This is a genomic window from Desulfosporosinus lacus DSM 15449 (assembly GCF_900129935.1).
In the GTDB taxonomy this organism is placed as follows: Bacteria; Bacillota; Desulfitobacteriia; order Desulfitobacteriales; family Desulfitobacteriaceae; genus Desulfosporosinus; species Desulfosporosinus lacus.
The window spans coordinates 1-57,671 of record NZ_FQXJ01000024.1 but is presented as its reverse complement, the minus strand read 5'-3'; the positions used below and the strand labels follow the sequence as shown (position 1 = coordinate 57,671).

General features: G+C 40.8%; 52 protein-coding genes and 3 pseudogenes (1 of these 55 running past the window's edge). 52 read left to right on the top strand and 3 right to left on the bottom strand.

The window, feature by feature from the left end:
• Positions 1 to 484: the 3' portion of an HAD family hydrolase gene (locus BUB11_RS22740; RefSeq protein WP_073032494.1), read on the top strand. It extends 146 nt beyond the left edge of the window; only the last 484 of its 630 coding nucleotides appear in the window; the start codon falls outside the window, past its left edge; the stop codon is at positions 482 to 484.
• A gap of 288 nt (positions 485 to 772) precedes the next feature.
• Here the strand turns inward: BUB11_RS22740 and BUB11_RS22735 are convergent, their stop codons facing one another.
• Positions 773 to 1,741, bottom strand: a complete 969-nt coding sequence (locus BUB11_RS22735; protein WP_073032492.1) for a LysR family transcriptional regulator — start codon at positions 1,739 to 1,741, stop codon at positions 773 to 775.
• Positions 1,742 to 1,976: 235 nt separating this feature from the next.
• Here BUB11_RS22735 and BUB11_RS28565 point away from each other — a divergent pair.
• From BUB11_RS28565 to larC, 26 genes and pseudogenes are all read left to right on the top strand, one after another.
• Positions 1,977 to 2,126: pseudogene (locus tag BUB11_RS28565) on the top strand (DUF3102 domain-containing protein); the annotation flags it as partial.
• A gap of 142 nt (positions 2,127 to 2,268) precedes the next feature.
• Positions 2,269 to 2,763 carry a GNAT family N-acetyltransferase gene (locus tag BUB11_RS22725; protein WP_200797977.1) on the top strand — a complete coding sequence of 165 codons (495 nt, stop codon included), beginning with the start codon at positions 2,269 to 2,271 and terminating at the stop codon, positions 2,761 to 2,763.
• Positions 2,764 to 2,862: 99 nt separating this feature from the next.
• Positions 2,863 to 3,060 (top strand): annotated as a pseudogene (locus BUB11_RS22720) (Uma2 family endonuclease); the annotation flags it as partial.
• Between the two features lie 205 nt (positions 3,061 to 3,265).
• Positions 3,266 to 3,481, top strand: coding sequence for a toxin-antitoxin system HicB family antitoxin (locus BUB11_RS22715; RefSeq protein WP_242947700.1), 216 nt, complete (start codon positions 3,266 to 3,268; stop codon positions 3,479 to 3,481).
• Positions 3,482 to 3,682: 201 nt separating this feature from the next.
• Complete coding sequence (locus BUB11_RS22710) at positions 3,683 to 4,414, top strand: sulfite exporter TauE/SafE family protein (protein WP_073032487.1); 732 nt, start codon at positions 3,683 to 3,685, stop codon at positions 4,412 to 4,414.
• Between the two features lie 401 nt (positions 4,415 to 4,815).
• Positions 4,816 to 4,938 carry a DUF3102 domain-containing protein gene (locus BUB11_RS28560; RefSeq protein ID WP_242947698.1) on the top strand — a complete coding sequence of 41 codons (123 nt, stop codon included), beginning with the start codon at positions 4,816 to 4,818 and terminating at the stop codon, positions 4,936 to 4,938.
• A gap of 441 nt (positions 4,939 to 5,379) precedes the next feature.
• Complete coding sequence (locus BUB11_RS29145) at positions 5,380 to 5,463, top strand: putative holin-like toxin (RefSeq protein ID WP_427846330.1); 84 nt, start codon at positions 5,380 to 5,382, stop codon at positions 5,461 to 5,463.
• 712 nt (positions 5,464 to 6,175) lie between these two features.
• Positions 6,176 to 7,210: a DUF362 domain-containing protein gene (locus BUB11_RS22695; RefSeq protein WP_073032485.1), complete on the top strand. Its 1,035-nt coding sequence runs from the start codon at positions 6,176 to 6,178 to the stop codon at positions 7,208 to 7,210.
• Positions 7,207 to 8,115, top strand: a complete 909-nt coding sequence (locus BUB11_RS22690; protein ID WP_073032483.1) for a permease — start codon at positions 7,207 to 7,209, stop codon at positions 8,113 to 8,115. The genes BUB11_RS22695 and BUB11_RS22690 overlap by 4 nt, the downstream gene beginning before the upstream one ends.
• Positions 8,116 to 8,237: 122 nt before the next feature.
• On the top strand, positions 8,238 to 9,272 hold the full coding sequence (locus BUB11_RS22685; RefSeq protein ID WP_073032481.1) for a metallophosphoesterase family protein: 1,035 nt from the start codon (positions 8,238 to 8,240) through the stop codon (positions 9,270 to 9,272).
• Between the two features lie 115 nt (positions 9,273 to 9,387).
• Positions 9,388 to 9,861 carry a prolyl oligopeptidase family serine peptidase gene (locus tag BUB11_RS22680; protein WP_084110474.1) on the top strand — a complete coding sequence of 158 codons (474 nt, stop codon included), beginning with the start codon at positions 9,388 to 9,390 and terminating at the stop codon, positions 9,859 to 9,861.
• A gap of 297 nt (positions 9,862 to 10,158) precedes the next feature.
• Positions 10,159 to 10,287 carry a hypothetical protein gene (locus BUB11_RS28880; RefSeq protein WP_282434042.1) on the top strand — a complete coding sequence of 43 codons (129 nt, stop codon included), beginning with the start codon at positions 10,159 to 10,161 and terminating at the stop codon, positions 10,285 to 10,287.
• Between the two features lie 19 nt (positions 10,288 to 10,306).
• Positions 10,307 to 11,401, top strand: a complete 1,095-nt coding sequence (locus BUB11_RS22675) for an alpha/beta hydrolase (RefSeq protein ID WP_143187699.1) — start codon at positions 10,307 to 10,309, stop codon at positions 11,399 to 11,401.
• Between the two features lie 640 nt (positions 11,402 to 12,041).
• Positions 12,042 to 13,058: a cupin domain-containing protein gene (locus BUB11_RS27255; RefSeq protein ID WP_242947696.1), complete on the top strand. Its 1,017-nt coding sequence runs from the start codon at positions 12,042 to 12,044 to the stop codon at positions 13,056 to 13,058.
• 450 nt (positions 13,059 to 13,508) lie between these two features.
• Complete coding sequence (locus BUB11_RS22660) at positions 13,509 to 15,119, top strand: carboxylesterase/lipase family protein (RefSeq protein ID WP_242947694.1); 1,611 nt, start codon at positions 13,509 to 13,511, stop codon at positions 15,117 to 15,119.
• A 50-nt stretch (positions 15,120 to 15,169) separates the two neighbouring features.
• On the top strand, positions 15,170 to 16,267 hold the full coding sequence (locus BUB11_RS28555) for an alpha/beta hydrolase (protein ID WP_242947692.1): 1,098 nt from the start codon (positions 15,170 to 15,172) through the stop codon (positions 16,265 to 16,267).
• 16 nt (positions 16,268 to 16,283) lie between these two features.
• Entirely contained in the window at positions 16,284 to 17,342 is a 1,059-nt protein-coding gene (locus tag BUB11_RS22650; RefSeq protein WP_073032479.1) for an alpha/beta hydrolase, read from the top strand.
• A gap of 170 nt (positions 17,343 to 17,512) precedes the next feature.
• Positions 17,513 to 18,478, top strand: a complete 966-nt coding sequence (locus BUB11_RS22645) for a DUF362 domain-containing protein (protein ID WP_073032477.1) — start codon at positions 17,513 to 17,515, stop codon at positions 18,476 to 18,478.
• 4 nt (positions 18,479 to 18,482) lie between these two features.
• Positions 18,483 to 19,862 (top strand): 4Fe-4S dicluster domain-containing protein, encoded by a 1,380-nt coding sequence (locus BUB11_RS22640; protein ID WP_073032475.1) that lies wholly within the window; start codon positions 18,483 to 18,485, stop codon positions 19,860 to 19,862.
• Positions 19,859 to 20,578 (top strand): response regulator transcription factor, encoded by a 720-nt coding sequence (locus BUB11_RS22635; RefSeq protein WP_242947690.1) that lies wholly within the window; start codon positions 19,859 to 19,861, stop codon positions 20,576 to 20,578. Before BUB11_RS22640 ends, BUB11_RS22635 begins: the two co-directional genes overlap by 4 nt.
• Positions 20,565 to 22,010 (top strand): sensor histidine kinase, encoded by a 1,446-nt coding sequence (locus tag BUB11_RS22630; protein WP_073032473.1) that lies wholly within the window; start codon positions 20,565 to 20,567, stop codon positions 22,008 to 22,010. Before BUB11_RS22635 ends, BUB11_RS22630 begins: the two co-directional genes overlap by 14 nt.
• A 147-nt stretch (positions 22,011 to 22,157) precedes the next feature.
• On the top strand, positions 22,158 to 23,003 hold the full coding sequence (locus tag BUB11_RS22625; protein ID WP_073032471.1) for an aldo/keto reductase: 846 nt from the start codon (positions 22,158 to 22,160) through the stop codon (positions 23,001 to 23,003).
• A 43-nt stretch (positions 23,004 to 23,046) separates the two neighbouring features.
• Positions 23,047 to 23,946 (top strand): LysR family transcriptional regulator, encoded by a 900-nt coding sequence (locus tag BUB11_RS22620; RefSeq protein WP_073032469.1) that lies wholly within the window; start codon positions 23,047 to 23,049, stop codon positions 23,944 to 23,946.
• 310 nt (positions 23,947 to 24,256) lie between these two features.
• The gene (locus tag BUB11_RS22615) at positions 24,257 to 25,420 is read left to right on the top strand and encodes an MBL fold metallo-hydrolase (protein ID WP_084110470.1); all 1,164 of its coding nucleotides are present in this window, start codon (positions 24,257 to 24,259) and stop codon (positions 25,418 to 25,420) included.
• A 35-nt stretch (positions 25,421 to 25,455) separates the two neighbouring features.
• Positions 25,456 to 26,205 carry a nickel pincer cofactor biosynthesis protein LarB gene (gene larB / locus BUB11_RS22610; protein WP_073032465.1) on the top strand — a complete coding sequence of 250 codons (750 nt, stop codon included), beginning with the start codon at positions 25,456 to 25,458 and terminating at the stop codon, positions 26,203 to 26,205.
• A gap of 109 nt (positions 26,206 to 26,314) precedes the next feature.
• Positions 26,315 to 27,577 (top strand): nickel pincer cofactor biosynthesis protein LarC, encoded by a 1,263-nt coding sequence (gene larC, locus BUB11_RS22605; protein WP_073032463.1) that lies wholly within the window; start codon positions 26,315 to 26,317, stop codon positions 27,575 to 27,577.
• A gap of 353 nt (positions 27,578 to 27,930) precedes the next feature.
• Here the strand turns inward: larC and BUB11_RS28550 are convergent, their stop codons facing one another.
• The gene (locus BUB11_RS28550; protein ID WP_242947688.1) at positions 27,931 to 28,554 is read right to left on the bottom strand and encodes a hypothetical protein; all 624 of its coding nucleotides are present in this window, start codon (positions 28,552 to 28,554) and stop codon (positions 27,931 to 27,933) included.
• On the opposite strand from BUB11_RS28550, the gene BUB11_RS28545 reads away from it, so the two are divergent.
• The 12 genes from BUB11_RS28545 (at position 28,514) to BUB11_RS22540 (ending at position 37,534) form a co-directional block, all read left to right on the top strand.
• Positions 28,514 to 29,140 carry a flavodoxin gene (locus tag BUB11_RS28545; protein ID WP_282434041.1) on the top strand — a complete coding sequence of 209 codons (627 nt, stop codon included), beginning with the start codon at positions 28,514 to 28,516 and terminating at the stop codon, positions 29,138 to 29,140. The genes BUB11_RS28550 and BUB11_RS28545 overlap by 41 nt on opposite strands.
• Before the next feature lie 16 nt (positions 29,141 to 29,156).
• Positions 29,157 to 29,306 (top strand): SDR family NAD(P)-dependent oxidoreductase, encoded by a 150-nt coding sequence (locus BUB11_RS22595; RefSeq protein WP_242947684.1) that lies wholly within the window; start codon positions 29,157 to 29,159, stop codon positions 29,304 to 29,306.
• A 248-nt stretch (positions 29,307 to 29,554) separates the two neighbouring features.
• Positions 29,555 to 30,724 carry an iron-containing alcohol dehydrogenase gene (locus BUB11_RS22585; protein WP_073032461.1) on the top strand — a complete coding sequence of 390 codons (1,170 nt, stop codon included), beginning with the start codon at positions 29,555 to 29,557 and terminating at the stop codon, positions 30,722 to 30,724.
• A gap of 15 nt (positions 30,725 to 30,739) precedes the next feature.
• Positions 30,740 to 31,546, top strand: a complete 807-nt coding sequence (locus tag BUB11_RS22580) for a flavodoxin (RefSeq protein WP_242947682.1) — start codon at positions 30,740 to 30,742, stop codon at positions 31,544 to 31,546.
• 11 nt (positions 31,547 to 31,557) lie between these two features.
• A complete protein-coding gene (locus BUB11_RS22575; protein ID WP_159436967.1) occupies positions 31,558 to 32,235 on the top strand; it encodes a flavodoxin in 678 nt (225 codons plus the stop codon).
• A 2-nt stretch (positions 32,236 to 32,237) separates the two neighbouring features.
• Positions 32,238 to 32,933 (top strand): DUF4405 domain-containing protein, encoded by a 696-nt coding sequence (locus BUB11_RS22570; RefSeq protein ID WP_073032459.1) that lies wholly within the window; start codon positions 32,238 to 32,240, stop codon positions 32,931 to 32,933.
• A gap of 41 nt (positions 32,934 to 32,974) precedes the next feature.
• Positions 32,975 to 34,045: an FAD:protein FMN transferase gene (locus tag BUB11_RS22565; protein WP_073032457.1), complete on the top strand. Its 1,071-nt coding sequence runs from the start codon at positions 32,975 to 32,977 to the stop codon at positions 34,043 to 34,045.
• A 189-nt stretch (positions 34,046 to 34,234) separates the two neighbouring features.
• Positions 34,235 to 34,450: a NusG domain II-containing protein gene (locus tag BUB11_RS28535; protein WP_242947680.1), complete on the top strand. Its 216-nt coding sequence runs from the start codon at positions 34,235 to 34,237 to the stop codon at positions 34,448 to 34,450.
• Between the two features lie 11 nt (positions 34,451 to 34,461).
• Positions 34,462 to 35,022 carry a Gx transporter family protein gene (locus BUB11_RS22555; RefSeq protein WP_073032507.1) on the top strand — a complete coding sequence of 187 codons (561 nt, stop codon included), beginning with the start codon at positions 34,462 to 34,464 and terminating at the stop codon, positions 35,020 to 35,022.
• Entirely contained in the window at positions 34,970 to 35,737 is a 768-nt protein-coding gene (locus BUB11_RS22550; RefSeq protein WP_073032456.1) for a CbiQ family ECF transporter T component, read from the top strand. The genes BUB11_RS22555 and BUB11_RS22550 overlap by 53 nt, the downstream gene beginning before the upstream one ends.
• Before the next feature lie 107 nt (positions 35,738 to 35,844).
• The gene (locus tag BUB11_RS22545) at positions 35,845 to 36,834 is read left to right on the top strand and encodes an aldo/keto reductase (RefSeq protein ID WP_073032454.1); all 990 of its coding nucleotides are present in this window, start codon (positions 35,845 to 35,847) and stop codon (positions 36,832 to 36,834) included.
• Positions 36,835 to 36,898: 64 nt separating this feature from the next.
• Complete coding sequence (locus BUB11_RS22540) at positions 36,899 to 37,534, top strand: flavodoxin family protein (RefSeq protein WP_073032452.1); 636 nt, start codon at positions 36,899 to 36,901, stop codon at positions 37,532 to 37,534.
• 707 nt (positions 37,535 to 38,241) lie between these two features.
• Here BUB11_RS22540 and BUB11_RS27250 read toward each other — a convergent pair.
• Positions 38,242 to 38,382 (bottom strand): annotated as a pseudogene (locus tag BUB11_RS27250) (IS4 family transposase); the annotation flags it as partial.
• Positions 38,383 to 38,855: 473 nt separating this feature from the next.
• Here BUB11_RS27250 and BUB11_RS22535 point away from each other — a divergent pair.
• The 13 genes from BUB11_RS22535 (at position 38,856) to BUB11_RS22475 (ending at position 57,398) form a co-directional block, all read left to right on the top strand.
• Complete coding sequence (locus BUB11_RS22535; RefSeq protein ID WP_242947677.1) at positions 38,856 to 39,701, top strand: hypothetical protein; 846 nt, start codon at positions 38,856 to 38,858, stop codon at positions 39,699 to 39,701.
• A gap of 207 nt (positions 39,702 to 39,908) precedes the next feature.
• Positions 39,909 to 41,357: a hypothetical protein gene (locus BUB11_RS22530; RefSeq protein ID WP_200797974.1), complete on the top strand. Its 1,449-nt coding sequence runs from the start codon at positions 39,909 to 39,911 to the stop codon at positions 41,355 to 41,357.
• 828 nt (positions 41,358 to 42,185) lie between these two features.
• The gene (locus tag BUB11_RS22525) at positions 42,186 to 42,707 is read left to right on the top strand and encodes a GNAT family N-acetyltransferase (protein ID WP_073032451.1); all 522 of its coding nucleotides are present in this window, start codon (positions 42,186 to 42,188) and stop codon (positions 42,705 to 42,707) included.
• 613 nt (positions 42,708 to 43,320) lie between these two features.
• Positions 43,321 to 46,908, top strand: a complete 3,588-nt coding sequence (locus BUB11_RS22520) for a PIN domain-containing protein (RefSeq protein ID WP_073032449.1) — start codon at positions 43,321 to 43,323, stop codon at positions 46,906 to 46,908.
• 637 nt (positions 46,909 to 47,545) lie between these two features.
• On the top strand, positions 47,546 to 47,764 hold the full coding sequence (locus BUB11_RS22515) for a hypothetical protein (RefSeq protein WP_073032447.1): 219 nt from the start codon (positions 47,546 to 47,548) through the stop codon (positions 47,762 to 47,764).
• Position 47,765: 1 nt separating this feature from the next.
• A complete protein-coding gene (locus BUB11_RS22510) occupies positions 47,766 to 48,338 on the top strand; it encodes a hypothetical protein (protein WP_073032446.1) in 573 nt (190 codons plus the stop codon).
• A gap of 49 nt (positions 48,339 to 48,387) precedes the next feature.
• Positions 48,388 to 49,818, top strand: coding sequence for an AlbA family DNA-binding domain-containing protein (locus tag BUB11_RS22505; protein ID WP_159436966.1), 1,431 nt, complete (start codon positions 48,388 to 48,390; stop codon positions 49,816 to 49,818).
• A gap of 155 nt (positions 49,819 to 49,973) precedes the next feature.
• The gene (locus tag BUB11_RS22500) at positions 49,974 to 51,131 is read left to right on the top strand and encodes an AlbA family DNA-binding domain-containing protein (RefSeq protein ID WP_073032442.1); all 1,158 of its coding nucleotides are present in this window, start codon (positions 49,974 to 49,976) and stop codon (positions 51,129 to 51,131) included.
• Positions 51,132 to 51,413: 282 nt separating this feature from the next.
• Positions 51,414 to 51,935, top strand: coding sequence for a hypothetical protein (locus BUB11_RS26680; RefSeq protein ID WP_084110462.1), 522 nt, complete (start codon positions 51,414 to 51,416; stop codon positions 51,933 to 51,935).
• Positions 51,935 to 52,645, top strand: coding sequence for an AbiTii domain-containing protein (locus BUB11_RS22490; RefSeq protein ID WP_073032440.1), 711 nt, complete (start codon positions 51,935 to 51,937; stop codon positions 52,643 to 52,645). Before BUB11_RS26680 ends, BUB11_RS22490 begins: the two co-directional genes overlap by 1 nt.
• A gap of 70 nt (positions 52,646 to 52,715) precedes the next feature.
• Positions 52,716 to 55,883 (top strand): HD domain-containing protein, encoded by a 3,168-nt coding sequence (locus BUB11_RS22485; RefSeq protein WP_073032439.1) that lies wholly within the window; start codon positions 52,716 to 52,718, stop codon positions 55,881 to 55,883.
• A gap of 352 nt (positions 55,884 to 56,235) precedes the next feature.
• Complete coding sequence (locus BUB11_RS22480) at positions 56,236 to 56,679, top strand: GNAT family N-acetyltransferase (RefSeq protein ID WP_073032437.1); 444 nt, start codon at positions 56,236 to 56,238, stop codon at positions 56,677 to 56,679.
• Positions 56,680 to 56,930: 251 nt separating this feature from the next.
• Positions 56,931 to 57,398 carry a VOC family protein gene (locus tag BUB11_RS22475; protein WP_073032435.1) on the top strand — a complete coding sequence of 156 codons (468 nt, stop codon included), beginning with the start codon at positions 56,931 to 56,933 and terminating at the stop codon, positions 57,396 to 57,398.
• The last annotated feature ends 273 nt before the right edge of the window (positions 57,399 to 57,671 follow it).

Below are 57,671 nucleotides of genomic sequence, written 5' to 3'. Positions count from 1 at the left end.
GCTGCCAATGGATGAAATAGGCAAGAAGTTGTTCCCGGAATTAGATGAAGATGATCAAAAGAAATTAATGAAAGAATTCTGTGAAACAGAACAAGCTCATTTAGAGGAACATGGCGGAATGTTATACCCTAAATTAGAAGAAACCCTTGAAAAGTTAGCTCAAAAATACAAATTGTTCATAGTCAGTAATTGTCAGGATGGTTACATCCAAGCCTTCTTTAAGGCCCACAGCTTAAATAAATACTTCAGTGATTTTGAATGTTGGGGTGTAACAGGGCTGCCGAAAGGGGAAACCAATAAAATCATCATAGCAAGAAATGAACTGAAAAAACCTATTTATGTAGGAGATACCATGGGAGATGCCCAGTCAGCCGAAGTGGCAGAAATTCCGTTTGTATATGCAAGATATGGCTTTGGTAAGGTTGAAGAATATGATTATGTGATTGATTGTTTTGAAGAATTGTTAACGATAATATTCGCCTGAAAAACCGAACACTATAGCTTTCTTTGTCTAACTGCTTGCTTCCAGTTAATAAAGGGAAATAATAGCTTTTCTAGTATTCGAGAATGAAGACAAAAGAAGGAGGCGCCTAAAGAACTGAGTCAAGTATGGAGAGTGGGGCAAGTGGTCAATGAACGAACGCAGACCCTGCAAGAAAAAGACCGGGCCTTACAGGTCAGTCCTAAACAAAAATAATAGACCAGGCATATAGAGCCTGGTCAGATTAAATCATTTATGAATTCAAAAGCTAATAAGTTTTATTTTCATTTTCTATTTAGACGCAATTAAACGTGGTTTAATGATCGGTTCCGCTATGTCATAATCATCTTTACTTAAAATTCTCCGAATCAAATCACGATTAGTTAACAGTTTAATTAAGATATTCTCCTCTTTAGTTTTCTTAATGCGGGCATCTGTGAGAATATTAAGAGGGCGATAAAGGGGGCTGTCTTCTATTTGTAATGTCTTAAACACTTTTTGATCACTTTCTTTGCTGACAGTTAAGGCGGAAATGATGGTTATACCTAGTCCGGCAGCTACGGCATGTTTGATCGCTTGAGTACTTCCTAACTCCATTGCTATATTTAACTGCGCAGGATCAAGTCCGCTCTGCTTTAGCATAATCTCCATCACCTTACGAGTTCCGGAACCCTCTTCTCGGGTCAAGATGCGCTCGTTCAAGAGTTCTTCGAGTCTAATAGTTTTTCTCGCTGACCAAGGATGGGAATTAGGAATAACAACTACCAACTGATCTTCCCAGAAATTTTCAACATTTAAATTTTTGTTCTTGTCCACAGGCCCCTCAATCAAGCCAATATGCATTTTTTTTTCTAAGATATCTTGGGATATGGATTCAGTATTGGCGATTTTAACCTTAAACTCAACTTCCGGATGAATTTTGTACAAAAATGCTATAAGATGCGGAAGTATATATTCGCCGATCGTCAAGGTTGCGCCTAGACAGATTACTTTTTTCTGATTCTTAGATAGAGCTTCGATCTCCTCTTTGGCAGATGCTAAGATATCCAGAACACTTTGAACATAACCGTAGAAGACTTTGCCCTCTTTTGTTAAACTTACGCCTTTATTTGATCTGTTAAAAAATTCTGCTCCATATTCTTTTTCAAGACTTTTGATTTGTAAAGTAACGGATGGTTGGCTTATGTGAAGTTTCCTGGCAGATAACGAAATATTGTTAGTCTTAGCTACTTCTTGAAAAATAAGCAAGCGTTCATCCATAAATATGTTCTCCCTTCGCAGTAAGCTAATCCAAACACTGATAATTTCGTCCAGTATTAATCCTAAGTGTATCCTGAATCTCTATTTGAATTTCCTATCTGTAACCAGCAAAATATCCGCAAAACCGAACAACTGAATCCATACAAACCACCCAATCATAAGGCTTTGACACTATAATAAAAAATATCAAATTGCCTTAAGTATTACTGTCGTTAATTTGACAATTTTTTTGTCGTTGTTTCGACAAAAATCTGCTAATTGTTGTCAAGAAAGTTCATATTCGAATTCAAATCCGAATTTAAACTACAGCCAGGCGGTGCCTCTATTAGGTATCCCAAAGGAAGAACGGGCTCAATTCATCATCGATATGAATATCGAGGGAATACCAACAGTTATCGGACTCAAGGAGCAAAATAAAGGTAAATACATATTTTTAGGCGAATAATAATCTGACCATTAGGGATTAAGCGTAGGAAAGATTGCTTGTTTTCTATACTTGTTTTCTATATATGAGAGGGAGTGTCGGTTTGCTAATCAGAAAAGCAGAATATGAGGATTTAAATATAATCCTAGAAATATTTAAGAATGCTATTAAGATAATGAACGACAACAATATTAACCAATGGGATGACCTTTACCCGACTACGACAGATCTCGAGCAAGACGTATTAAATGGACAAATGTATGTTGGAATTAAAGATGGCGAAATAGCTTCCGCTTTAGTGATTAATAATGAATGTGAAGAAGAGTATAAGTATGGCAACTGGAGATATGACAATGACAAGTTTGCTGTTGTACATCGACTGTGTGTTAACCCAAGCTACCAAAATAAGAAAATTGGGAAAGACACTATGATAAAGATAGAGGAGATATTGAAGACAGAGGGAATTCAATCTATAAGATTAGACACGTATTCTCTAAATCCATATGCCTTAAAAATGTATCAGACGCTTGGATATCAAAAGGTAGGAGACGTTAAGTGGAGAAAAGGATTATTTTATTTACTTGAGAAGAAATTATAAAGGACTTACCTGAAGGCTGTTATCCATATGTCGGATATGTTAAACTATTTAAAAGGTATTTTTTAACAGGGAGTGATTACATGCCAATTCCGGAATCCGAAATTCAACAAATATGAAAAGGCTGGCGTAAAAGAATACTGGATTGTTGAACCCGAACAAAAGATCGTGAGCGTATTCGTGCTACAGGACAACAATAGATACGGTAGGCCGGATGTACTTTCAGAAGAAGACCAAATTACAGTAAGTATATTCCCCGATCTCGCAATAGATTTAAAACCAGTTTTCATGGGTACTTAATAAACGAAGAAGTCAGAATTCCTTAGCGTACAGGAAATCTGACTTCTTCTATCTTTCAACAGAATTAAGGCGAGAAATTGATGAGATGATAACCTCAATTAGAGCATCCATTGATGAACTCAACGGGTGGAATAATTAATTTCTTTACAGATAAAGGGATATAAGGCCGAACTGTCAAGCTGATACCGCCAATGAAGCACTGGCCATGATCGAGGACGCCAAAAAATGCTGGTTGGAGTCTTGTATTGAGGATGGCGTCGAAATTCCTGAGCCTACTAGAGATGACTACTCAGGAAGATTTAATGTACGGGTCCCAAAGAGTCTCCATAGACATTTATCAGAACTCGCCAAAAAGGAAACTATAAGTCTTAATCAATTAATCCTTTATCATCTTTCGAGGAGTGCCGGATTTAAAGGTTAGTGAATTGAAGCGGGACCGTTGCAAAACGAACAGAGTTCGTAGAGCATCTGCCTTAAATTTTAAGGCATCTGCCTTATTCTGCAGATACCTAATTCATCAATACTCTCTTTTATGAATCCCAATACTGTTTGCGTACCTACTATTCGTTTACCGCGCTCGAAAAGCTCGTAATGACTTAAATATTAAATATGGAGTAAATTTATGGACATTTTAGCAATTATTATATTCATCACTATCTTCTTATCGTCATTTTTACAGTCAATTACTGGATTTGGTTTTGCAATTGTGGGTACACCGCTGTTGCTGTTTTTTATGGAACCGAGGCAGGTTGTTAGTCTGATGACCATCGGCGGTATATTACTGAACCTTATGGTTATCTATAAGACAAGAGGAAGGTCAGATTCAAAAGTGATATGGCCATTGTTTACGGCTAGTTTGTTTGGAACTATACTTGGAGTATATGTACTTAAGGTTATAAACGCTTCTGTACTAAAGCTTAGTATTGGTATTTTGATTCTATTGTTAGCATTTTTAATGGCCTCAAATTATGTTTTCACCATTAAACGTGAAAAGTTAGCGACAATTTTAGTTGGTATTGTCAGCGGTTTTATGGGAGGTTCAACAAGCTTAAGCGGGCCACCAGTTGTATTTTTTTTAACGAATCAGCAACAAGATAAGGAAGCTTTTCGTGCAAATCTCGTTCGCTTTTTTTGCTTTGGTAATATTGCCACTCTAATCATTATGTATTACATGGATGCATTAGATACAGGCATATTTTCACATCTTATATATGCAATTCCTGGAGTTCTAATTGGTGTATGGTTGGGAGAAAAGACCTTTGCCAAAGTAAGTCCTAAATTTTTCAGATGGCTGACCTTGTCGATTATATTTATTTGTGGTGTAGTTAGTGTTGCTAGCGTATTGGTTAAATGATTTAGCTAACAGGCAAGATGAAGGGTAATTCTAATTAGCCTGTTACTGCCCCCCCTCACTCAATTGAGTGAATTAACCTAAGTATGGATGACAACCCCGCATCAGGAGCTGCTTGAAGCCCTCGGCCAAAGGGCAAGGTGCATAAGGAAGCAACTACGAAACAAAAAAAACAAGATAGACGGCTAACAGATAGGTTATGTTTTCCACCCCCCATAGCTCTCTAAAACTTTTCTGGTTTTACAGATGTCATCAGCGGACGCACCACCCAGGTAATCGCGGCTGAAATTAACCTTGATCAAATACCAGGCTGAGAGGATTTACCTTGAGATCGGAAGGCGGCTGACGGGGGCCAAGGCCCAGCTCTCAAGTATGGAGAATGGGGCAAGTGGCTGGAGGAGTCGGTGGATTTCTCCCAGAGCAGGGCCAATAAACTGATGCGTATCTTCAAAGAGTACGGAGCCAGACAGCTTACCTCCCTCAAATTCGAATCCGGATTCGAATTTGAACTACAGCCAGGCAGCTGAAGGATTCGCTGGAGTCCCTCCAACAAAGCTCATCCGCCAAGGGCTATGAGAGGAGAACTTCATTAATACCACACTTAAGGTCAGGGCCAACCATATCGCCCCCAATGACAAGGAGACGTATGTCATTTATAAGATAAAGTTTACGATCGTTTGAATGTGTGGCTTAAGGACGAGACGTGGAGCAGATAAGCTCGTTCTAGCGGAGATACGCAGTAAGGAATGGTGTATGATGAAAAGGAATTATGTTTTCCTGGCTATTTTTGAGCATTGTACCACTTTTTTTAAAGGATGCCAGCGGAAAATTGTGTGGAGATGATATACAAACCCTCCTTTTAGATATAATAAAAAGCACCCAAAATTGAGTGCTTGTATGCTATAATTTATTTGTAACAGAAAAAGGCTTGCAGGGCGGTCGGCATTCCTCCGAAGGGAGGTGATGCCGTGGAAGTATACCAGACTTTGATGCTGATGATTTCATTTGGAACATTGGTAGTGTTAATACTTTCATTCCATAAACGGAAATAGACCGCCTCACAACAAAGGTTCGGTCTATTCCGCACTTTTGACGCCGACCGCTCTTTAAGCGGCTGTTACATTGGAGTCATGCTACTAACATGACTCCTCTTTGATTGTAGTATACCACAGTTGATTCAAAGTATCACTATTGATAGTGTTAGACAATACTTAAAAATTTAAAGATAGTTCATTGGCCAAGTACAAATCAGGCGTGAGAGCATATAAGTCCGAGACCGATTCCTTACGCGAAATAAGCGGCCTGCCCGATAATCGTATAATTGTAGGATTATCGGGCAGGCCGCTTATTTCACGGTATAGAAAGCCAGCAATTGAGAAGGCTCGTATTGTTGTCAAATCCACCTTCAGCCTGATTTAGTAGTTGAATAAATATGGTCTGTTCTATTTATTATTTAAAAATTTGCGATATTCCTTAGGGACATTCTCCGTTTGTATATCATCATGAATTGTACAGGTACCTGCTTCCTTAGCGGCTTCATAATACCAGCACTTGTAATTGAGCATAAAATTGACAGGAGCGGGTGTATTTTCTGACGAAGATACCCTCTATTTTATGCCCTTTTTTGGGACTCAAATTTAAAGAACACATCCCTGTTGCTTAAGTCTAATGCTTTCCTCATAGTTTTCTCACAAATTTCTCACAATTGCCCCTTATACCTAAGTATGAAAGAAAAACTATTATTAAAAAACAGGGAGGTTATCTATGAAACGATTTATATCCATTCTTTTACTTATTGGGTTGACAATCACATTGTTGGCCGGATGCAGTAGAACTTCCGGCGATAGTAATGTCATGCCTATCGCTCCGGATGGAGGCTCGGGCAGCGGTAACGGCACGGAAACAGCAGACAAATTGGAGCATCAGACTGACTCCAAAGACGCTCCCGTTGTCTATATGACCACCGACATCAGTTCTGCAGGCTTGATGGCAATCTACAAAGAGTTGGGTTTTGAGGCAACAGGCAATGTCGCAGTAAAGCTGCACACAGGCGAACCACCCAACAGCAATTATCTGCGGCCTGAGCTTATTAAAGACCTTGTGCAGTCTCTAAAGGGCACTATTGTCGAGAGTAATACAGCCTATGGGGGTTCTCGGACAAGTACAGCCATGCACATGCAGGTGGCCAAGGACCATGGTTTTACTGAAATTGCCGACGTGGATATTATGGACGCGGAGGGCGAAGTCGCCTTGCCTGTTGTCGGCGGTAAAAACTTAAAAGAAAACTTCGTCGGTTCACACTTTAAGAACTATAATTCATTTGTTGTTCTCTCTCACTTCAAAGGTCACGCCATGGGCGGTTTCGGCGGAGCGATTAAAAACATTTCCATCGGCATCTCGTCCAAGGGTGGAAAGTCCTGGATTCATACAGCCGGAACAACGAAGGACAGCCCTTGGGGCGGACAGCAAGATCCCTTCCTGGAGAGCATGGCGGAAGCCGGAAAGGCGGTTTCAGACAGCCTTGATAAAAAAATTGTCTACATTAACGTCATGAATCGTCTCTCTATTGATTGCGATTGCAATGGCAATCCGGCCGAGCCGGATATGCACGACATTGGCATTTTAGCCTCTGTTGACCCCGTCGCGCTGGACATGGCCTGTGTGGATCTTGTGGCTGCTGACCCAGACGGCAAATCCCTGATGGAACGCATCAATTCCAGAAACGGCTTACATACCCTTGACTATGCAGCTGAAATTGGTCTTGGCAGCCTTGATTATAATTTGGTGAGTATTAGATGATTGATATCCTAAGACGGGAAGGTATTTATCTCTGGTTTTACTTTTCCGTCCAGTTTGAACAGATTTTCCAGTACTGGGCAATGGGAATTGTCTTAGGATCAATCATTTCAGTCTTTGGAAAACAAAAAATCCACCGCTTATTTAGCGTCCTGCAAAACAAAAAACTTGGGGGACTTGGGGTGATCCCGGCCAGCGTGCTTGGGATCGCCTCTCCTCTTTGCATGTATGGAACGATACCCATTGCCGCTTCCTTTTCGGAAAAGGGCATGAGGGATGACTGGCTGGCTGCCTTTATGATGAGCTCTATTTTGTTAAATCCCCAGCTCATCATCTACAGCGCATCTCTTGGAACAACGGCCCTCGTTATCCGTATCGTATCCTGTCTGCTGTGCGGAATCGTGGCGGGGTTGTGTGTAAGGCTCTTTTATACCAATAGAGGCAGAAGCTTTTTCAACTTTTCAGGATTTTCTGAACCAACGAACCGGGATACCGACCCCAATCCGCTGCTGCGGCTGCTGAAAAATATCTGGCGCAACCTCAGGGCAACCGCCCCATATTTCTTGCTTGGCATCGCTTTATCCGCAGTGTTTCAGCGTTATGTACCTTCCGACGTCTTTGCAAGCCTGTTTGGAAAAAACGAGGGGTTCGGCGTGCTGATGGCCGCCACTATTGGTGTGCCGCTATACCTCTGTGGGGGCGGGACGATCCCCCTTTTACAGCAGTGGATGGTGTCCGGAATGAGCATGGGCTCTGCTACAGCTTTTATGCTCACCGGTCCGGCTACCAAGATTACCAATCTTGGCGCGGTAAAGATTGTTTTAGGCGTCAAGGGCTTTGTGATCTATATCCTGTTCTGTATGGCGTTTGCTTTTTTTTCCGGCATCTTTATCGACCTAATTCTGTAAAACAATTACTAAAAAGCACCACGAAAGGGAATGGGCGTTGTTATTGAGTGAACTCTAAGTGTTGCGATATCGAATATACCCAAATCAATGGCTTACATCAAAAGCGAGGGATTGTATAAGAAATGAAAAGACGGACTTTTTTAGCCGGGATTCTGGCATATTTTCTAGCAGGCTGTGGCCTAAGCAGCAATAATAGCCTACTAGATAATGAAGCAATTCCGGTATTAGGAGCGTTTCCATTGTCCCCCGCTTCAGAAACAGACGATGGACTTAAGTCGAGTCAAAACAGTGTTCGATTTGCGGTGATCAGTGATATCCATATTCTTCAAACCGACACGGCACCGATCAAATTTCAAACGGCTTTAGAGGATCTTCTTATGAATCAACAGCCGCCTCTCGACTTCGTTGTATTAAACGGTGATCTTGGCGATGGTACCCCGAAGGACTATCAAAAGCTTAACGAAATTCTTCATTCTGCGCGGAGAAGTACGGGGAAAACCACTCCGATCGTGCCCACCATTGGAAATCACGAATTTTACAAAGCATTTCATGATCCGGACAGCAATGCTTGGAATGCCAATACGTTTCCCAATCAAGAGACGGATTCCCAGGTAATACAACGTTTTTTGGACTTTGCCGATCGAGATAAGGTTTACATGGATCGCTATATGAACGGCTATCATTTTATCTTTCTTGGCTCTGAAAAGTCGAGGATGTCGGATCCTAAGATCGGGGATGCTGCGTATCTTTCGGAAGCTCAATTAACATGGTTGAAATCAAAAATCTCCGAAAACCTTACACCAGGGAAACCTGTCTTTGTCTATTTGCATCAACCCGTATTTTCCTCCCAAAGTGAGGCGCAAAGAAAGTACAACTTAGTGGTTCAACAGAGTGAACTCGCGGAAATCCTTCATTCGGTACCAAATGTTGTTCTCTTCGTCGGTCATTTACACATCCGATTAGGTTCACCGGACTCTTTTGTCAAAGACACGTTTACAATGTTTAATAGTGCCTCTGTAAGTCGAGTATGGCCCGCTTCCTCCGAGACCAGTCAGGGGTTAGTTGTCGACGTTAAAGAGGGAGTTGTCAGTGTACAAGGTCGTGACTTCCTACAGCATGCATGGCTACCCGAAGCGGAGTATCAAATCAACGAATAATCGGAGAAACGTCCTTATTTTGGGCTTGCCCAGTTTGTGGTTCTAATAATGTCGGACAGATAAAGATTGGGGCAAACGCCGTCGTAAATAAAAATATTCCGACTGCGGTGAGGCAGTGGAACAGCAACTTCGAGATACATCTGCAAACCAGACGATTGCTTTAGTAGAATACTTTTTAGAGAATTACAACATTGATAAGTCACAGGTATATGCCAATGGATTTTCCGGTGGAGGAGAAACCATGTCCCTTGTTATGGGAAAGCGCCCGGAGTTATTCACTGCTTATTTGCAGTGTAGTTCTCAGTGGGATGGAAAATATGAGCCGGCTGTTAATAGCCGTACACCTGTGTATTTTGCTATCGGTGAAAGTGATGAATACTATGGATCAGATCCTACAAGAATAGCATACAAAAAGCTGCATGATTTATATGTGGAGCAGGGGCTTTCAGAAGAAGAGATAAACGAACTTCTGGTCCTGGACATCAAGGATCAAAAGTACTTTATAAGCCGTGGACAAAGAAATCAGCATGCAGGTGGACTATTATTTGCCTTCGATGAAGAAATCATGGGATGGTTTTTCGGTAAATAGACGGTGTCCAATTCCTGCGGGATAGCTTAATATCAAGTAAGAGTTCATGGATTAGATTAGACTGTTCCATGAACTCTTTTCGAGTTATAACCCAAGGGTTTATACTGATGAACATATATAGACTTCTGTGTATGTTCAGTTATTTTTATAATATAAGAGAACAAAAGGGAAATGTCAGGAAGGAGGTACCTCTTAATGAAAAAAGCATATTTTTTCGTGGAGTGTTCTCGAGCGGAAGGGGATGTAACCTCATGCCTGAAAGAGATCGCCATGGCAAAATAAAGTTCTGTTGCAAAGTTGTCAAGTTATAAGTTTGAAGAGATTGCGAAGGTTCTGGAAGGGTTACCGCTGGAAATGAGATTTGCTGAGAAAGGCAATTCTAAGGTTGTCAGCAAATGGTTGGAGAGACTTGGAATTATAGATTAAGGAGGCAAGAGAAAATATTATGAAGAACAACAAATTGATGGGTTTCCTTGCAATGGCTATGACGGTAGCTTTTCTTATAACCGGATGTGGAAATAATGTGACGAATAACGCCAAAGAAAATAACAGCGGAGCTTTGGTTATAGCAAAGCAGGGCATGTTTTCCGCAGGTGGAAAAACTGTAACCTCAGACGGTAAGTTTGACTATAAAAATCAGTGGGAGGAGACTGGAGCCGGCCAGACTTCTCATGTGGATCATGCAAATGTGCTTTATCAGATTCCTGCGAAGGAAGCAGGACTGCCGATGGTGTTTCTGCACGGTTATGGGCAATCCCGTATGGGGTGGATGACAACCCCAGATGGACGTGAGGGATGGTCAAACATGTTTCTGAAAAAGGGACACAGCGTGTTCCTTGTGGATGAGCCGAGACGTGGTGAGGCCGGACAGACCTCTGTCGCTGGTACGATTAGTACGAAGACGCTGGATCAGAGATGGTATACCCAGTTCAGAATAGGACGCTGGGAGGATGGGAAATCCATCGTTAACGAAGGCTCACAGTTCCCAAATGATGAATATTCTGTTGATCAGTTCTTCCGCCAGATGACACCGGATACAGGAATGTCCTCTGATATGGGCGGAGATTTTGATAATGAGACAGTTGCAAGAGCTTTAGCGGTAACGATTGATGAAGTATATAAAAGGACTGGAAAGGACTCGATTCTGGTAACCCATTCGCAGGGTGGCGGTCCTGGATGGACAGCTGCAAAGTATACAGATCACATTGCGGCAATCATTGCCATCGAGCCAGGCGGTGCACCAAGAGCTGATTCAGACGCTTTTAAAGCTGTCACCGAGAAGAATATTCCAGTTACCTTTTACTTTGGCGATTATATTGACAATGGAGATCCTGCTATTCAGGCAACCGGTATGTGGAAGATGATGCGTCAGGCCTGCTATGATTTTGCTGAGGCATATACCGCGCAGGGTGGGAACAGTACTGTTGTGGATCTTCCAAAGGAAGGTATTACAGGAAACGATCATTTTATGTTCCAGAATCTGAATAATGGTGTGATTGCTGACCATATTGAAAAATGGATACAAGAAAATGTTAAGTAAAATAAGGAGAAACATGAAAAGGAAGGTACACTCACGAGGCTTTACTTGATTGAGCTAGACAGTGAGGGCGCTGAGTATTACCTTGATGACAAATAATGGCTTTAAGGGCAAATAAGGCTGGCCAACCACTATATGTAGTGGTATTTGAGTAAAAAATAGCAAAAACCGGGCTAATTAAAGTGCATTTTTTAGCCCGGTTTTTTTGGGTTATTTAATAGATGACAATGACCTGGTCGGTAGGCTCCTGCAGAGCATTAAGTCCGTCAAGGATGATCTGATAGAGATGCAATTCATGTCCGGAATCGTGGTGAATCAGTGAATTTCAGACTATGATTAACTTAACACGGAATAACTTTTATATAAATCCGCCTCTTTTCTCACAGAATTCACACATTTTAAGATTAAGATTAGGTTGGAGATATGTTTTTCGGTGACATTTAAACGGATTCCATTGAAGATAAAAAAAGGACAATTAGAGGAGGAACATTTTTAAAACTAAATTAGTTATGTTGGGTTCGGTAATGACTGTCCTACAGCTATTGTATCATAGGCATCTCATAGACCGTTGATTACCAAGAAGTATACGAGCAGACACACTTAAAATCGTCTGCAAATCTTATTATACGAGGAGATTACCAAGATGAGAAAAGCTGCAACTATTTTGGCCATCCTGCTTAGCCTGACGCTTTCCGCATGCGGAAGCAGTGGCGGCCAGGCATCTGATGCACCTACGGTTAGTGCGGAGCAAAGCGCAAATACCGGCGCAAGCACGCTGGAAGACAATAAAGAATTGATTTCTGTCAGTGGTGTTGTGAAGACGAGTGATGGCCTCACCTTTCCAATGGGAAGCGCCATTAACTTTCCCGGTGCATTTACAGGAATAGCATACATAGCGCCCCTAATCAACAATGATGAGGAGTACAACTTTCCGCAAACCAATAACGTGACATTTGAGCCGGGAGCCAGAAGCAACTGGCACAGCCACGGCGGAATGGTGATTTTGGTTACCGGAGGCGTAGGCTATTATCAGGAAGAAGGCAAGGCCGCGCAAATCATCCGTGAGGGCGATGTGATTGAGTGTGCGCCCGGAGTGAACCACTGGCACGGGGCCACACCTGACAGCTGGTTCTCGCAAATGGTGATCTATGATGTCGGCTATTCCGGTGGAAAAGGCAGCGAGGAGCCGGTTACCGACGAGTATTACGCCAATTTGGATGCCAAAGAATATGCGGGACGCAAGGTCACTGCTGACAACAAGTTCATGTTTCAGCGTGGTGAGCAGTCGATGACCATGGATACCTTCAGCGGTCCAGTGTATCTCTCTTCTATTATTGGCGAAAATGTTGCCGGTGCGCCAGGCTTGCACTATGTTGTGTTTGAACCGGGTGTCATCAATAACTGGCATACCCATGTGGGCGGTCAAATCCTAATCGCTACGGATGGAATTGGTTATCATCAAATTATGGGCCGGCCAGTAGAAGTTCTCTATCCGGGCGATGTGGCGTTTTGCCCTCCCGGTCTGAAGCATTGGCATGGTGGCAGTGCAGATACGAGTTTCGCCCATATCGCCGTCAATACAAATCCGGAGCGAAGCGGCGTAGAATGGTTCGACCGCATTTCGGAAGAGAAATACAGCCAGCTGCCAACCGAGAAATAAAACAACGTGATTGGACACGATGCAGCTGTAGGATAGCCATGGGCCCAACCCGATAATAGGCATAAAAGGCCGCACAATAGCTAACTCTTTCGTATTCTTACTTAATATTTTACTGTTTTTCCGCCAGGTCTACCTCACTTCCTATTGACGGGGAGACGGTCCTATTCAATTCAGATCTACACCTTCCTTTTTCTTCATGGTGGGATTAACATGCATAAACTAGCCAGGAGCGGGTGTGTTTTCTGACGAAAGGGTACCCGCCATTATTATGCCCTTTTTAGAACCCAAATTAAAGGAACACATCCCAGATGCTTAAGTCTTATTCTTTCCTCATTGTTTTCTCACAAATTTCTCACAATTGCCCCTTATGTTTAACTAGGTTAAGAAAAGCTATTATTAAAAACCATGGAGGTGTTGTATGAAACGATTTTTACTGGCAGGAAGTAGAGTTTGAATAAAAAGGAGATTTATATGAAGAAGACAAAGTTATTAAATATAGTCATGGTTATGGTGATTTCTGCCAGCCTCTTGGCAGGTTGCAGAAATTCCACAGAAAATCAGCCAATACCATCTAACCCAGTAAACAAAGAAACCGTGGATACAGCAGCGTCACAAACAGATGGGGTTGTAAAAACAACAGCGGGCCTTCTACAGGGAACAAATAATAATGGTATTTATACTTATCTTGGAGTTCCTTATGCAGAGGCAACAGAGCGATTTGTCCCTGCAGGTGAAGTTAAACCTTGGGATGGCGTTCGTAAGGCAGACGCTTATGGTGCAATGTCACCACAGGGTGCCATTCTTGGAATGCCAATCAATAATAATGAGACTGGGACAAATAATAATTGTCAGAATCTGAATATCTGGACTCCCGGAACAGGCGATGGCAAGAAACGCCCAGTTATGGTTTGGTTGCATGGCGGTGGCTTTTCTATAGGAACAGCCAATAATGCTATGAATGATGGAAAGAATCTAAGCCAAAGTGGAGATGTTGTGGTTGTATCTGTGAATCATCGTTTGAACGTATTTGGTCATATGGATCTTTCTGCTTATGGTGAGAAGTATAAATACTCTGGCAACGTAGGAACTACAGATATTGTGGCAGCATTAAAATGGATTCAGGATAATATTGTAGCGTTTGGAGGTGATCCGAGTAACGTTACTGTTTTCGGTCAGTCAGGTGGTGGTGCGAAAGTGCTTTCTCTGATGACCAGCCCCTATGCAAAGGGACTTTTCCAAAAAGGAATCGTAGAAAGTGGAGCAACAGAAACCATGGGTGTTACATTCTCCACAAAGGAAGAAAGTCAAACATTAACAGAGCATATTTTAAAAAATCTTGGTATTACACCGGATAACCTTGAAAAACTCCAGAATGTTTCTAACAGTGCTTTGCAGGAAGCTTCTACCAAAGCATTGCAGGATACGGCCAATACCTATAAAATCCCTGCTGCTTTTACCAATGATTATGCCATGGAATGGGGACCAGTTATTGATGGAGATTATATGCCGACCAATCCTGTAACAAAAGACGGCTTTGCTGATGCAGGAAAAGATATCCCTCTTCTTATAGGAAGCAATTTGAATGAGTGGACAACGATGGTGCCATCCAGTGCTCACACTAATATGACAGAGGAAGAAAAAAACGCCTTTGCCCAGGCTTATCCTAATGAGAATGCATCCGGAGCGAAAAATGTAGACACATTTATCCGTTTGCCGATGCTAAAGATTATGTCACATAAGGCAGATCAAGGCGGAGCACCTGTCTATGCCTATGTGTTTACGTGGGAAGATGCTACGCGTGGATCAAGTCATGGTGCAGAAATTCCATTTGTGTTTGATAATGTAAGTGGTAATGCCGATCTACAGAAACTGGCTAAAACAGTTAGTCAGGCATGGATTAATTTTGCAAAAACAGGAACACCAAGTGCAGAGGACTTACCGAAATGGGAAGCATATGATCGTAAAAACGGAGCAACTATGATTCTCGATACAGAATCTGAGCTGGTGCATAATCATGATAAAAGCCTTATGAAACTATTGGAACCAAATTATAGTTACTAAATGAAACAATTATGAGTGGCTGTTGGAAAAACATTGAAGGAGTTGGCAATATGCAATATAGGAATTACAGAATGGCATTTGTAATCTTTTTGTTGTTCATTGTACTTCTTATAGGATGCGGTAGAAACACAGCAGATGCGCAGATTTCTTCATCGAGAGCAGAAACAGGCAGTGAAACTGCCAAAGAAGGACAGGATGCAGTGACAGAAACCGGTACAGAAGCAAGAGCGGATACCGAGAGATCCACAGATGCAGCAGTGGACAATATAGTGATGAGCTACACAGCGGACACAAAAGTATGGGATGTCATTGATAATCCTGCCTTTGATGAGTATGGGAGACTGATTTTCCCTGCCGATAAGACGATTGACAAGGGTATGACTCTGAGTGAGGTCGGCAGTATCCTGACCTGGTACAACTATGTGAATCCATCTCGGACAGTCCAAATTGTAAATTATATGAAAACCAAAGCAGAGGCGGGGGAACAGATTTTTTTTGACATCTACACGGATGAAGAAAAAGCCACTGATCCAGCCAAGAAAAATACCGGGCTTTTCTTTTTTCGGGGAAATCTGGGAGAGAAATTTGCCATTGTGAATGCCGGTGGCGGCTTTGCATATGTAGGAGCCATGCATGACAGTTTTCCGCAGGCCTTGGAATTATCAAAAAAGGGATATAATGCCTTCGCTTTGATTTACCGACCGGGAGCAGAGACGGCCTGTGAGGATCTTGCCCGAGGGATTGCATTTATCCATCAACATGCGGATGAGCTTGAGGTTGACACGGTGGAGTATTCCCTGTGGGGAGGCTCTGCAGGTGCGCGAATGGCGGCTTGGCTTGGATCATACGGAACAGCAGCCTTTGGAGAAGGGGAGTATCCCAGACCTGGAGCGGTCATCATGCAATATACGGGACTTTCCGAGGTGAAAGGAAATGAACCGCCGACCTACGCATGTGTGGGTACCAGCGACGGTATTGCAAGCTACCGAACAATGGAGAGCCGCATTAATCGGATCAAAGCCAAGGGAACAGACGCAGAGATTGAGATTTTTAATGGTCTACCCCACGGGTTCGGACTTGGCCAAGGGACGGTTGCAGAAGGATGGATAGATCATGCGATCAGATTCTGGGAGAATCAGATGGATTGAGAAGGAGGTGTGGAGTATGAGATCAAAAAGAATAGTCGGAATTGCGGCAGTGTCGCTGTTGCTTATCGGTTTAATTGGGGCATTTGGCAGCCGGAATGCATCGGATGTTACTTTGGTCTCAAATGTACAGGATAATGCAGTCATTGAAACAGTACAGGAGGCAGAAACCGGCATGAACAGGGGAACCGGAACTAAGCATCCAGTTCCGCAGGAACTTGATAATATTCCGGAGGAGTATTATCAAGCGGCAGATCAGCAGGGAACTTTGGCGGAGCTTACCTACACCACCTATGAATCGATAACGTATGAACAGAAAAGTAAGAAGCTTACAAAACGGGCAATCGTATATCTGCCATATGGGTATTCTGAAGAAAATAAGTACAATGTATTTTATCTGATGCATGGCGGGTGGAGTAATGAAACAAGGACCCTTGGCACTCCGGATCATCCGAATTCCTTTAAGAATGTCATTGATCATGCCATTGAGAATGGAAAGGCAGAACCGCTTATCATTGTATGTCCTACCTACAATAATGAAAGTCCGGAGGACAGTGCAGACTACACGTTGGCGTTTTATACTCTGACGGTCAATTATCACAATGAACTGATAAATGACCTGATTCCTGCTGTGGAAGGAACCTACTCGACCTATGCGGAAAGCACATCGCCGGAGGATATTAAACATTCCAGAGATCACCGTGCCTTTGGCGGATTTTCGATGGGATCTGTTACCACATGGTATACCTTTGTGAATTGTTTGGATGAATTCCGATATTTCTTGCCGATGAGCGGTGCGATGGATTATGAGGGCAATGATGTCGATGCGGCAGTCACTGCCTCCGGTCACAGCCCGGACGATTTCTTCATCTATGCGATGACCGGAACGGATGACTTTGAATGCGAACATTTCACAAGACAGATTAATGGAATGCTTGGTATGCCGAGTGGAAATTTCATATCGTCCGATAGTAAAGAATCTGGAAATATCGCATTTCGTATTAAGGACGGATATTCGCACGATGGTCGTGCAGCGATGGAATATACCTATAATGGCCTTAGGTGGTTTTGGAACTAAGGAAGATGTGAAAAGTGAAATATCGGTGAACTACTTTTCGACATCTCTAGATGCAACACTCGTCTTACATAAAAGCAGGATTGGCCGCTTGGTTTTGGCGCCAGTGTAATTATACTGCTCCGCGCAGAGATAGATCATGGGGTGAAGCAAAGAAAGGAGAATGATTCACTATGGATAGGAGAAAGTTTATTGGAGGTTTGGGAGCAGGACTATTATCTTTGAGCTTAGCGGGATGCGGTGTAAAAACTCTGGGGAATAGTGGTGAGACAAATGGGAATAATGGGGGGGCCAGCGGGGATGCCGCAGGCAATAAAACGAAACCTGTAACAGCAAGTGTGTATGACAGCAAGAAACTTGTTATAGCGCAAGGTACTGATCCTGATTCCCTTATCGAAAAGGGGTTAAGCGCTCTTGGTGGAATTGGACTGCTTGTGAAGAAGGGATCTTCCGTAGTTATTAAGCCGAATTACAGTGTTCCCAAAAGACCGGGAGCGGATGCAATTACTACCAATCCCCTTTTGCTTGCTGCATTGGTCAAACAGTGTCTGACGGCAGGTGCTAAGGAAGTAAAAGTTATCGATTTTCCGTTTGGCGGTCCCCAATGTCTTGTTCTCAGCGGGATAAAAGATGCAGTTGAAAAAGCGGGTGGCAAGGCTTTTGATATTGGAAAACAAAACGATTTTACAGAGGTTGACACAGGCGGAGTGACCCTGAAAAAAGTCATGTTTTCCAAAGATGTCTTAGATGCTGACGTTCTAATAAATTTCCCCATTCTGAAACATCACGCGATGACTAAAGTTACGATGGGCTTAAAAGGGATGATGGGTCTGGTGCAAGACCGCCAATATTTCCATCGCACAGATCTTCATCAATGTATTGCTGAACTCACGGCTTATCGCAAGCCAGATCTTACCATACTGGATGCTATCAAAGGTATTACAGACAGAGGACCAATGGGACCGGGAACAATTAAGGAATGGAACCAGGTTGTCTTTGGAGTTGATCCCGTGGCGTTGGATGCTTATGGAGCGAATTTATTCGGCTTAAAACCGGAGGAAATTGCCTATATAACAGCGGCAGCTAAGTTAGGTGTAGGAGAAATAGATACACAGAAGATTACTGTTCAGAAGGTGTAAATACATGAAATTTAAATTGGTACAGTGCTTGCGGTATGCGTTGCAAGGCATATCGCTCACTTTTTTTGTTTATCTTTTTACCGCTTTGGTTTACCCGCTTGAGTGGCAGGCAGAGGTCTTAGAATGGTTTTCTCGGCTTGACCCCTGGGTGTTGATCAGTTATTTGCGCTGGCAGCACAGCGTACCGGTATGGGCATGGTTGCCGCTGCTGACACTGGTTGCAACTCTTCTAGTGGGGCGGGTGTTTTGCGGCTGGCTTTGCCCCTTTGGTGCTTTATTAATGCTTGTTGACAAAATAAGCAGGGCTGTATTTAAAAACAGGGTAATTAATAAAATTAGGATAAATATATTACACCGCTCACAGCCTGTGCGCTACGTTTGGTTCCTGTTTTTAGCAGTGATCTTTGTTTTGGGCTCAAACTGGGTACTCTTTTTAACTCCGTTTGGACTATTCAGCCATGAGATCGTGCGAAGCTTACAAGGAGCAGTTCCCTGGGTGCTCATTGTCATTATTGTCGGTACTTTATTGTCCTCCCGGCTGTGGTGCAGTGTATTATGTCCCACAGGAATACTGCTGTCGTTAGTGGCAAAGCTGCGCTTATTCCGTTATCAGGTTGACGGTAACTGCATTCGGTGCTCTAAATGCGCTAACATATGTTCCGTAGATGCGGCGCCGCTTGATATTGGGGCGGCGAAAGAAGGCTGTTTGGTCTGTGGAGACTGTCAAATGGTTTGCCCGACAAAAGCAGTTCACTGGCTCCCGCTATTCGGTAAAAGCTCCAAAACTGAGAAGGAGGTCGCCGCCGGTAATGCAGAGGTACAGAATAATCCTTCGCGTCGCCAGTTTATTAAAATCACAGTCGCTGTTGCTGCAGCCGTGGCTTTATGGAAAAGCGTCGGGGCGACAGCAAAAAACGTATTGCGTCCGCCAGGGGCCCTTCAGGAAGCGGATTTCACAGCTGTATGCAACCGTTGCGGCAGGTGCATTAAGGCATGTTCTAACAACGCGCTGCAGGCGATGCCTCTTACTTACGGCTTTGAAAGTTACGAAACACCTTATATCATCCCTCGCCAGGCCAACTGTGTTTTATGCTTTAATTGCCAGGAAGTATGCCCAACAGGGGCGATTGCTAAAGTACCTTTGGAAAAAATTCAGATGGGTACAGCTGTACTTGATCAAGAGCGTTGCATTGCCTGGGTTGATAATAAACAGTGTATTATATGCGGCGAGCAATGTCCGGTTCAGGCAATCGAAGGCGATGAACATAACCCGCCAATGGTTATAGCCGATAAGTGTGTAGGCTGCGGTACTTGTGAAAAAGTTTGCCCGGTTGAAGGCGTGGCCGCGATTGTTGTGCAGCGCACGAAGGGAATGGGCATTTGACCGATCCTTCAGCAAAATGGTATCTTAATTTAGAGAAAGAAGGGATCGTGATTCCAAAATTACTAATTGTCGATGATGATATACATCTTCGAAAGCTGGTGCTCACCTATGCCGAACTTGACGGATTCCGATGCGAGGAGGCCGAAAACGGCAAAACAGCCATCGGAAAAGTAAATAGCACACAGTTTGATATCGTGGTGCTGGATGTCATGATGCCAGGGCTCGACGGTTTTGAAACTTTGGGGGAAATACGCAAGGAGAGCCAGGTTCCGATTATTATGCTGACTTCCCGCAGCGAGGAATACGACAAATTATTGGGCTTTAACCTGGGGGCAGACGACTATTTAGCTAAGCCATTTAGTCCAAGGGAGCTGATGGCCCGTATCGGCGCAGTACTCAAGCGCAGCGGCAGTAAGACAAGTGATAAGCTTGTTTTTGGAGAGCTTTGTATCTCTCCCGGATCAAGAGTAATAACCGCCGGTGAAAAGGTATTGAACTTGCCACCCAAAGAGTTTGATCTACTCTTATATCTCGTACAGAATGAACGACTTGTCCTCAGACGGGACCAGCTGCTGAATAATGTCTGGGGATATGACTACTATGGTGATGTCCGTACGGTAGATACCCATATCAAATCACTTCGGGAGCACTTAGGAGATTACCGGAAAACTATTCAAACCGTCTGGGGGGTTGGGTATAAATTTGAATATAAGTAAAATCCGTAAAAGATCGCCCTTCCGCTCCAAAATTGTAGTGCGTTTGTGGTTAATTATGATGGTCTTGGTGGTGCTTAGCGTCGCTTTTATGTGGGTTGTGCAAATATTTTTGTTTCAGCAGAACTATGTAAACGCCACTGTATCTGAGGTGGAGAGTCGGTTGGAGCCTATTATGGAAGAATTGAAAATAAAAGATCTCGCCAATAATGAGCAAATGATACTATCACTAAGCAAAGCCACTAACGGCAAGATGATGGTGATTGACGGTGACGGAAAGTTAATCTCCCTTTACAGTGCGGGGCATAAATTGGATACACAATCCATGGCAGATATGTCCGGTTTTATCAAGTATTTAAAAGAGAGCCAGGAATATCAGCAGATTTTGCTGGGAAAATCTTATCATAAAATTGTGCGCTATAATACCGAGCCGATAGCGCTGGAAATTGGAATTCCAGTGTCCTACGGCAACCGACAAGCATCGGTTGTTTTATATCATTCCTTGGATCAGCTGCACACCGTGCTTCAGATCAATCGCAATCAGCTGGTGATGTTGAGTATCATCCTTACACTTGCTGCAGCTATGGTTGCCGCCTTATTATCTCGACGCTTCGTTAAGCCAATTCGAATTATCAAGGGCACTGTAGACAAACTTGCCAAGGGCGAACTAACGGCAACACCGGGGCTATCCCTAAACGATGAACTTGGGCAATTATCTGATTCAGTAGAAGAGCTTAGTCAGGCCCTCCAACGAGTGGACATTCTTCGTAAAGAGGTCATCGCCAACGTGTCCCATGAGCTGCGCTCACCTCTGGCCCTGATCAGGGGATATGCCGAAATGGTGCGGGATATCAACTGGAGAGAGGATGAAAAGCGCAATGAGAACCTTAACCTGATTATTCAGGAAGCCGGTCGAATGAGCGAGATGGTCAGCGACATCATGGACTACTCTCAGCTGCAGGCAGGGTATATCCAGCTAAAAAAGGATTGGTACAATCTGTATGAGATTGTGGAGTCGGAGATAGCTAATTGTGAACAGAGCACTGCCGAATATGGAATTACGATCAGATTGGAAAGCACGCGGAATGACATTCCTGTTCAGGTAGACGCGATGAAAATCTGTCAGGTGATGAGGAATCTGATGAATAACGCCATCAATCATACTGCAGACGAAGGAATAATTTCCGTAGTGATTGAGAACCTGAACAGCAAGATCCGGGTATCCGTTATCAATCCCGGTGAACCTATCCCGGAAGAAGACCGCTCAATCATCTGGGAAAGATATCAGCGTAGTCAACATCAAGGCGGACGAAAAAAGGGGACTGGGATCGGCCTTTCAATCGTCAGCACATTCTTGACGGCTCATAACATGCAATATGGTGTAGATTGTGAAAACGGTTTAACTTCCTTTTGGTTCGAGTGTTCAAGAATGTGAGCGAGAACTGATCTTTGCCAATTCTTGACTTCAAGTTATCTCGAAGGGGATACAATAAATTGAGCATAGTAAAATTAACTGTGTAAAGTTAGTTCTGATCAATCAGAGGGCAAAAGCAGGATAAATTCGAATAAAGGAGAAATTGGAATGAAGTATGTAGAATTAAACAATGGTGTCAAGATGCCCATTTTAGGATATGGAGTATTCCAAATTCCAGACCAGGAAGAATGTGAAAGATGTGTACTGGATGCAATAGAGGTAGGTTACCGCTTAATCGATACAGCACAGGCTTATGGTAATGAGGAAGCTGTTGGAAAAGCTATTAAAAAATGTAGTATTCCAAGAGAGGAATTATACATTACTACAAAAGTATGGATTTCCAATGCAGGCTATGAAAAGACAAAGGATTCTATTGAAGAATCATTAGCAAAACTACAGCTGGATTATTTAGATTTAGTATTAATCCACCAGCCATTTAATGACTATTATGGAACATATCGTGCAATGGAAGAACTATATAAGGAAGGTAAAATTAAAGCAATCGGTGTAAGTAACTTTTATCCAGATAGATTAATCGACCTCATTCAGTTCAATGAAGTTGTTCCGGCAGTCAACCAGGTTGAAACACATCCATTCAATCAACAAATAAAAGCCCAGGAAATCATGAAGAAATATGGCGTACAAATTCAAGCTTGGGCACCTTTTGCGGAAGGAAAAAACAACTTATTTGGTGATGAAACGTTAAAATCAATTGGAAATAGATACAACAAATCCAATGCTCAAGTTGCCTTGAGATACCTAATTCAAAGAGGTGTAGCAGTAATTCCTAAATCGGTTCATAAGGAAAGAATGATACAGAACATTGATGTATTTGATTTCGAATTGACAGAAGAAGATATGAATTTGATTGCTGATTTAGATACAGGGGAAAGTTTATTTTTCTCACATTATGATCCACAAACAGTTGAATATTTAACAAACCTAGTGCGATAAAACTAAGTGATGCTATATAAAAGGGAGAAGGTGATGATGTTTCATGTACAAGCTACAGTTAGATACTTTTATTAAGGTCGCAGATTCAGGAAGCTTTTCCAAAGCTGCGGAGGAGCTGCATATTTCTCCTACCGCAGTCATCAAGCAAATTAATCTGCTAGAGTCCGACTTGAATTTGAGGCTGCTTGACCGTACACATCGGGGGATCACTTTGACCGAAGCAGGAAAGTCCCTATACAAAGACGCAAAATACCTCATTCAGTATTCTAAGGACTCGCTCGTCAGAGCAAGAAATGCGATGCAGGGTAATGAAAATATTATTCGCATCGGCACTTCGCTTATGACGCCGACCCAATTTCTGATGGAGCTGTGGCCTAAAATACATGAGCATTGTCCGGAGCTGAAGTTTCAGCTGGTTCCTTTTGAGAACACACCGGAAAACGCCAGGGAAATCTTAAAAAATTTGGGGCAGAATATCGATCTTGTAGCAGGTTTGTATGATGGATCAACTTTAAAACACCGTGGCTGCGCGGCATTGGAGCTTTCCAAAGAGCCGATTTGCTGTGCTGTGTCCATTCACCATAGGCTTGCCGCAAAAAGCATATTGACCGTTTCGGATTTGATCGGTGAAAATCTGATGTTGATTCGGCGGGGCTGGAACAGTTATGTAGATTTACTGCGGGATAATATTTGGGAAAATTACCCCCAAATCAATGTTGTCGATTTTCCTTTTTATGATGTAAACGTCTTCAACCAATGCGAAAGCGGCAAGGATGTTCTGATGGCAGTTGGAAATTGGGAAAATGTTCACCCCTTACTCAAAATCCTGCCTGTTCAGTGGGATTATGTCATTCCTTTCGGATTGCTGTATTCGCCAAACCCATCACCGCAAGTCCTGACATTTATTCGTGCTGTGGCACAGGTTTTTGAATTGGATCTGTAAGTGAAATACCAAACAAGAGTTCATGGAGAAGATCGTTCCATGAACTCTTGTTAAGTTTGGACATAACCTTAAGGTTTATACTAATGAACATTTAGAGACTTCTGTATAAGCTCAATTATTCTTATAATGATCAAGAGGTCTTGCCGCTGATATTCTGTTTATCCAATCGTAAGACTCCCACATCTAAAAGTGGGAATGGCCCCCGTACTCTGCTTCGATGGGATAGACTCCCCGCCGAAGTCTCGATGTTCAGTTTAAACTGAACCATTTCACTTAAGGTAGAGACGCAGCAAAAGGAATGGTTATAAATATGAAAAAGCTTATTAAGATAGTGTTATATTTTTTCGGTTTTTTAGCTTTACTAGTTGTAGGAATTACTTTATTTATAAACTTATACCCATCTTTCGGTGGAAATCCATCTAAAGCGGAAAAAGAAATTTATAGCCAGTTTGATAATTATGTTAACGGGAAGTTTGTTAATGAGGTTCCAACAGTGTTGAGCATGAGTTCCTCAGAATCTGTATCGGCGAATAAGGATGCTGTTGCCGAAACTACAGACCGTAATCCGACTGGTGAAATTCCTGTTTCCGTCATTGATTGGAACAAAATTAAAAGCGAAAAAGATAGTTTAACTTGGTTCGGGCACTCTGCTTTTTTAGTTAGTATCGATAATAAAAAACTACTGATAGACCCTATGTTAGGTCCTATTGCCTCACCAGTTTCATTTGCAGGCATTAAAAGGTATAAATATAGTGAAGATATGCTAAATATTATTGACGAAATGCCACCGATTGACGCAGTCTTTATTTCTCATGACCATTACGACCACTTAGATTATCAATCCATTGTTAAGCTTAAGAGCAAAGTATCACATTTCTTTGTTCCTATTGGAGTAAGTACCCATTTGATTCGATGGGGTGTTCCAAAAGAAAGAATTACGGAACTCAATTGGTGGGACGAAATGGAGCACCATGGTTTAACCGTTGCCTTGACACCCTCCCGACATTTCTCTGGAAGAGGGATTTTTAATCGAGATACTACTTTATGGGGAGGATGGGTCATTCTTGGCAAAAGCACACGTTTATACGCCAGCGGAGATGGTGGATATGGATCCCATTTTAAGGAAATCGGAACGAAATATGGGCCTATTGATATGGCATTAATTGAAGGAGGTCAATATGACCGACGTTGGGCGGATACTCATATGACACCAGAACAATCTGTCCAAGCAAATTTAGATATAAATGGCAAGAATATGATGTTGATGCATTGGGGAGCGTTTACATTAGCTAATCATGGTTGGAAAGAACCAATAGAACGAGCATTTGAAGGAGCAAAAAAAGCAGACGTAAACCTAATAGCCCCTCAAATTTGTGAAACTGTCCTATTAGATTCAGACCTGCACATTCCGTCTTCCGCATGGTGGAATTTGAATGCGGAAAACCAAGTAGCTAGTGAGGCAATAGGGAAATAACGTTGGATATATCTAGGAAATAGCGGGAGTATATAATGAATAAGGTGGATATAAGAAATCTGCTTCAGAAGGTAAAGAACGAGGAATTAGAAGTCGAAGCGGCGATAGATATATTAGAAGATTTACCCTATAAGGAATTGGGCTTTGCTAAGATTGATAATCATCGCGAAATACGGGTAGGATGCCCTGAGGTTATCTATTGCGAAGGAAAAACAGTCGAGCAACTAAAAAGTATCATCCAATATATGCTGACCAAAGAAAATAATATTTTAGCAACTCGAGCTAGCGAAGAAATGTACGAAGCAGTAAAAACTATTTGTGCAGAAGCCAGATATAACCCTCTAGGAAGAACAATCACAATTCAAAAAAGAGAAGATCCTCTCACAGCTAGTAGTTATATTGCCATTGTTTCAGCAGGAACTTCTGATATATCCGTAGTAGAAGAAGCAGCCGAAACGGCCATTATTCTTGGGAACCGTGTGGAAAAAATTATGGATGTGGGAGTTGCAGGCATTCACAGACTTTTAGCAAAAATGGATATCATTCGAGGGGCAAAGGTTGTTATCGTAGTCGCCGGAATGGAAGGAGCACTTGCCAGTGTTATAGGAGGGCTTGTGGATAAACCCATTATTGCTGTCCCAACAAGCGTTGGATATGGAGCAAACTTTGGCGGTCTTTCGGCACTTTTATCCATGCTGAATAGCTGTGCAAGCGGTGTTAGTGTCGTCAATATCGATAATGGATTCGGCGCAGCTTATAATGCCAGTATAATTAATCAATTATAAAATTTGCGGATAAATCAAAAGAACGATAATTGACAAACGGTGTAGGAATTGCCGCATAAAGAATAATGAAATGGATTCTTCAGAATCATTTATGGAGAGGAATTATTAGATGAAGGTACTCTATTTTGACTGTTTTTCAGGGATCAGCGGAGATATGACCCTTGGAGCATTGATGGATCTGGGTGTTGATGAACAGGTCTTCAGAAAAGAGCTTGATAAGCTTAAGCTTGAGGGATATAAGCTTGTTATAGGTAAAAGCATAAAAAATGGGATAACCGGTATGGATGTCAACGTAATTTTGAGCGACGATGAAGAGGATCACCATGACCATTATCAGCACGAAAACAACCATGTTCATGAGCATCATCACCATAAGCACAACCACAGTCACTCTTTCAACCATCATGCACGAAACTTGAGAGACATTGAGGCGCTCATTGATGAGAGTGGTGTATCACAAAGCGCAAAAGATTTCAGTAAAAAGGTATTCAGGGAGATTGCCGCAGCTGAAGCCAAAGTACATGATAAAGACATATATGAGGTGCATTTCCATGAAGTCGGAGCAGTTGATTCCATTGTAGATATTGTTGGCACAGCCATATGCCTTGACCTACTTGGAGTTGACAGAGTATATGCCTCAAAATTGTATGATGGACATGGCTTTATAAAATGTCAGCATGGCACTATACCGGTTCCTGTACCGGCGGTGATGCAGATGTTGTCCCAAAGCGGAATACCTTTGGTACAAACTGATATAAGTACAGAGCTTATCACTCCCACCGGAATGGGGATAATCAAGTGCCTGTCATCAGGTTTTGGCAGTATGCCGCCAATGTTTGTAGACCGGGTAGGCTATGGTATGGGAAAAAGAGAAACCGTCGGCTTCAATGCCTTAAGGCTCCTTATGGGTACTATGGATGAAGTTGATAACGATACTCCTGAGGCGGTAGCCCTTCTTGAAACCAACATCGATGATATGAGCGGCGAAGCATTGGGCTATACGATGGAACAGTTGTTTGAAAATGGAGCACTTGATGTATTTTATACTCCCATTTTTATGAAGAAGAACCGCCCTGCAGTTATGCTGACGGTCATTGCCAGGATTCAGGATGAAGAGAAGCTTGCCGATATGATTCTAAGGGAGACAACGACCCTGGGATTAAGAAGAAGCAGATTCAATAGATATTGTATGAACAGAGAGATCATCAAGGTATCTACAGAATTTGGTGAGGTCAGGGTAAAGGTGGCTTCGAAAAATGGTTTTACTAAATATGCTCCTGAATATGAAGATTGCAGAACTATCGCCAGAAAAACAGAGAAGACTTTTATAGAGGTTTATAATGCAGTTTTGAAACAGGTAGTTAAGGAGTGAGCCTTCGTACTTCAACCGACAGGGCATCTACAACTACCACGCGGCGGCTAAGTTCTTTTATTTATTCGTGCCGTTGAACAGGTTATTAAATTGAATCAGTAGATAAAATATCAGATAGAAGTTCATGGAGCAGACTGTTCCATGAACTCTTTTTACATTTGATTATAACCCAAAGGTTTATACTCATGAACTTATATAGACTTCTGTATAAGTTCAATTCTTTTTATAATGTAAGAGAATAATCAGGAAAAATCTTAAGACGGAGTACCTGTTAATGAAAAAAGCATATTTTGTCGTGCTCATCCTGTTACTAATGCTGTTTTTTACGGGCTGTATGGAGAACAGCAGTATGCTTAAACATTAGCCGATACCATCCGATATGAGCAGTCAAGAAAATTCGAAGGGCGGATTAACGAAAGGAGTATTAATTGCAATTCGTAGGATTTGCCACCAATATCAGGGGGACTTCCTGTGACGGTAAAACAGAAGAACCGCTTGCGGCAAAAGGCGTTAAAGCCCTTTCTGAGTTTATCCGTGAGACAGGTTAAAAATTCAAAACAAGATAGGAGAATCTCAATGAAAAAAATATCAGCAATTTTGCTATCTCTGATTATAATATTTTCCATTGTTGGCTGCAGCAGCAAAAAAACACCCTCCTCTGACAATACGCAAAAAGCTTCCTCGGACTCTGCGCAAGTATCGTCTGAGGAAGCAACGCCGAAAAGCGAATCGTCCACTGACTCCTCTGGACAGTCCGCAACTAAAAGCTCCAACTCCTCTGACAATACGCAAAATTCTGCTTCGGAATCTACAACCGTATCGCCTGTCGACTCTACACCAAAAAGCGAGTTGTCGAGTGACTCCTCTGGGCAGTCCGCCACTAAAAGCTCCAACTCCCCTGACAATACGCAAAATTCTGCTTCGGAATCTACAACCGTGTCGCCTGTCGACTCTACACCGAAAAGCGAATCGTCCACTGACTCCTCCGGACAGTCTGCTACCAAAAGTTCTAATATACTAATTGCCTATTTCACTATGCCGGAGGATGTTAACACAACCGGTGTGGATGCAATTGCTTCAGCCAGTATTGTGGTAAAAGTCGGAAAAGCATTAGGCAATACTCAGTATATGGCCCAAGTGATTCAGCAAACAGCCGGTGGTGATTTGTTTTCAATTGAAACGGTTCAACAGTATCCGTTGGATCATGACCCGCTGGTTGATCAGGCGGCTGCTGAACAAAAGAACAATGCGCGTCCCAAGCTTGCTACCCATGTAGAGAATATGGAGAACTATGATGTAATTTTTCTAGGGTACCCCAACTGGTGGGGAGATTTGCCTATGCCACTTTACACGTTTCTTGAGGAATACGACCTCTCCGGCAAGACTATTATCCCATTCTGCCCCCACGGCGGCAGCGGATTTTCCCGCACTGTCAGCACAATCGCTGAAATGCAGCCCAAGGCAACTGTAAGCAACGAAGGATTGACCGTTTCCAGAAATAATGTGGCTTACTCTGAAGCTGATGTGAAGGCATGGCTAAAGGACATGGGTATGTTGAAATAAGAGGGAGGATATAAATATGTCTACATGGTTAATTACGGGTTGTTCCAGCGGCCTCGGCCGCAGTCTTGCTCAGGCTGTGCTGAAACAGGGGGATAATGCAGTAGTTACAGCAAGAAAGCTTTCTGCTATCCAGGATATTGTAGACTCTTATCCGGATACAGCATAGCTCTTCAATTCGATGATTACTCCCAATATGCCGCTTCTAAATTTGATGAAAACCATAAAGTTCAAGTCAGGGCTGAAGGTTTTCCCATAGATTGTCAGAAAGCTTTTGAGATGGGGGCCCGATTGATGGCTATCTAAGCTTGGGAGGGCTTCTATTCCCGACAGAATACGGGATTCCCGCTAAAGAAATGTGGTTGAAGGAAATTGATTCTCCTCTGTGTCTAATTACCGAAAGGAGTATTGCCTACTATGAATAATTTTGTTTTTGAAAACTCAACAAAGGTTTATTTCGGTAAAGGCTGCGTAAAAGAGTATCTTGCCGACGCCCTGAGGAGTTATGGAAATAACGTTCTGCTGGCTTATGGCGGTGGTTCCATTAAAAAGAACGGTATTTATGACGAGGTAACCGCTATATTAGAAACTGAAGGAAAAAATATCATCGAATTTTCCAATATTATGGCCAACCCTACCTATGAAAAGGTGCTAGAGGGTGCTAAGCTTGCCAAAGAGAATCAGGTCGATGTCATTCTCGGTGTAGGTGGCGGCTCGGTGATGGATTGCTGCAAAGCGGTTGCTATGGCGGCTGTCAGCCAGGAGGATGTCTGGGGAAATTTTTGGGCAAGACCCGGCATTGTGGATTTTGAGCCCTTACCCCTTGGTGTGATTGTCACCGTCTCAGGTACGGGAAGCGAGATGAACGGTGGTGCGGTGATTACCAATGAAGAAGTCAAGGTGAAAACAGGACGTGACTACCCAAAATGTAATCCCAAATTCGCCATGATGAATCCCGAATACACCTTTACCGTGTCCCCAAAACAAACTGCTTCCGGCGGCTTGGACATTTTAAGCCACATCATGGAAATCTATTTTAGTGAGCCCAATGAGGACAATGTTTCCGATGGCATCTCCGAAGCGTTAATGAAAAGCGTCATCCGCAATCTTCCCATTGCCTTGAAAAATCCGTCAAACTATACGGCTCGGAGTAATCTCATGTGGGCATCCACTATGGCTGAAAACCGAATCATAAAGCTAGGGAAAAAGACTGACTTTCAGGCCCATCAAATTGAGCATCAGCTTGGCGCCTATACGGATTGCAACCACGGCTACGGCTTGGCGGTACTTCATCCGGTCTATTACCGTCATATTTACAAGCATGGACTTTCCAAATTCGCAGGCTTTGCCACCCATGTCTGGGGGATTTCCTCTGACGGTAAAACAGAAGAACAGCTTGCGGCGGAGGGTGTTGAGGCCCTTGCTGAGTTTATCCGTGAGATAGGTTTGCCCACTACTCTGCGGGAGTTGGGCCTGACAGATAAGGCTATGCTGAAAGAAATCGCCGATTCCTGCAACATATCTTCCGGAAGCTATAGGCGAATGACCCAGGAAGAAATATTAGATATTTTGACAGAATGCTTTTAAATCAACAAAGAACTCTTGACAGATCTGAAGTTTCTTAAGGTTAAAAATTCAAAACAAGATAGGAGAATCTCAGTGAAAAAAGCAACAGCAATTTTGCTGTCTCTGATTATGATAGTTTCCATTGTTGGGTGCAGCAACAAGAAAACACCCTCCTCCGACAATACGCAAAAATCTTCTTCAGACTCAACAACCGTATCCCCTGGCGACTCTACACCGAAAAGCGAATCGTCCACTGACTCCTCCTCTGGACAGTCCGCTACCAAAAACTCTAATATACTGATTGCCTATTTCACTATGCCGGAGGATGTTAACACAGCCGGTGTGGATGCAATTGCTTCAGCCAGTATTGTGGTAAAAGACGGAAAAGCATTAGGCAATACTCAGTATATGGCCCAAGTGATTCAGCAAACAGCCGGTGGCGATTTGTTTTCAATTGAAACGGTGCAACAGTATCCGCTGGATCACGACCCGCTGGTAGATCAGGCGGCTGCTGAACAAAAGAAAAATGCGCGTCCCAAGCTTGCTACCCATGTGGAGAATATGGAGGACTATGACATAATTTTTCTTGGGTACCCCAACTGGTGGGGAGATTTGCCTATGCCACTTTACACGTTTCTTGAGGAATACGACCTCTCCGGCAAGACCATCATCCCATTCTGCCCCCACGGCGGCAACGGATTTTCCCGCACTGTCAGCACGATCGCTGAAATGCAGCCCAAGGCAACTGTAAGCAAAGATGGATTGACCGTTTCCAGAAATAATGTGGCTGACTCTGAAGCTGAGGTGAAGGCATGGCTAAAGGAAATGGGTATGTTGAAATAAGAGGAGAGTATATGAATAATAAGAAAATGAAAAACAAAATAATTGCTGTCCTGTCTATACTGCTAATCATATCTTTAAGTGGCTGCAGTACTAGGACAGAAACAAACACAAACACTAATAGTACCGAAAAGCAGATTGTCCGATCGGGAGACAAAAAGATATTACTAGTTTACTTCGCTGTTGCAGAAAACAGTGAAGTTGATGCAATTTCTTCTGCCAGTGTGCGTGAAGTGAATGGAGAAGCCAAGGGAAACATCCGTGTTCTTGCAGACACAATTCAGAGAAAGGTGGGTGGAGATTTCTTCTCCATTGAAACTGAACAGGATTATCCGGGAGATCTAAATCCACTGATAGATTTTGCTGCCAAAGAACAGAAAGCAAATGCCCGGCTAGAATTAGTGTCCCATATTGAAAACCTGGACAATTACGATACGATTTTTATCGGTTACCCAAATTGGTGGTATGATTTACCCATGCCTCTTTACAGTTTCTTTGAGGAATATGATTTCTCAGGAAAGAATATCATACCTTTCGCCACGCACAATGGCAGTGGGTTTTCCAATACGATAGAGACTATTAAGAAGCTAGAACCGAATGCCGCTGTTATGAAAGGATTCACCACTAGTCAAGTCGATGTTCTGAAGGTTGAAGCTGATGTGGCCAAATGGCTTGATGAAATGGGAATATAGAAATGACACCAAAGCTGAAATTTAAAATCACCCTTGATATTTTATTAACTGTGCTGTTGCCAGTTCTTATGGCCCATATGTTAACGGGACAGAAAGTACATGAATGGGTTGGAGCGCTGATGTTCATGCTGTTTATCCTTCATAATGTCCTAAATGCCAACTGGTACCTAAATCTATTCCGGGGGAAATATACTCCGCAGCGAATCCTGCAAACCGCTATTAATCTGATTGTGGTTGCAACTGTGCTTGGGTTGATGATAAGCGGCATAATGATGTCACGCCATGTCTTCTCTTTTCTGCCCATAAACGGGGGGATGGCCTTGGCCCGGAAACTGCATATGTTGTCAGCCTATTGGGGCTTTTTGCTGATGTCGCTGCATCTGGGTCTGCATTGGAAGATGATTATGGGCCTAGTCTATAGGTCATTAGGAGTTCAGTCGGCCCCTCACCCATATAAGGCAGTGCTTCGACTGATATTAATCCTGATTGCTGCTTATGGGGTGTATGGGTTTGTTAATAACGATATTGCCTCTTACCTGCTTTTGAAAATCGAGTTTGCATTCTTTGACTCTGAGCAGTCGGCAATGCTATTCTTTGCAGAATATCTTGCTATGATGGAATTGTTTGCCTGTGTTGCCTATTATCTTTTAATGATTTTGCAGAGATATACTCTTAAAGGAAAACAGACCCATCGTTGAAATGACATTACTAAAATATCCACATTAGAGGAGCTTGAAAGTTGATCTTAACAAGAAATGTAAAAATAAGGCTGGCTGCAGTGTTACTGTTAATTCTCCTAACAGTGATATTGACAGCCTGTAACACAAATGTTGATATGGAAGATCAAGCTGATGGATATGAAGCTGATACCTTTGCTATGGGAACGGTTATTTCTCAAAAGGTATACGGTGAAAACGGCGAACTGACCAGCAATCAGGTAATAGAAAAGATGAAATACCTCGAAGGACTTCTGACGTTTAATGCCCCTGTAGGGGATATTAATGAAATAAATGTGAATGCTGGGATAAAAGATACTAAGTTGGATCCAGAGACTATCAAGGTAATAAAAAAGGCACAGGAAGCAGCCGAACTAAGTAGCGGAGTCTTTGATATTACCGTAGGCCCATTGGTGAAAGCCTGGGGGATAGGAACAGATTATGCGCGTATTCCTGCACAGGAGGAATTGCAAAAATTACTTCCTCTGGTTGATTATAGAAGTTTACAGGTTGATCAAGACTCGGCAGGTCTGAAAAAGGCTGGACAATTAATCGATTTAGGGGGCATTGCCAAAGGATATGCAGGAGATGCTGCCATTGAGATCTATAAGCAGAATGGCATTGAGTCAGCCTATATTAGTCTTGGTGGGAATGTCGTAACACTAGGCAGCAAACCAGATGGGAGCCCATGGAAAATTGGAATTAGTAATCCCCGGCCTAAAGGAAGCAATGCAAATCAAATAGTTGGCGCTGTCAAGGTAACAGACAAAGCTGTAGTAACAGCAGGAAACTATCAACGATACTTTGAAGAAGGCGGGCAACGATATCATCATATCCTCGATCCAACGACAGGGTACCCTGCTAAATCGGACCTCATGAGTGTAACCTTGGTCACTGACTCTTCTTTGGCAGCAGATGCTCTGGATACAGCTGTTTTTATTTTGGGTTTTGAGAAAGGAAAGGAGCTCATCCGTAAATACGGAGGAGTAGAGGCTATTTTTATCACCCAAGCTAAAAAAATTTATGTTACCGATGGATTGAAGGATAAATTTGAATTTCAAGATGAAAGCCAAGAATTTGAGTATGTAAACTAAATCATAACCATGAAATGGGGTATCAAATTCCAATATGAAAGAAAGGCCTAGCTTAAAAAAAGGCGATATTTTCTTATTAGCGCTTGGAATTATGGTATTAATACCACTGTTATGGTTCTATTTTAAAGATGGAAGTCAAAAACCAAGTGCTGGCCTTAAAGCAGTGATATAACACGCGATGGAAAGCGTATGGCTGAAATTGATCTTAACAGTGTACAGGAACCTCAAACTTTTGAATTTAAAGATGGCATAAGAGTGCTGATTGTGGCCGAAAAGGGTTCGATTAAATTTGTAGAAGCGGACTGCCCCGATAAAATCTGTATCAAGACAGGGACCCTTACTAAACCTGGTGATAGAGCAATTTGCTTGCCTAGTAAAACGATTGTAAAGGTAGAGGATGATTGAAGGGATTATTAATGGCTAAAAACAGAAAATACGCTGTGATTATAATTTTGGTCACTAATGCGATAATAATTTCATTCCTGGAATCGTTTATTCCAATTCCCATCCCGGTGCCTGGAGTAAAGCTGGGATTGGGGAATATCATCACTATGATAGCCATTGTTTTTCTGGGACTGAAGGATGTCCTCTTTATCGTAATTGTCCGAAGCTTTGTAGTGGCTATCCTGACGAGGGGTGTCGTAATGCTAGTCCTGAGTTTAGCAGGCGGTATCTTGAGTGCAATTGTAATGTGGTTTCTTTTTAAGAAGCTGTCGAGACTATTTAGTGTTAAAGGGATTAGCATCGCCGGTGCTATAGTACATAGCACCGCACAGATCCTGGCAGCAGGCTTTTTTTTGGGTCAAGCAGTTGTTATGTATTATCTTCCGGTTCTAATTGTTTCGTCCATTATCACAGGTTTAATTACAGGAAGCATTGCTGAGATTGCCATAAATGAAGTGGCTGTAAAAGGGGTATTCGCTGATGATTACAAAACAAAAGACCAACAATTTAGAGAACCTGGACGGTCTGATTAAGTTCGTTTTGACTGCAGCGCTGGCCTGTTTGCCGTTCTTTATAGAAAAGCAGCTGAATTATGTTATTCTGTTCGTTTTTTTATTGGGCCTAACCTTTGTTTTAAGAGTTAACTTACGAACCTTGATGGTTAGTGCTGCTTCATATTGCCTAATTGTTTTACTGCCTTATTTTTTTGGACTTTTGCTTAGCGGCATTTTATATTTAATGACTGACAACTCCTTATTTGGAGTTTACCAGGGATACTATGAAGTCTCGCTAAGACTATTCAGATTGTCTGTAGTTTGGTATGTTAGTATGCTTTACTTCCAGACTACTTCTATTGAAACAGTGATTGGGCTTCTGGATAGACTTTTTTCTCCGTTAAAATTTATAGGTGTTCCTGTTCCCGATTATTTAAAAGTAGTTATGTATGTAGTTATAGAGTTGAGGGAAACGGGAACCGAAGTCGTAAAGAATCTCAGAGAAGGTATGCGTTCTAATATAGGGAGTAAAAAAAGGAAGTTCCAGATAAATATAACAGGAGTATCACAAATAATAGTGTCATTGCTCGTAAATTCTTTTGAAAAAATAGATAAAGTACAGAGCTTCGTTGAAAATGCCAATCCTGAGGACTTATACGGTTATAGTTTTAAGCTAACTAAAAGGGAAATAGCCGCCATATCAAGCTTTGTCTTCTTAACAACTGTGGTTTCCATTGTTGAAAATGGATATTGATAATAAAACTTTGTGAAATATAAACATGCTGACTTACCCATGATGATAGTGGAATGGGAAATAGTTAGAAGCGATATTGAGTACCTAAAATAAAGGAGGAAAAGAACTTGCAAAAGCGTAAATTAGGAAAAAGCGGCCTGGAAGTTTCGGCAATCGGGCTTGGTTGCATGGGAATGAGTCATGGTTATGGCCCGGCATCAGACAAGAAAGAGATGATCTCGCTGATCCATGCAGCTCTTGACCGGGGTGTTACTTTCTTGGACACTGCCGAAGTTTATGGGCCATATGTCAATGAGGATTTAGTGGGAGAAGCCCTTGCCTCAGTCAAGGGAAAGGTGGTCATCGCTACCAAATTCGGGATTAAAGAGGTGAATAGCAAGCAGGTACTGGACAGCAAGTCAGAGACAATTAGGCGATCCGTTGAAGGCTCGCTCAAACGCCTTAAAGTCGAAGCTATTGATCTATACTATCAGCATCGTGGAGACCCCAATGTACCGATTGAGGAAGTGGCGGTCGTAGTACAAGACCTAATCAAAGAAGGAAAGGTCAAGTATTGGGGGCTTTCAGAAGCAGGAGTGGAAACAATTCGCCGGGCACACGCGGTTCAGCCGCTCACGGCAATTCAAAGTGAATACTCGATGATGTGGAGGAGTCCTGAAGAGGAACTGCTGCCGACGCTGGAGGAACTTGGAATTGGCTTCGTTCCTTTCAGCCCCCTGGGCAAGGGATTTCTGACGGGAAGATTTGATAAGAATTCGACCTTCGATAGTTCGGACTTCCGCAGTATCGTTCCCCGCTTTACTCCGGAGAATCTCGATGCAAACTGGGGTTTGGTCAATCTTATCAAGGAGGTCGCGGCAGGCAAAAACGCAACCTCAGCTCAGATTGCTCTAGCATGGGTGCTGAGCCAAAAGCCGTGGATCATTCCCATTCCCGGCACTAGGAAGCTGGAGCGTTTAGAAGAAAATCTAGGCGCAGCGGACATTGAACTGAGCCCGGAGGAGTTGCGCGCTTTAAACGAGGCACTCTCAAAAATCAAGATTTCGGGAGATCGTTATCCGTCAGGTTCAGAATACGCCAAAAGAGCGGGTAACTAACGGGAAAAATCCCTAGGACTTCAAAAAGTCTTAATCTACCAAAAACTAACGGAGGTAAGTGTGAATGAATGTTTTATTAGTGAACGGCAGCCCTCACGCCAAGGGTTGTACTTATACTGCCCTTGAAGAAGTGGCAAAGACACTTAATACAGAAGGTATTGAAACAGAGATCTTCCAGATCGGAACCAAACCCTTAGCAGGTTGTATTGCTTGCAAAACTTGCGCCCAAACCGGACGCTGCTCATTTTCGGACCGTGTCAACGACTTCCTTGATCTCGCCAAAGATGCCGATGGATTTATTTTTGGTTCTCCTGTGCATTACGCGGCCGCAAGCGGTGCAATCACTTCTTTCATGGATCGGGTATTTTATGCAGACTTGCTTTCAGGCAGACAGTCTTTTTATTTAAAACCGGCAGCAGCCGTTGTTTCCGCCAGAAGAGCAGGGACAACTGCCACTTTTGACCAACTCAATAAGTATTTCACCATTTCGGAGATGCCGATAATTGCTTCACGCTATTGGAACATGGTTCACGGTGCCACACCGGAAGATGTTAAAAAAGACTTGGAAGGATTGCAGACCATGCGCGTGCTGGCAAGGAATATGGCATGGTTTCTAAAGTGCAAGGAGGCTGGCAGGAAGGCCGGTATACAGCTCCCGGTGAAGGAAGAAAACATCTTCACCAATTTTATTAGAGAATAAGCTGATTTCTCAGTTGAGAGTTAAGAAAACTCTGTGTGCTAATTTTTAAGCTCCCCTTAGCTGCAAACAAAATGAAATCGTCTTCTCCTAACAATAAGCTTTCCATAACATGACAGTTATGGGGAGCTTATTGTTATAATTTAGCGAGTTGATTTTCCTTATTACGAACTAAATTTTTTTACTGTGCCCTAATACGGTTTTGTCGTTCTGACTATTATTTTCTGATAATAGTAATATCCGGCAGGAATATTTAGGAAAGTGATAGAATTTCTAGTTGAAAGAAATTAAACTCGAAAGCCATTTTACAATATGAAAAAGCCACTCTTTTCGGAAAGATCAAAGAGTAAAAGAATGAAAGTAAAACTTTGGAGGTTGGCACGCATCACTTTAACAGAGAATTTAGCGCCACTTAGCTAATATGAAAGAGGAATTGGCACGGCGCAAATTTTTAAACGTTAGACGACATGCCTAAGATATTTTGAGAGAGGATGTATTTGAATAATTAATAGAATCCCACTAGGGCCCTATACTGAGACCGTCTTTTCTAAAGATGAGTGTGGCTATCAGGAAGTATTAGACGATTTTGTAATGCTACAAAGGTCAACGTTCTCACTTTCAACATCTCTGCTCAGGGTGGTAATCTACTAGAATTACTTGAAGAGCGTCAGTATCTTTGACAATAGTTCATCCAGTTTCTTCTTGTCTTACGTCTTTACTGGAGTAATAATCACTGCGTCAGGGACAGCCATTCCGTTGAAACTCAGTCATAGATGCATTTCAATTCCGGCCTTGGCTTTTCTAAACACAGCCCAAGGATGCTTAGAAAGGTACAAGCTGATCGTCGATGCAGTTCCTGTTATTCATGACCGTTAGGCTAATTATAAGAAACCCGGGTAAGGACGCGAATGTCTATACTTTGAAGTTGAGGTGTATTAAAAAAGACCTTAGAGAGCGTAAACCTTCGGCCTGGTACACTAAAGCAGTTGTTTGCGAATTTGATTTACATGTAATTCCTCCTTCCATATTAAGAGGTCGAGCATTCTGATGCATAATCTTATTATAAATAAAGGAATACTTGTTATTTTGCTGAAATATCGACTGTAGTATTACCCGAGCTACAACCTTTTATTGTTATTGGTAACAACCAGTTCTCGGATAGAGAGTATGACCGACATGTGTCGAATACTACCTATGGAATTGGAGGGTTCTGCGATACGCTTCGGTAATACATCGTTAGGCAACATATCGTGTTAGATCGATCGCGCCATCCTTGGCGCGAGACGGTTTATTGGGTTGTATTATGGTTGTGAGGGAGATTATTATGAGCGAAATTTTAAAAGAACAAGTTGATGAATATATTGGAACTCAATTGGAATGCAAAGTAGTTAGTTCAAAGCCAGAGACAACAATAAGCGATATGGGACATGAAGTAACGATTTGGAATGTAAGGACAGATAAAGAAGGGGCTTGGTGGGTTGCGACTGGTGGAGGATTACCAATGAATCTATATTCTCAAGACCAGCCTTATTATTTTACAACTGATGAAGTATTTTCTTTTCATTTTGGCTTGATGATGAGATTGATGTACAGCGAGGAAACAAGGCCAGAACATGTTGTAGATTTCATCTCGAGAGAAGTGGGAATAGCAGCTGATATTAGAAGAAAACTTAAGTTAACTGCTGAAAAGCTGAATGAGGCCGTCGAAGTTGAGGAAATTCAAGCAGTAGGGGTTATGTGCCGAGAGACATTATTGAGGTTAATTGATAGCTTTTCAAATTCGGACATTATAGTAAAGAATTTAGAGGATTTTAAAAAAGCTGATTTTAAGAATCGAATTGAATTAACAATCAATACATTGTTGCCTGGGTCGAGGAATAAAGAATTTAGAAAGAGTATAAAGGATTTAGCTTATGGAGCATGGGATTTGGCAAATAATATTACACACTCTTCAACTAGGACAATACATGAGGCACGAGTATGTTTAACACTTTGCACTTCAATCATTACTTCGATAGAGCATTTATTATTAAATTATTTTGATGTATTATCTGGTGAACAGTGTAGAAAATGTGGCAGCAGAGATTTATTCATTGCAGAGAATGATGAAACTGATGAGCTGCTTATAGTTTGTGAAAAGTGTAATTATGGATATTTAAAGCAATTCTAAAAGGATTCGGGGGTGCGCCATCCGGGCGCACTGTGAATAACGGGACACGATACGTCGCTTAATAGCTTATTACCAAAATTTTGTATTATGAATGTAATAACCAGACTTCGGTAACGCGCGGGACGTTGTACTAACCCATTTTTAATCTGGGGTCAATGTGCTGTAATATGGAAGAATAAGAAACAATATTTAGGAGGATTGGTTAGTGTGTCAAAAAAAGAAGAGCAAGTAGAGATTATTGAACCATTAGATATCGCGGTTAGACAAACAAATTTACCCCAAATTAGTAACTTTGAGGCTTCACTAATGGGTCTATTACAAAAGCACGGATTACCATCGCAATCAATATTAGTTCCAATTTCACAAAGAGTAGCGGTTTTTAATAATATCGGCATTGTAGTCGACCAAGTCGAGATGGAACGAAGGAGTACATCGGTTTATATATCTAAGTTTATTGCTGCAGTTGCTAGTGGTCTGTTTGATGCAGCGTTAAACTACCTATGGGACGAAACTATCTCTGATTTAAGACGTAGAGTCGCTCAATACGATTTGTCTTACTTTTATGATAATGCTGTTAGCAATCCCGAAAAACGAAAGAAACTCGATAATGAAAATGACCTAGTTAAAATTGATGATAACGAGCTTATTCATGGTGCCAGGGAAATAGAATTAATTTCAGAGTTAGGCTTCAAACACTTGGACTTTATTAGATATATGAGAAACTGGGCAAGTGCTGCTCACCCTAACCAGAATGAAATTACAGGTCTTCAATTGGTATCTTGGTTAGAGACATGTATCAGAGAAGTTATTTCTCTGCCGTTATCTAATATTGTAGTTGAAATCAAACGATTACTCAGTAATATTAAGACTTCCTCAATATCAGATCCGCAGGCAAAGGAAATTGCTGCTTTTTTTATGAATCTAACACAGGATCAAGTGAATAATTTAGCATCTGGATTCTACGGCATATATACTCGAACAACTACAGATTCTCAAACCCGCCAAAACATTCATAATCTTCTTCCATTCCTTTGGGGTAGGGTAGATGAAAAAACCCGACAACAGTTTGGAATAAAATATGGTAAATTCGTTGCAAATAATGATCAGGATGAAAAAACATTAGCACGACAGTTTCTTGACTTGGTATCGGGTGCATCCTATATTCCAGACGATTTACGGGCTGTGGAAATCCAAGCCGCAGTTGAAAACTTAACCGCTGTCCATTGGGGTCATAATAATTTTTATAATGAACCTCCATTTGCACGTGAACTTAAAAGACTTGTCGGACAAGTTAAAATCCCTAAGCAGATAAATCATTATTATGTATTAGGTCTAGTTGAAGTATTTTTAACAAATGGAAATGGAGTTGCTTGGAATGCTGAAGTAGTTTATATAGAATTATTAGGAAAATTTGACCCTGACCAAGCACTTCTTGCCATATTGTCTTTTGATGATGAGAGAATTAGTAGTCTTCTACAATTTACCTTGTGCCAAAAAAAGTTCAAAGAATTATTAAACCTGATGAAACAAAAGGTTTCTTCTCCTGCTGTTAAAGAGCTTATTATTGATATTGAAACCTCTGGTAGACTTGACAGACTAAGGGATGACCATCGGATTAGAGAGAAAGTAGATAATATTTTACGCATTATTGCTTAGGAAAAAATGGGCATCGTATAACAGACTAAATATGAGAAAATATGAAAGTAATAACCAGATTTCAGTAACACTCGGTATGTTAGTACGCTAAGAAAGCTTGGTATTTCTTACAAGGTAAAAGTCCTTGTTGGGCAAGGCCTAAACCAGCCACACATATCGAGTGTTGCGCCGAAACTGGTAACAGCAATGAAGTGTACACAGAGAACCATATAGGCCATAAGGAGGACCATAACTCCTGAAGCACATTCAGCCTCGTTAACGTGTGTTCGCAAACGGACAAAGTGCAGGTAACCACGTGTTTAACGTCACGGAAGTCAATATAAAGGAATCATTAAAGGTGAGACTCCGGAGGCCTGTCGGGGTCAGAGAACATGGCATGTATAGTGAAAGAGATCAGGAATTTGGGAGACCCAGTTGGTTCCGACAAGACCGGTAAGACTTACCAATCGAAAAAAGGAAGACTGAAGACCAGCAGGGAGTCGGATTAACTCACAGTACTCTGAGGTCGGGATAACCGGCTACATGGGGAAGGGTTAACAAGAGTATGCAGCCTGTAAAGGAAACCCGCACCGGATATGTCGGATCGGAAATATGCTGGCAAACCTCCCTGCGGGGAATAGCAAAAAAAGCAACAGTAAACAAAACTCACCTGTTTGGAAACTTATATAAACTGCTTACCGTCGAAGCACTGCGCATACTATGCCCGTTAGGCTAATAATGATAAGTTCCGATAAACTAGGTTAAGGAACAAAAAATGGGAACTGTGACGCATTCGAAAATGTGTATTAAAGATCATACATAATTTAGTTATGTTATGGAGGTGTGAATATGGAAATCAGAAAAGCAACGCTTCACGATGTCAAACATATCAGCCGTATTCACGCGTTAAGCTGGAAGTCGGCTTATAAGGGAATTATTCCACAAGCTTACTTGGATGATCTTAAAGAAGATTTTTGGATATCAGCTTTTGAAAATTGGATAAAAGATGATGTATTAACAACTCAGATTTTTTTTGAAAACGACAGAACTATTGGCTGTGTTACTTATGGAAAATCTAGAGATAAATCTCTGCCAGATTGGGGCGAAATTGTTTCTATTTATCTTTTGCCTGAATATTTCGGTAAAGGATGTGGTAATAAGCTGTTAGAAATTGCTTTATTTGATTTAAAACAATCTGGCTATAAAAACATTTACTTATGGGTACTTAAGGAAAATCTAAGAGCAAGACATTTCTACGAAAAAAATAAGTTGCAATGTAATAAAGATGAATGTATTTGCGAAATTATGGGAAAACAACTTACTGATATACGGTACATTTATTCTTTTGAGAATTACACCCAATGGCCATGATCTCTGTAAAACAAGTCGAATTTTTCTGATTAAGCGTAGGGTACTCGGTAATTGCCTGGTTCCTATTATCCATATTTAGGTAATATGATTTTCGAATTCTCAACCGGCGACCGTCCTTAAGTATTGCTCGAGGGGAATGAATATATATAAAGAATTGAAATTATCAATAATGATCTGTGAAGATAATTTTATACATTGTTAATCTTCTGTGCAGAATCAAGAAGATACATGGTTTATGCTTAAAGAAAAGTAATAAAATGTAAATCATGATTGTAGTAAAGCCTTCGCCGTCTCGGTAGAAGTGCTTTTTATCTAATTAGACAAGATTCCCCTTACTTCGTGGGCATCTTATGAGATGATTAGATTGTCTTTTAGGTCAGATAACAAGGGGTTAGCAACATCGGGAGTAGTCATCGTGGGACAAGCCCGACATCGCTAACCCCTGAACGTTATAAGTAATACCAGACTAGCTGGTGCACCTAGAGTGGTATTTGCCCACATAAAAAAACGGCGTAGGCTACTAAGGAGGACGTTTTACAATGATAATATTCTTGCCATACTGCAAGACCTCTCGCGATATAATAACAGCGATAGAGATGAGGCGAGGCATTTTATGAGACATATTCCGACCTGTCTTTATATCGACACTGAGTTCTTCAAAAGACAAGGGCTCCGTTTTGACACAAAGGCATTTACCGTCTTAACGGGGACATTTGCCAAAGGCGGTCTACGCCTGCTTATTCCGGTGATTATGGAGCGCGAGTTATTTCGTCATTTTGAAGGAGAGGCTGAAAAGGCCGCTAAAGCCGTCACAAACGCTCATAAGTCATACCCTGTCAACAACTTGGCCCTTGTTGATCTCCCGTCACAAAAAGAGCTGGAAAAGAAATGCATAGAAGAGATGAAACGCCAATGGTCTTCCTTCAAAGAGCATTTTGTCGTTGAGAAGCTACCTATTGCTGGCAATCTTGAAGATGTTGTAGACTGGTATTTTGAAATCCGCCCTCCTTTCTCAAAAAGTAAACTGAAAGAATTTCCAGACGCATTTATTATCAGCGCACTAGACCAGTATCATAAGCAGCACCATGCAAACATTGCCGTCATCGGTTTTGATGATGACTTTAGGCAAGCCTGCGCGAGCAGGCGCTTTATCTTGTATTTCCCTGATCTAGGAAAGTACATCGAGGCGTTTCAACCGGAATTGTCAGGAGAAGAAAGATTACCAGGTGACGTTGATCTTACTAAACCCATTACAACCGAAGATCTGACGGAAATGAAGGCCATACTAGCACGCGGGAGCCAGGTGACTCCAATTGAAGTTGAGCGGGTCATGCAACTGTTGGAGAACAGAGGATCTAATTACGATTTCTTTTTCCAAAATGCTAACGTTGCTGTTTGGTTAAACCATCTTTCGGAAAGAGGATTTTTTCTCAATCCGCCCGACGTAGAGCAGACCATAGAAGGACATTATGTTGTTCCATCGTGGCCTCCCATCGAGTATCTGATACGCATTTTTGACGCTGCGCCTGCTGAGGTAATGGATCAAATTTCAAGGATTCCGAATACGGATAATTTTCGAGTTTTGGAAGGAATCTTGAAGATTGTGTTAAAAGCTGACTCGGCTGAGGCGGTCTTAATATTTTCTCGATTTATTACATCCTTTATTGGAAACTACCAATGGGGTCATGAACTCATCATTAGTTTGCTGAAGAAGTCATTTATTTTTGATTCACAGCTTTCCGAAGTTGCACCTGCCTTATTACTCAAGATTGTTGAGTTCCGTAGAGATCCTCGTGAACAGGAAAAGCGGTCCCGACGTAAAGAAAATCCGGAAGCTTGGAACACTTCGCTAGAACCGATCCCGCGTTTCGATCAATGGGAATATCAACAAATCCTTGAAAAAGGTGTTCGCCCCTTGGCCGAGCATGAGCCATATCAAGTTGCCCGCATCTTGATTGACGCGGTGGCAAGCATGATCCGGCTGGGAATGGATCCGGAAGATTTTGACAAAGGGAGAGGCCAGGACTATTCGGAAATCTGGTGTCGGAGGTTAGATAAACCGGATCGTGACTATCAGGATGTGAAGGAAACCCTGGTGCAGACACTGACCTATGCCTGTGAACAGGTCTATGACAAAGCTCCGGAATCCATTGACGCCCTGGATCAGGCATTACGAAATCATCGCTGGGAGGTGTTTAAGCGTCTGCGTCAGCACCTTTATGCATCACATCAGAGTGACCAGACCCTCCAGTGGATACGGGAAGAGATCCTCGGGCATGATGATTTTTCAAAATGGGAGCACCACTACGAATTCCAATTGATGATCCGCAAGGCCAGCGAACACTTCGGCCCCCGATTGCTCAGTGAGGACGAACGAAAGGGTATTTTCGATGCCATTCTCAACGGGCCTTCGAAAGAGGATTTCCGTGAATGGATGGGTGAGCGTTACTGCGATGAGGCTTTTCAACAACGCCAGCGCTATTTCCATCGCAGGCAGCTACGCCCATTTGCAGCACTGCTAAGCGGAGACGTTCGGCGTTATTTCTATGAGCTGGAAGGCGAAGCCCAGCTTGAAGCTGTTACCGATGACAGCTATTCACCCAACGGCAAGGTAACCAGTGGCTTTGTCAACTACCGGAGTCCTAAGTCAGCTGAAGATCTCGAAAACCTTACTGATGAGGAGCTTCTGACCTATCTGAACGACTGGGACGAGGAGCATCATGACAAGGACAATTGGCTAATTGAAATCAATATCTCCGCGCTTGCTCGAGTCTTTCAGTCCCTATTCAAAGAGAAGATTGTGCAAGATGTAGAACTTATGGCTTTCTGGATGACGAACCGTGACAGGATTGAACGACCGATCTATGTCACCGCAATACTCAAGGCCATGCTTGAATTCATCAAGGAGAAGAATTTTGACAACCTGGACCAATGGATAGAGTTCTGTGCTTGGGTATTGTCGCATCCAGACTCGGCGCGAGTGGAAGGTCAACCCGAGCCGCGAGACGAATCACGTGACCATCCAGACTGGAGCAGCTCACGCAGGGCCGTGGTTGATTTTATCGACGCCTGCGTAAACAAGGATACGAATGCGCCTGTTACAACAAGGGACGGCCTTGCCGATCTTCTTCGACAGGCGTGCAGTCAGTTTGACTGGCGACTTGACCATGACTGCCCTGTGCTGCTCAACCAAGATGACCCAATCACCGAGGCTATCAACAACACCCGCAGTCGGGCACTCGAATCACTTGTCAATTTCGGTTTTTGGGTTCACCGTCATTTACCAGTAGATAATTTGCCAGAAGTGACTGACATCCTCGCGAAGCGTATAGCAAACGATGCTGAAATCCCGTTGTCCCGACCTGAACATGCGCTATTGGGGTTGCACTTCGGAAACCTCTGTGCCCTCAATAGGGATTGGGCAATTGAACATCGAGAGAGCTTTTTCCCGCAGGGAAATAAAGTTGTTTGGCGGGATGCGTTTGGCAGCTATATTCGCTTCAACCAACCGGTCAAGCTTACATTTGAAATCCTGTTGGGTGAGTTTGAATACGCGATAGAGAACCTGAATGCTCTAACGGCAGAAAAAGACAACAGTAAGGAGTTTGTCGACAGGTTAGGCCAACATCTTTTCACCTACTACCTTTGGGATGTTTACCCTTTATCATGTGATGGAAGCCTTCTGGAGCGCTTTTATAACAAGACCAACGACGACCGGAAACGTTGGGCTCAGCTCTTCGATCATGTTGGTCGCTCACTGAGAAATAGCGGCAGACATTTGGATAAAGTTTTGACCGATCGCGTTATCGCCTTTTTCGATTGGCGCGTCGAAGTAGCTGAGCCGCTGGAGCTTCAGGAATTTACCTTTTGGTTGGAAGCTGAATGCCTTGACCCTAACTGGCGTTTGCAATCTTACTCGAAAATTCTTGATCTTGAGCGTGGGAAGGATGTAAGGCATTCCCTACGGGTAAGAGCTTTAAACAAACTGCTTCCGGATCACCTTGCTTTAGTTGTCGAATGTTTTGCGAAAATCACAATTGCCATGGACCAAAGCCCCCAGATGTACATTTCTGCCAACGATGCAACGCCTATTTTAAAGGCTGGCTTGAATGCTGAAGACCCTCAGGTTCGCGAAAATGCTGAACACGCCAAGGAAAATCTGCTGCGGCTCGGCCACTTTGATTATTTGGATGTTGAATAGGAGAAGAATGAGATGACATTTGCTCTAGACTTCGTTATGGGAGCTTTGTGGGATCGTAAAATTCAGCTAACAGGCAGTTCTCGGAACTTAGAATAAATAAATGTTATATGACACTTACACTTAAATTCAAAATAGATAATTAATAATTATTAGAAGTGAACAGCGATTAATGCTTGTTTAATGGAGTTTTGGAGGAATTATTTCATTTTTGATGTGGCACATGCATGTTACAACGCAAGGGTAGCTTCCTCTTATACATATTCAGTTAGGCTAATAATGCGAAGTTATTTACGATAAATCTAGGTTTTGGGTATTCATATAATAGGCGCATAAACAGGAATTTATTGTACTTATGTAAATCTGGAAAGCCAAGTATATATGAAGGAATAAGGATGCAGATATTTGGAATTTATAGAATGGTGTAATCTTAATAATGGATTCGTTTCACTATTGCTTTCGGCACTCACTTTATTTGTAAGTATTTTGGCAGTTATAGTCTCAGTACACACAGCTCGTTTACCATATAAGAAAAAATACTTGTTGTGTGTGGAAGCTGTGTTTCGGAGGACGGAGTCGGGCTGCATATAACAGCAACAAATGTGGGAAATCGTGATATAAATGTGAAAACGATAGGTTTTTGATTGGGAAAATAGTATACATCAACAAGAATACGATCTTTGAAAGCCAGGTGATACTAAAACTGGGTGAAACAACTTCTCAATATTTCCACATAGAGGGAATGAGAGAAGTAATCGAAAATAAAAAGATTAATACTTCAACTAAAGTATTTGCATTTGTTGAGGACAGCGAAGGAAAAAGATATAAAAAGATATTAGTAAGAGCTGGAAAGGTATAGGATGGATAATTTCGAACGATGTGATTATTGTGGGTTATTGTTGCAACATATTGGTATATTACAGAATGAATTAACACAATCAGAACCTGAGACCAATAACAGATATGCAACTCTATTGGAATTGAAAAGTTATTACTGGCTTATAAAGGCATTTTATAATAAGGTTTTAGTCCAATGCGATTGTGAATATAAGAATAGATTTTGTTCTATTTTAAAAGATTTGTTAGAACTATTTGAAGAAAATGAAGTGAAGCTTGATGCAGATAAAATGAAGTGCGATATATGCCGAATTCTGCCATGTGAATTGTTTTCTCTTTTGGATGCAGCATGCAAGATTTCTAATCAACAGGGCTTAGAATCAATGTATGCAGAATTGCATTATCATGTATTTATTTCATGGATATACGAAGATGATCATCTTTCTTTTGCTTCAAAATGTACATATTTTGTAACAGCAGATACAACTTTATATGACAAAGCAAAGGAAATATACGGATTCCTAGGAATAGGAACAATTCCAGTTTTACTAGATGAACTTATGGATATGCAAAATGATATATTAAAATTTATCTAACAAGGATTATCTTAACAACTTCCAATTTATCGTTGTGATTATGAGCACAATGGGAAGTAAAACTGTTTTCTATCAGCTTAATATTAGCCATATTGTGTTAGTTTCCTTAAACATAGTTACAGACTTAGTGAAAAATAGGGATTATTTATCCTTGGATGTACAGGCATACAGAATAATATTAATTGGAGGAGCTATGAGAGTTACCACTGAGATTATAAGAGATCGAGTTGGGAACATACCAGCATTCGACGTTCGTATCGAATTATTCAAAGATACAGGTAGCATACGTCTTTTGAGACTATCAATCACATCCTGCCAGCGAGACAATGAGATAATAAGATTTTCAAAAGCTGTATTTGACTACGGAAAATTCGTATTCATAAAAACATGCTGGTCGGGAGAGCAAGTGGTTGATTTATTTGATCACATGCAAAAAGGCCAGTCTTTTGAAATCGAGGGCTTTACATCTGTTTTTTGGGAAGTCAAGGCATCAGGAATTGAGTTTGATACCTATAGGGTTTTTAGTGGACAATGGTTTTCCCTACCAAAGCGAAAATACCCTTATGATCTTTACACATCAACAATTGATATAGATAATTCGCCCGAATTTGAAGCGTCCCAGCCATTGAATAGTAACGGAGTGCCATACTTTCCAACACTTCAGGACGCAGAAGCATATTTTCTGTTTGACACATTCCTCCAAGAAATGAATCAATCTCGTAAACAGATTCATGTTATCATAGATGATCAACGAGCTAGATTCAAAAGAATAATTGTAACCAAACTTGGTTTGAGAATATCATTAGAAGGCAATGAATTGTCAAGTTGTGAATTAAAGCTCTTTGGCAAGCGTCCTGGATTAACAAATGTTCGACCAGTTTCTGAGACCAATGAAGTTGAAATTCCACTGGAAGCTTTACCCATGGAGCTAAGTGTTCTTCTTTCGATTGGAAATGAATCAGTCGACAAACGATATATATCTGATAAGCCCTCATTTTATGCCCCGACTGAAGGAATTACTATAGAGAAAGACGAGCAAACAAGTATAGATGGAATATTGATGCTTAGAGGAGAAAATCAGTATATTGATTTTAAACAGGAATATACAGATAAAATCTTATCTACTGTTTGCGCCTTTGCAAATGCAGAGGGTGGGTCAGTATTCGTTGGCATAACAGACGAGGGAGAAATTCTCGGTTTACAGGAGAAATGGGATGACTTGCGACTACGAGTAGAGAATGCAATATCTGATCGAATGCTTGGGCATGTAAAAGTGAATTATATACCTTTCACTTATATGATATCGACTGACGAAAGCAAAATAGTTTTGGAGATTAAAGTTGAGGAGGCAAATGATAAGCCTATTGCCTTACGTGATGGAAAAAAAGAAAAATACTATTTACGACGGGATGGAACAAATCGAATTATAAAGAGGGATGATTGGGCTTATCTAATTCGCAAAGAGCGAGAAGTTACTTAGGCATTTTGGTATCCTTTGGGAAGCTTTGGAGTCTCCAATTCTTCCGCAATATTGTTATCAATAAGATGATCCTTAGTGGCTTTGTGGTGAATGCGTGCCAGATTAGATCATCCATCCAAAAAGCTACAAGACTACCATTCAGTGAGGTGTGACCTATGGAATCATTTGAGTTCGAGCAAGAAATAATTGATTTAATTGCTTTGAAACAGGAAGGAAGTTATTGGGATTTTAAACGAGAGTGGCATCATACCCTTCCTGATTTGCTCCACGATATCATCTGCATGGGCAACAACCTTGAAAGCCGAGATGCCTATATCATTATTGGTATTGATGAGGAAAATGATTACATGGTGGTTGATACTGCTAAGGACAAACACAGGAAAAATACGCAAAAGATAGTTGATTTCTTGCGCGATAAAAAATTTGCTGGCGGTATTCGTCCAACTGTTTATGTCCAAACCATTTTCCTGCAAGGTCAAACTATTGACGTCTTGGTTGTAAAAAACGATTATAATACCCCATTTTATTTAGCAGAGAGCTATCAAGGCGTATATGCTAACAACATTTACATCCGAATGATGGATAGTAATACGCCTAAAACTGCCTCTGCGGATAGAAACCACGTTGAGTACCTTTGGAGAAAGCATTTTCGTTTAGATGCCAGCCCTATAGATCGTGTCTTGTATTATCTAACTATTCGCAAGAATTGGCTGAATGCTCACTCGGAAACTTCGTCAATTGAGTATTACAAATATTACCCAGAATACACGATTGAGCACAGCTCGGCTGGTGAGGATAGAGATGGTTATGTATATTATCTATTCAACCAAACAGACCGACGTCCACATTGGTACGACATAATCATCCGCTTCCATCAAACGGTTATCGCTTCGCTTGGAGGTGCTGCGTTGGATGGGGGACGATATTTTACGTCAACTCCGAAAACAGAAGGGATACGATTTAACCGGAGCTCTATGGACTATGATATTTACTACAAATACTTTATAAAGGGTACTCTTGAATATATCGTTCATTGTTATTACTACGAAGATGACGGAGACGAGGCTCGGCATTCTCATGATCGCTTTTTGGAATGTGTATTAGTTTTTGAAACCAAACAAGAAAAAGAAGAATTTGAGGATTTTGTATTTTCGCACCAAGATCAACATGCAGACTTAGCCAAAAAGGTACATCTACCGTATTTCCCCAATTTGGATGGATATAGAATGAGCGCCTTCAAGCGAGAATACGCCAATGCGTGTGCCTTAAAAGAGTTGCTTGACAATTTTAGGAATGGTGTGGTGACTTCATGAAGTATGTATGGCACTGCCGGTTGATTCAGTAGATGAAGCAACAAAAGATAAGCTGATTCTTGACAGATGAAATATTTTAAGTACTACATAATCGGTAATGACTGTACTTCCCATTATCAATATACACATTAGGCTAATAATGCATATCTCGGTAGAGGCCGAATTATAGCAATAATGCGCAATTCATACTTGTGTTTATCCCGATTAAATATAGGATGGTCACTGGATACGAAATAATGACTGCTGAAAAAAGAGTGAAGATTCCACAACGGAGGGGCGATAATGGAATTCAATAAACTTCCCATGAACTCAAAAAAATTGCTTGATGAAATTGTAAAAGCTGAGAATCCTACACAGTTGTTATGTGAACGCTTTGAAAAATCATCTTCTAAAGAAGATGAAGAGCTACGCAACCTTATTAAGGAGTTGTGTCAATCAGAATATATCAGGATTCCTATGTGGGCTGATAACAAGCCATATCATGTTGTTGTTAATAACTCTGCAAGGACATATGATAAGCAGCTTGCGGAATACGAAGAAGAAAAAAGGGCGCAGAGAGGAACAATATATATTGGTACCGTTAATGATAAAAGTGTGAAACTTGGTAACGGAAACAAAATTAGCAACTCTAATATTGCTGGAATTATTGAGAATCATTTAGACAGTGCGTCACCAGATGTGAAAAAATCATTCTATGAAAAACATCCTGTTATTTGTAGCTTTTTGGTTTCTTTCGTGGCAGGAATTGTTCTGCTTTTTACGTTCTGGTCAAATATTGTTGAGTTAATAGAAGGAGTATTTTAATGGCAAGGAGTAAGATAATACAGGACTTAGCAAATAGCAAAGTCGACACAATGACCGCTTTGAAGCGTGCAAAAGTTTTGCTCTCCGAATTAGGAAATAGTGAATTGCTAAATTGGATCAACTATGAAATCACAGGATATCCTAGCGAAGTTATACTTCCTGATTATAGAATTGAACATGGTAATCTCATAGGATCATATTTTAAAGGTTCAATGGCATCACATATGAAGTGGACTAATGTTTCCCTACCATTAGGAAAAATGCCAGATGATATAAAAAAAATGATTCTGAGTGTGCAGTTTCGTGAAGGTGTAGATGCTTTAAAGAAATTATCTAAAAGCAGTGTAGATGGCAGTGGTCAATTAAAAAAAGTCATTCCCGCAGATTTCTTCCCTGCAATCGCAACATATAATGAAGATCCATACATGATGATTACATCTGCAAAAGTACTGATCGGTCCCCAATGTATTCAGAATGTCTTTTCAGTGATAGAGAATAGATTACTGGATATTTTGATCTTATTGGAAAAAGAATTCGGAAATCTGGATGAATTAGATTTAGACGTGTCAAGTAAGACTCCAGAGGAATTGCAGGATATTACTAATAAAATAATTGTGATTGTTTACAATGATCACAGTGTAAATATTGGTGATGGCAATAAAATTACGAGATCCGATATTGCATCATCTATAAAAAATAAACTCGATTAAAATTAATTATTATTTTGTTAATTATTAATTTGATTTTCTGGAAATAAATTGAGAAGAATGAGGTGTGAAAATGAAGCTTGAAGTACGATTTTTTGAATTAAGCAAGAACAGCAAAAAGGCTACAGAAATTTATAATACCTGGCTATTTATAAAAAAGGATATTTCTAATCAATTAGATAATGTATCAGTATATTTTCCGCATTTTAGTTTACATGATTCAAGCCATTCTGAAACGATACTAAGTCAGATAGAGAGGATATTAGGTGATAGGATTAATGATTTATGTTTTTCAGATATATATTTACTTTTACTAGTGTCTTATTCTCATGATTTAGGAATGGTGTTGCAATATAGTGAGGTTGAAGAATATTTCAGAAGTGAAGAATATGTTAATGATTTAACTAGATTTTCGCAAGATGAAAATAATCCACTATATCGAACATCAAAGAGACTTTTAGAAGTTGATATTGTTAAAAATGGAATGAAGAAGGAGTATATAGATTCTCTAAAAATATACGAGGATGTGTTAAAAATTGTTGAATTTCACTTTAGGTATAATCATGCTTACAGAAGTTCAGAAAAACTAGAAAAATATCTTTGCGGTAAATTACAGATTAACAGGGTCATAGGCATTAGAATTATTCGATTGATTGCAAAGATATGCGAACTACATCAAATGGATTACAATCACATTTTGGAATTGCCGCATTCAACAAATGGAATATCTGATGATTATTGTCACCCCAGGTTTATTGCCTTTATGCTTTGTTTAGGTGACTTGCTAGATCTTGATACAGACAGATTTAACGAGTACTATTTAGAAACAACAACGCCATTACCTAATGAATCAGAGTTGCATAAAGCAAAACATGAGTCGATTCTCCATTTTTTAGTTAACACAAGCGGTGTTGAGATTATTGCTGAATGTGAGATTAAAGATGTATATAGAATATTACAGGGTTGGGTTGAGTGGATAGATGATTTGTTGAAATTTGGAGCTTTGAATTGGAGTCGTTTAGTACAAAATGATTTTGGTAATTGTCCTGCTTTGATCAAAAGAGAGATAAGTTTTAAAAATAATAAAAGTTGGATGCAGTATAATAATTTGAAATTCTCAGTTTCACAAGATAGAGCTGTTGAGCTTTTGGTAGGTGCAAATATTTACCGCTCAAAGTTTGTATTTTTACGCGAGATAATTCAAAATGCAGTAGATGCTTCCCTTATCCAATTGTGGAAGAAATACCAACAACTTGGTGAAGTAACAAGTATATTCAAAAATAATTATTATGAACGATTGATTGAGGAATTTGACATATCATTAAAAATAAAAGATGTGTGTGGACAAGTCCTGATTGAATTAAGAGATAAAGGGACTGGGATTTCATTAGAAGACATTCTAAGTATTTCCAAAGTAGGAAACAAGAGTAGAAATCACGAGATTCTAAATGAAATTCCTGAGTGGCTAAAACCGGCTGGAGCTTTTGGTTTAGGGCTACAATCAATTTTTATGGTTGCTGATGAATTTGAAATCATCACTAAGACTGAAAATGAAAAGGCTAAGAAAATTAGATTTGAAAGTACCACCACAGGAAAGGGATATATTGATATTGAAGACTATAATAAACCATTTGAAAGAGGCAGTTGCATATTTGTTAAAATTAGTAATGAAAAGGTTTATTACGATGATTTATATTGTTCAAGATTTGCTTATGAAACCGAAAGCAAAACTAAGTTGATCCAACAACATATATATAGTATATACAATAATAAGTCAGAGGGTAGACCTATTGGTATCAGTAGAGAAATGAAGTTAAAAGAGTATGTAAACGTAGATTGGCAAATAATTCTAGAAGATGGTAAAAAAGTAGTTGATGAAAGATTATATACTACTATTTTTGATGAGAATTTATTGAAAATCGTAAAAGGTAAGCTTGTCATTGAGGGGAATACACTACGTTATACATATTTTGATCAGGATACCTTGACAATTTGTTCATTGAATTTTATAGATTTTTATGATGATAATAAAACGATAATGTTCGATGCTTATGACAATAATTTTAACGCATCACTGTTTTATAAACATGAATTTGTAAAAGATGAGATTATTAAAGAAAGGATTGGCCTTTCGCATAGTAGTCAATATAAGAATTTTGATTTTTCTGTTAATATATTAAGTGGAAATGCTGAGAAGCTGCTGACAATTGATAGAAAGGGAGTTAAGAAAGAATCAGAACAGTTAGTGATTGAAATTGTAGAAAGATCAGTGATGAATACAAGTAAGAAACTAATAAACGATTTAATTACTAGTAAAGAAAGCTTTGGTTCTTTAATATTTAAAATTTTTGAGTTAGCAATATATTACGATTATAGGGTTGAAGAGTTCTATAGCGTTTTTTATGATAATATGGTGCAGTATTCTTTAGGAAACTACCTATCAGTGGAAGCAGATATTAATTCGAATAAATATAATACAATAATTAGATTTGATGAACTATATAAGAATGAAATTATCTTTGTTTGTAAAGAAATTCCTGCTAATGGTGATGGTATTGAAAATAAGATTATTGATTTAGGTTCTGAAAATAGAGTTTTCTGGTTGGAACATAAATCAATTCAAACTCCCAATTATGCTAGACAAAAGATGTGTGTGTCACACAAAATATTAAAGGGATTTCTAGGTCAGTTAAAGGGGAAAGTGTACTTTTGTATAAAAGTAAAACCGTTTGGAATTGGAAATATTAGGAATGATTTTGAAAAGGATGACTATTTTGTATTGTATGATTTTATCTTTGCATTAATAAATGATTACCGAGTTATGCTAGGTAATCACAAGTTTCCTGAGATTGGTGTAGCAACGGGGTATAGTAGATATTCAAAAGAAACTCTTCAATATGAACTAATTTTACCAGAGAAACAAAGGATGATAGTAAAGGATTATTTACTTGGAAAGTGCGACGAATTTGACGAGAATGCTATGATACAAGAAGTTATTACATCACATGAATATGAAAAAACGACAAGTTATATTACTCGTATGAACGATTTATCAATTGAAGTTGTAAATGAAAAATATATACTTTTTATTAAAGAGTTACTTGAATTAATTAAAAATAAAGAGAAGATGTCTCCATATGTAGATGAATTCCTAAAGGAGATAAATCTAAATCCCAGAACATTATATCAGTCAAGTAGTAAACTTGAGGATGTGCTATATTCAAATGATTATATAATATAGACAATAGAATATTAGTTTGAATACTAGTCTTAAAAACTTCATTTTATATTGTACGGAGAAACTTATTACAAACGATGAGTAATTGCGTTAGGGGATTGTTCATTTTTTGATGATGTGACAGTTTCATTACCCAAGTGAGAAATTAGAGAATATGAAAGCAACTTCCCGTTAGGCTAATAATGGGAATGTAAACGATTAAAGTGGAATTTCTAATTATTTATATTACGGGAAACAGCTCGTGGTAGCGCAAGATGGTGAAAGCAATATGCTTTTCACAGTATTGGGAGTACAAAGTCCTATGTATATAAATGAATGATGCGATTACTAAAGGCAAAAGATTGGATGGTGCATTTTGGAGATAAAAAGTATTTGCGAAAACAAAATGCAGTTCCTGGATTTACTCTTGTTAGCTGATGAACAAGAATTCATGATAGACAAATATTTAGATCGAGGGGATCTTTTTGCCTTATATGATAGCGACTTGAAAAGCGTGTGCGTAGTTACACGGGAAAGTGATGATGTATGTGAGCTTAAAAACATAGCCACTTATGAAAAATGGCATGGTTATGGGTATGGCAGCAAACTTTTGCATCACATTTTTTCACATTACAAAGCCAAGTACATGACTATGATTGTGGGAACAGGTGACAGCCCATGGATATTACGGTTTTACGAAAAAAACGGTTTTAGGATTTCGCATAGAGTTAAGGACTTTTTCATAGACAATTATGACTACCCAATGTTTGATAACGGTATTCAATTAGTGGATATGATTTATTTGAGTAAGGCTCTATAACTTAGTCAGCATTCACTCAAAGGCGCAGAAACGCATTATCGTAAGAATGCTACGTAACGATCAGTTTTTTATTATTTACCCTCGACAGATACTACAAATAGAACTATTTTTCAACTTTCTGTAATGAGCATAATGGCATGTTAATAGATTCTGGATGCGCTTCATATTATCCATATACTGGTTAGGCTAATGCAGGAACGAATATTAGCCAAATTTTAATTCTTTATTAATCTACACAGGGGGATAGTGGAATGAAATATACTTGCACGTTGATTGCAGTAAGAAATATTGAGAAAGCAAAGCAGTTTTATCACGATGTTTTAGGGTTAGAGGTTGTTGCTGATTTTGGGGCAAATGTTACTTTGACAGGCGGTATTGCATTACAGACAGCTGATACTTGGAAAGGCTTTATTCATAAGCAAGATGAAGAAATCGTTTTCGGAAACAATGCATGCGAGTTGTATTTTGAGGAAGATGACATGGACAACTTTGTTGCAAAGTTAAACATTATCAAAGGTATCGAATATATTCATCCGCTCTTTGAACATTCGTGGGGTCAACGAGTAGTTCGTTTCTATGACTTGGATAAGCACATTATTGAAGTAGGGGAAAACATGAATATTGTTGTTAAGAGATTTATCGAAACTGGACTTTCGATTGAAGAAACGGCTAATCGTATGGGGGTCCCAGTTGATTATGTGAGGTCGTGCTCAACGTAAAAGGTAAGCATACTGGGATATTCGGAAACTATCAATTAAGCTAGCATTATCGGTATTGCAGCATGCTAATAATTGGAACAACTGGATCACCTTGGTTCGAAAAATATTTAGTTTACAGTACTGAAGAAGGGATGTCACTACATGAATTATAAATATTAATTTAATGCGAGGCAGTGTGAGTGCGAATGTCAAGAAAATAGTGAGCCACTCGCCAGAAAAAAGTTGATCCACTAACGCCAGTAAAATAGTGAGCCATGTTGGTGAAAACGCTGG

Coding starts and splice junctions, on each gene's coding strand:
- BUB11_RS22735 (WP_073032492.1), bottom strand. CDS start 1,741: ATGGATGAACGCTTGCTTATTTTTCAAGAAGTAGCTAAGACTAACAAT.
- BUB11_RS22715 (WP_242947700.1), top strand. CDS start 3,266: ATGATCGAGGACGCCAAAAAATGCTGGTTGGAGTCTTGTATTGAGGAT.
- BUB11_RS22710 (WP_073032487.1), top strand. CDS start 3,683: ATGGACATTTTAGCAATTATTATATTCATCACTATCTTCTTATCGTCA.
- BUB11_RS22695 (WP_073032485.1), top strand. CDS start 6,176: ATGAAACGATTTATATCCATTCTTTTACTTATTGGGTTGACAATCACA.
- BUB11_RS22690 (WP_073032483.1), top strand. CDS start 7,207: ATGATTGATATCCTAAGACGGGAAGGTATTTATCTCTGGTTTTACTTT.
- BUB11_RS22685 (WP_073032481.1), top strand. CDS start 8,238: ATGAAAAGACGGACTTTTTTAGCCGGGATTCTGGCATATTTTCTAGCA.
- BUB11_RS22675 (WP_143187699.1), top strand. CDS start 10,307: ATGAAGAACAACAAATTGATGGGTTTCCTTGCAATGGCTATGACGGTA.
- BUB11_RS27255 (WP_242947696.1), top strand. CDS start 12,042: ATGAGAAAAGCTGCAACTATTTTGGCCATCCTGCTTAGCCTGACGCTT.
- BUB11_RS28555 (WP_242947692.1), top strand. CDS start 15,170: ATGCAATATAGGAATTACAGAATGGCATTTGTAATCTTTTTGTTGTTC.
- BUB11_RS22650 (WP_073032479.1), top strand. CDS start 16,284: ATGAGATCAAAAAGAATAGTCGGAATTGCGGCAGTGTCGCTGTTGCTT.
- BUB11_RS22645 (WP_073032477.1), top strand. CDS start 17,513: ATGGATAGGAGAAAGTTTATTGGAGGTTTGGGAGCAGGACTATTATCT.
- BUB11_RS22640 (WP_073032475.1), top strand. CDS start 18,483: ATGAAATTTAAATTGGTACAGTGCTTGCGGTATGCGTTGCAAGGCATA.
- BUB11_RS22625 (WP_073032471.1), top strand. CDS start 22,158: ATGAAGTATGTAGAATTAAACAATGGTGTCAAGATGCCCATTTTAGGA.
- BUB11_RS22620 (WP_073032469.1), top strand. CDS start 23,047: ATGTACAAGCTACAGTTAGATACTTTTATTAAGGTCGCAGATTCAGGA.
- BUB11_RS22615 (WP_084110470.1), top strand. CDS start 24,257: ATGAAAAAGCTTATTAAGATAGTGTTATATTTTTTCGGTTTTTTAGCT.
- larB (WP_073032465.1), top strand. CDS start 25,456: ATGAATAAGGTGGATATAAGAAATCTGCTTCAGAAGGTAAAGAACGAG.
- larC (WP_073032463.1), top strand. CDS start 26,315: ATGAAGGTACTCTATTTTGACTGTTTTTCAGGGATCAGCGGAGATATG.
- BUB11_RS22595 (WP_242947684.1), top strand. CDS start 29,157: ATGTCTACATGGTTAATTACGGGTTGTTCCAGCGGCCTCGGCCGCAGT.
- BUB11_RS22585 (WP_073032461.1), top strand. CDS start 29,555: ATGAATAATTTTGTTTTTGAAAACTCAACAAAGGTTTATTTCGGTAAA.
- BUB11_RS22575 (WP_159436967.1), top strand. CDS start 31,558: ATGAATAATAAGAAAATGAAAAACAAAATAATTGCTGTCCTGTCTATA.
- BUB11_RS22570 (WP_073032459.1), top strand. CDS start 32,238: ATGACACCAAAGCTGAAATTTAAAATCACCCTTGATATTTTATTAACT.
- BUB11_RS28535 (WP_242947680.1), top strand. CDS start 34,235: ATGGCTGAAATTGATCTTAACAGTGTACAGGAACCTCAAACTTTTGAA.
- BUB11_RS22555 (WP_073032507.1), top strand. CDS start 34,462: ATGGCTAAAAACAGAAAATACGCTGTGATTATAATTTTGGTCACTAAT.
- BUB11_RS22550 (WP_073032456.1), top strand. CDS start 34,970: ATGATTACAAAACAAAAGACCAACAATTTAGAGAACCTGGACGGTCTG.
- BUB11_RS22540 (WP_073032452.1), top strand. CDS start 36,899: ATGAATGTTTTATTAGTGAACGGCAGCCCTCACGCCAAGGGTTGTACT.
- BUB11_RS22535 (WP_242947677.1), top strand. CDS start 38,856: ATGAGCGAAATTTTAAAAGAACAAGTTGATGAATATATTGGAACTCAA.
- BUB11_RS22525 (WP_073032451.1), top strand. CDS start 42,186: ATGGAAATCAGAAAAGCAACGCTTCACGATGTCAAACATATCAGCCGT.
- BUB11_RS22520 (WP_073032449.1), top strand. CDS start 43,321: ATGAGACATATTCCGACCTGTCTTTATATCGACACTGAGTTCTTCAAA.
- BUB11_RS22510 (WP_073032446.1), top strand. CDS start 47,766: ATGGATAATTTCGAACGATGTGATTATTGTGGGTTATTGTTGCAACAT.
- BUB11_RS22505 (WP_159436966.1), top strand. CDS start 48,388: ATGGGAAGTAAAACTGTTTTCTATCAGCTTAATATTAGCCATATTGTG.
- BUB11_RS22500 (WP_073032442.1), top strand. CDS start 49,974: ATGGAATCATTTGAGTTCGAGCAAGAAATAATTGATTTAATTGCTTTG.
- BUB11_RS26680 (WP_084110462.1), top strand. CDS start 51,414: ATGGAATTCAATAAACTTCCCATGAACTCAAAAAAATTGCTTGATGAA.
- BUB11_RS22490 (WP_073032440.1), top strand. CDS start 51,935: ATGGCAAGGAGTAAGATAATACAGGACTTAGCAAATAGCAAAGTCGAC.
- BUB11_RS22485 (WP_073032439.1), top strand. CDS start 52,716: ATGAAGCTTGAAGTACGATTTTTTGAATTAAGCAAGAACAGCAAAAAG.
- BUB11_RS22475 (WP_073032435.1), top strand. CDS start 56,931: ATGAAATATACTTGCACGTTGATTGCAGTAAGAAATATTGAGAAAGCA.